The 57671-nt window shown below is 58.3% G+C and carries 51 protein-coding genes (2 of these 51 running past the window's edge); 28 read left to right on the plus strand and 23 right to left on the minus strand.

The genetic code is table 11. The features are described from left to right. Nucleotides 1–1814 carry the 3' portion of an ATP-dependent helicase HrpB gene (gene hrpB / locus DIT72_RS05660; RefSeq protein ID WP_135954191.1) on the plus strand. Its footprint begins 673 nt before the window's first position, so the window shows 1814 of its 2487 coding nt (coding positions 674–2487); the start codon falls outside the window, past its left edge; the stop codon is at nt 1812–1814. On the opposite strand, the gene DIT72_RS05665 is transcribed toward hrpB, so the two are convergent. Both DIT72_RS05665 and DIT72_RS05670 read right to left on the minus strand, forming a co-directional pair. Beyond that, a complete protein-coding gene (locus DIT72_RS05665) occupies nt 1768–2619 on the minus strand; it encodes a translation initiation factor eIF-2B (protein WP_135954192.1) in 852 nt (283 codons plus the stop codon). The two genes, hrpB and DIT72_RS05665, sit on opposite strands and share 47 nt — an antisense overlap. Nucleotides 2620–2683: 64 nt before the next feature. After that, nucleotides 2684–3052 (minus strand): DUF6746 family protein, encoded by a 369-nt coding sequence (locus DIT72_RS05670; RefSeq protein ID WP_135954193.1) that lies wholly within the window; start codon nt 3050–3052, stop codon nt 2684–2686. Nucleotides 3053–3453: 401 nt separating this feature from the next. On the opposite strand from DIT72_RS05670, the gene DIT72_RS05675 reads away from it, so the two are divergent. Then, nucleotides 3454–4629 carry a type III PLP-dependent enzyme gene (locus DIT72_RS05675; protein WP_135954194.1) on the plus strand — a complete coding sequence of 392 codons (1176 nt, stop codon included), beginning with the start codon at nt 3454–3456 and terminating at the stop codon, nt 4627–4629. Nucleotides 4630–4767: 138 nt separating this feature from the next. On the opposite strand, the gene DIT72_RS05680 is transcribed toward DIT72_RS05675, so the two are convergent. The 4 genes from DIT72_RS05680 to DIT72_RS05695 are packed head-to-tail and all read right to left on the minus strand — an operon-like array spanning nt 4768 to nt 9261. After that, nucleotides 4768–5970 (minus strand): MFS transporter, encoded by a 1203-nt coding sequence (locus DIT72_RS05680; protein ID WP_135954195.1) that lies wholly within the window; start codon nt 5968–5970, stop codon nt 4768–4770. Between the two features lie 11 nt (nt 5971–5981). After that, on the minus strand, nt 5982–6377 hold the full coding sequence (locus tag DIT72_RS05685) for an ectoine synthase (RefSeq protein ID WP_135954196.1): 396 nt from the start codon (nt 6375–6377) through the stop codon (nt 5982–5984). Between the two features lie 50 nt (nt 6378–6427). Next, the gene (locus tag DIT72_RS05690) at nt 6428–7855 is read right to left on the minus strand and encodes a GTPase/DUF3482 domain-containing protein (protein ID WP_135954197.1); all 1428 of its coding nucleotides are present in this window, start codon (nt 7853–7855) and stop codon (nt 6428–6430) included. Then, nucleotides 7852–9261, minus strand: a complete 1410-nt coding sequence (locus DIT72_RS05695) for a DUF2868 domain-containing protein (RefSeq protein WP_135954198.1) — start codon at nt 9259–9261, stop codon at nt 7852–7854. The genes DIT72_RS05690 and DIT72_RS05695 overlap by 4 nt, the downstream gene beginning before the upstream one ends. A gap of 83 nt (nt 9262–9344) precedes the next feature. Between DIT72_RS05695 and DIT72_RS05700 the strand changes: the two genes are divergently transcribed. Then, nucleotides 9345–9704: a DUF6164 family protein gene (locus DIT72_RS05700; RefSeq protein ID WP_135954199.1), complete on the plus strand. Its 360-nt coding sequence runs from the start codon at nt 9345–9347 to the stop codon at nt 9702–9704. Here the strand turns inward: DIT72_RS05700 and DIT72_RS05705 are convergent. Next, nucleotides 9701–10606 (minus strand): alpha/beta hydrolase, encoded by a 906-nt coding sequence (locus tag DIT72_RS05705; protein ID WP_135954200.1) that lies wholly within the window; start codon nt 10604–10606, stop codon nt 9701–9703. The genes DIT72_RS05700 and DIT72_RS05705 overlap by 4 nt on opposite strands. A 390-nt stretch (nt 10607–10996) precedes the next feature. Between DIT72_RS05705 and DIT72_RS05710 the strand changes: the two genes are divergently transcribed. The 10 genes from DIT72_RS05710 to DIT72_RS05755 all read left to right on the plus strand — a co-directional run bounded on the left by DIT72_RS05710 (nt 10997) and on the right by DIT72_RS05755 (nt 26652). Further along, nucleotides 10997–13054 (plus strand): 3-hydroxybutyrate oligomer hydrolase family protein, encoded by a 2058-nt coding sequence (locus tag DIT72_RS05710; RefSeq protein ID WP_265937494.1) that lies wholly within the window; start codon nt 10997–10999, stop codon nt 13052–13054. 116 nt (nt 13055–13170) lie between these two features. Then, a complete protein-coding gene (locus tag DIT72_RS05715) occupies nt 13171–14616 on the plus strand; it encodes a sigma-54 interaction domain-containing protein (RefSeq protein WP_323053134.1) in 1446 nt (481 codons plus the stop codon). Between the two features lie 326 nt (nt 14617–14942). Beyond that, a complete protein-coding gene (locus DIT72_RS05720; RefSeq protein ID WP_135954202.1) occupies nt 14943–15995 on the plus strand; it encodes a TRAP transporter substrate-binding protein in 1053 nt (350 codons plus the stop codon). A gap of 117 nt (nt 15996–16112) precedes the next feature. Continuing rightward, nucleotides 16113–16751 carry a TRAP transporter small permease subunit gene (locus tag DIT72_RS05725; protein ID WP_135954203.1) on the plus strand — a complete coding sequence of 213 codons (639 nt, stop codon included), beginning with the start codon at nt 16113–16115 and terminating at the stop codon, nt 16749–16751. Next, complete coding sequence (locus DIT72_RS05730) at nt 16751–18115, plus strand: TRAP transporter large permease (RefSeq protein WP_135954204.1); 1365 nt, start codon at nt 16751–16753, stop codon at nt 18113–18115. Before DIT72_RS05725 ends, DIT72_RS05730 begins: the two co-directional genes overlap by 1 nt. 12 nt (nt 18116–18127) lie before the next feature. Further along, nucleotides 18128–18907 (plus strand): 3-hydroxybutyrate dehydrogenase, encoded by a 780-nt coding sequence (locus tag DIT72_RS05735; RefSeq protein ID WP_135954205.1) that lies wholly within the window; start codon nt 18128–18130, stop codon nt 18905–18907. 16 nt (nt 18908–18923) lie between these two features. Then, entirely contained in the window at nt 18924–20915 is a 1992-nt protein-coding gene (locus tag DIT72_RS05740) for an acetoacetate--CoA ligase (protein ID WP_135954206.1), read from the plus strand. 354 nt (nt 20916–21269) lie between these two features. After that, nucleotides 21270–23513 (plus strand): NADP-dependent isocitrate dehydrogenase, encoded by a 2244-nt coding sequence (locus DIT72_RS05745; RefSeq protein WP_135954207.1) that lies wholly within the window; start codon nt 21270–21272, stop codon nt 23511–23513. Nucleotides 23514–23763: 250 nt separating this feature from the next. Then, nucleotides 23764–25338, plus strand: a complete 1575-nt coding sequence (locus tag DIT72_RS05750; protein WP_135954208.1) for a sensor domain-containing diguanylate cyclase — start codon at nt 23764–23766, stop codon at nt 25336–25338. Between the two features lie 27 nt (nt 25339–25365). Then, the gene (locus DIT72_RS05755) at nt 25366–26652 is read left to right on the plus strand and encodes a serine hydrolase domain-containing protein (RefSeq protein WP_135954209.1); all 1287 of its coding nucleotides are present in this window, start codon (nt 25366–25368) and stop codon (nt 26650–26652) included. Between the two features lie 6 nt (nt 26653–26658). Here DIT72_RS05755 and DIT72_RS05760 read toward each other — a convergent pair whose 3' ends face one another. The 3 genes from DIT72_RS05760 to DIT72_RS05770 all read right to left on the minus strand — a co-directional run bounded on the left by DIT72_RS05760 (nt 26659) and on the right by DIT72_RS05770 (nt 28400). Then, nucleotides 26659–27003, minus strand: coding sequence for a hypothetical protein (locus tag DIT72_RS05760; protein ID WP_135954210.1), 345 nt, complete (start codon nt 27001–27003; stop codon nt 26659–26661). Nucleotides 27004–27122: 119 nt separating this feature from the next. Next, a complete protein-coding gene (locus tag DIT72_RS05765; RefSeq protein ID WP_135954211.1) occupies nt 27123–27392 on the minus strand; it encodes a hypothetical protein in 270 nt (89 codons plus the stop codon). 495 nt (nt 27393–27887) lie between these two features. Next, nucleotides 27888–28400 carry a 3'-5' exonuclease gene (locus DIT72_RS05770; RefSeq protein ID WP_135954212.1) on the minus strand — a complete coding sequence of 171 codons (513 nt, stop codon included), beginning with the start codon at nt 28398–28400 and terminating at the stop codon, nt 27888–27890. 154 nt (nt 28401–28554) lie between these two features. On the opposite strand from DIT72_RS05770, the gene queC reads away from it, so the two are divergent. Both queC and queE read left to right on the plus strand, forming a co-directional pair. Further along, nucleotides 28555–29220 (plus strand): 7-cyano-7-deazaguanine synthase QueC, encoded by a 666-nt coding sequence (queC, locus tag DIT72_RS05775; RefSeq protein ID WP_135954213.1) that lies wholly within the window; start codon nt 28555–28557, stop codon nt 29218–29220. Continuing rightward, nucleotides 29220–29876 (plus strand): 7-carboxy-7-deazaguanine synthase, encoded by a 657-nt coding sequence (gene queE / locus DIT72_RS05780; protein ID WP_135954214.1) that lies wholly within the window; start codon nt 29220–29222, stop codon nt 29874–29876. The genes queC and queE overlap by 1 nt, the downstream gene beginning before the upstream one ends. Before the next feature lie 15 nt (nt 29877–29891). Here queE and DIT72_RS05785 read toward each other — a convergent pair whose 3' ends face one another. Further along, complete coding sequence (locus tag DIT72_RS05785; RefSeq protein WP_228260734.1) at nt 29892–31661, minus strand: ExeM/NucH family extracellular endonuclease; 1770 nt, start codon at nt 31659–31661, stop codon at nt 29892–29894. A gap of 12 nt (nt 31662–31673) precedes the next feature. Beyond that, nucleotides 31674–32576: a helix-turn-helix transcriptional regulator gene (locus DIT72_RS05790; protein ID WP_135954215.1), complete on the minus strand. Its 903-nt coding sequence runs from the start codon at nt 32574–32576 to the stop codon at nt 31674–31676. Nucleotides 32577–32882: 306 nt separating this feature from the next. Between DIT72_RS05790 and DIT72_RS05795 the strand changes: the two genes are divergently transcribed. From DIT72_RS05795 to DIT72_RS05830, 8 genes are all read left to right on the plus strand, one after another. Continuing rightward, a complete protein-coding gene (locus tag DIT72_RS05795; RefSeq protein WP_135954216.1) occupies nt 32883–34169 on the plus strand; it encodes an MFS transporter in 1287 nt (428 codons plus the stop codon). A 163-nt stretch (nt 34170–34332) separates the two neighbouring features. Then, nucleotides 34333–34758 carry a transcriptional regulator SlyA gene (slyA, locus tag DIT72_RS05800; protein ID WP_135954217.1) on the plus strand — a complete coding sequence of 142 codons (426 nt, stop codon included), beginning with the start codon at nt 34333–34335 and terminating at the stop codon, nt 34756–34758. Between the two features lie 30 nt (nt 34759–34788). After that, nucleotides 34789–36180, plus strand: a complete 1392-nt coding sequence (locus DIT72_RS05805; RefSeq protein ID WP_135954218.1) for an MDR family MFS transporter — start codon at nt 34789–34791, stop codon at nt 36178–36180. Nucleotides 36181–36399: 219 nt separating this feature from the next. Beyond that, complete coding sequence (locus DIT72_RS05810) at nt 36400–36969, plus strand: TMEM165/GDT1 family protein (protein WP_135954219.1); 570 nt, start codon at nt 36400–36402, stop codon at nt 36967–36969. A gap of 45 nt (nt 36970–37014) precedes the next feature. Next, a complete protein-coding gene (locus tag DIT72_RS05815; RefSeq protein WP_135954220.1) occupies nt 37015–38091 on the plus strand; it encodes a L,D-transpeptidase family protein in 1077 nt (358 codons plus the stop codon). A gap of 29 nt (nt 38092–38120) precedes the next feature. Further along, nucleotides 38121–38873 carry an SDR family oxidoreductase gene (locus DIT72_RS05820; RefSeq protein ID WP_135954221.1) on the plus strand — a complete coding sequence of 251 codons (753 nt, stop codon included), beginning with the start codon at nt 38121–38123 and terminating at the stop codon, nt 38871–38873. Between the two features lie 27 nt (nt 38874–38900). After that, nucleotides 38901–40376, plus strand: coding sequence for an NfeD family protein (locus DIT72_RS05825; RefSeq protein ID WP_135954222.1), 1476 nt, complete (start codon nt 38901–38903; stop codon nt 40374–40376). 58 nt (nt 40377–40434) lie between these two features. Further along, a complete protein-coding gene (locus tag DIT72_RS05830; RefSeq protein WP_135954223.1) occupies nt 40435–41226 on the plus strand; it encodes a slipin family protein in 792 nt (263 codons plus the stop codon). Between the two features lie 69 nt (nt 41227–41295). Here DIT72_RS05830 and DIT72_RS05835 read toward each other — a convergent pair whose 3' ends face one another. The 5 genes from DIT72_RS05835 to DIT72_RS05855 form a co-directional block, all read right to left on the minus strand. Next, complete coding sequence (locus tag DIT72_RS05835) at nt 41296–41577, minus strand: Lpp/OprI family alanine-zipper lipoprotein (RefSeq protein WP_135954224.1); 282 nt, start codon at nt 41575–41577, stop codon at nt 41296–41298. Between the two features lie 229 nt (nt 41578–41806). Next, nucleotides 41807–42316 carry a L,D-transpeptidase family protein gene (locus tag DIT72_RS05840; RefSeq protein WP_135954225.1) on the minus strand — a complete coding sequence of 170 codons (510 nt, stop codon included), beginning with the start codon at nt 42314–42316 and terminating at the stop codon, nt 41807–41809. A gap of 154 nt (nt 42317–42470) precedes the next feature. Then, nucleotides 42471–44189 carry a potassium/proton antiporter gene (locus DIT72_RS05845; protein ID WP_135954226.1) on the minus strand — a complete coding sequence of 573 codons (1719 nt, stop codon included), beginning with the start codon at nt 44187–44189 and terminating at the stop codon, nt 42471–42473. A 51-nt stretch (nt 44190–44240) separates the two neighbouring features. Continuing rightward, nucleotides 44241–45551 carry an NAD(P)/FAD-dependent oxidoreductase gene (locus DIT72_RS05850; protein ID WP_135954227.1) on the minus strand — a complete coding sequence of 437 codons (1311 nt, stop codon included), beginning with the start codon at nt 45549–45551 and terminating at the stop codon, nt 44241–44243. Between the two features lie 29 nt (nt 45552–45580). Then, nucleotides 45581–46186, minus strand: coding sequence for a TetR/AcrR family transcriptional regulator (locus DIT72_RS05855; protein ID WP_135954228.1), 606 nt, complete (start codon nt 46184–46186; stop codon nt 45581–45583). Nucleotides 46187–46312: 126 nt separating this feature from the next. Here DIT72_RS05855 and DIT72_RS05860 point away from each other — a divergent pair, with 126 nt between their 5' ends. Further along, a complete protein-coding gene (locus tag DIT72_RS05860; RefSeq protein WP_135954229.1) occupies nt 46313–46867 on the plus strand; it encodes a carboxymuconolactone decarboxylase family protein in 555 nt (184 codons plus the stop codon). Between the two features lie 34 nt (nt 46868–46901). Here the strand turns inward: DIT72_RS05860 and DIT72_RS05865 are convergent, their stop codons facing one another. Then, nucleotides 46902–49004, minus strand: coding sequence for a NosR/NirI family protein (locus DIT72_RS05865; protein ID WP_135954230.1), 2103 nt, complete (start codon nt 49002–49004; stop codon nt 46902–46904). A 137-nt stretch (nt 49005–49141) separates the two neighbouring features. Beyond that, the gene (locus DIT72_RS05870) at nt 49142–49879 is read right to left on the minus strand and encodes a spermidine synthase (RefSeq protein ID WP_135954231.1); all 738 of its coding nucleotides are present in this window, start codon (nt 49877–49879) and stop codon (nt 49142–49144) included. 92 nt (nt 49880–49971) lie between these two features. Between DIT72_RS05870 and DIT72_RS05875 the strand changes: the two genes are divergently transcribed. Then, on the plus strand, nt 49972–50820 hold the full coding sequence (locus DIT72_RS05875) for a putative RNA methyltransferase (RefSeq protein WP_135954232.1): 849 nt from the start codon (nt 49972–49974) through the stop codon (nt 50818–50820). On the opposite strand, the gene DIT72_RS05880 is transcribed toward DIT72_RS05875, so the two are convergent. Both DIT72_RS05880 and DIT72_RS05885 read right to left on the minus strand, forming a co-directional pair. Continuing rightward, a complete protein-coding gene (locus tag DIT72_RS05880) occupies nt 50800–52584 on the minus strand; it encodes a sensor domain-containing phosphodiesterase (RefSeq protein ID WP_135954233.1) in 1785 nt (594 codons plus the stop codon). The genes DIT72_RS05875 and DIT72_RS05880 overlap by 21 nt on opposite strands. 136 nt (nt 52585–52720) lie before the next feature. Next, nucleotides 52721–53080: an ankyrin repeat domain-containing protein gene (locus tag DIT72_RS05885; RefSeq protein ID WP_135954234.1), complete on the minus strand. Its 360-nt coding sequence runs from the start codon at nt 53078–53080 to the stop codon at nt 52721–52723. A gap of 163 nt (nt 53081–53243) precedes the next feature. Between DIT72_RS05885 and DIT72_RS05890 the strand changes: the two genes are divergently transcribed. The 3 genes from DIT72_RS05890 (at nt 53244) to DIT72_RS05900 (ending at nt 55820) form a co-directional block, all read left to right on the plus strand. Then, entirely contained in the window at nt 53244–53867 is a 624-nt protein-coding gene (locus DIT72_RS05890; protein WP_135954235.1) for a YbhB/YbcL family Raf kinase inhibitor-like protein, read from the plus strand. 13 nt (nt 53868–53880) lie between these two features. Further along, the gene (locus DIT72_RS05895; RefSeq protein ID WP_135954236.1) at nt 53881–54588 is read left to right on the plus strand and encodes a TVP38/TMEM64 family protein; all 708 of its coding nucleotides are present in this window, start codon (nt 53881–53883) and stop codon (nt 54586–54588) included. Nucleotides 54589–55121: 533 nt separating this feature from the next. Continuing rightward, the gene (locus DIT72_RS05900) at nt 55122–55820 is read left to right on the plus strand and encodes an SDR family NAD(P)-dependent oxidoreductase (RefSeq protein WP_135954237.1); all 699 of its coding nucleotides are present in this window, start codon (nt 55122–55124) and stop codon (nt 55818–55820) included. 10 nt (nt 55821–55830) lie between these two features. Here DIT72_RS05900 and DIT72_RS05905 read toward each other — a convergent pair whose 3' ends face one another. Together DIT72_RS05905 and DIT72_RS05910 are read right to left on the minus strand one after the other, a co-directional pair. Continuing rightward, entirely contained in the window at nt 55831–57054 is a 1224-nt protein-coding gene (locus tag DIT72_RS05905) for an ADP-ribosylglycohydrolase family protein (protein ID WP_135954238.1), read from the minus strand. 51 nt (nt 57055–57105) lie between these two features. Beyond that, nucleotides 57106–57671, minus strand: the 3' end of a protein-coding gene (locus DIT72_RS05910) for an FMN-binding glutamate synthase family protein (RefSeq protein WP_135954239.1). Its footprint extends 1021 nt past the window's final position; 566 of the gene's 1587 nt are visible here — the last part of the coding sequence; the start codon falls outside the window, past its right edge; its stop codon occupies nt 57106–57108.

Raw genomic sequence — 57671 nt, forward strand, 5'->3', positions numbered from 1 at the left:
GGCGCGCCGAGAGGCTGCTTAGACAATCCGGGGACCGGATGGGCAGCCATGTTATTGTGGCGCCGCTTTACGGCAGCCTGAAGAGCGACGAACAGGACCGGGCCATTTCGCCGGCGCCTGAGGGTTATCGCAAAGTGGTTCTGGCAACGGCCATTGCCGAATCCAGCCTCACCATCGAAGGCATACGGGTGGTCATCGACAGTGGCCAGCAGCGCCGGGCAGTGTTCGATGCCAACAGTGGCATGACACGGCTGGCGACCGGCCGGGTATCCAGAGCCTCGGCGGAACAGCGCAAGGGGCGGGCGGGCCGCATTGAGCCCGGTGTCTGTTACCGGCTGTGGAGCGAGGCTGCACAGTTTGGTCTGGCGGATTTTACTCCGCCGGAAATACAGCAGGCCGACCTCGCCCCTCTGGTGCTGGAACTGGCAAAGTGGGGTGCCCGGTCACCCGATCAGCTGGACTGGATCGATCCGCCTCCCGCAGCGCACTGGCAACAGGCGGTGGAGTTGCTGCGATGGCTGGACATGCTCGATTCCGACGGAGCGATCACCGGACACGGCAGCGCCGCCCGTGATATGGGCGTGCACCCACGGCTGGCCCATATGATTCTGCGGGGCCGCGAGATTGGCCATGACTACCTTGCAGCAGAACTTGCGGCTCTGCTGGAAGAGCGGGACCTCGCGGGGCGGTCTGCCGGGGCCGACATGCAGGAGCGGGTGCGGATACTTCGTGGTCAGGGGCCCCGTCATGGTGTTGATGCCGCCCGAGTGCAAGCGATCGGCAAGGCGGTGTCACGGCTGACGGGTAGTCTGCAACGCCCGCGGAATTTACCCACGGATGACGAGGTGGGCCGTTTGCTGGCCCTGGCCTACCCGGACCGGGTGGCCCGCAAGCGCCGCGGGGACGCTCCCCGTTACCAGCTCAGCAACGGGCGCGGTGCGGCCCTCCGGGATGACGACCCGCTGGCCCGGCATCAATGGCTGGCGACGGCCGAGCTGGATGGCGGGGCCAGGGAAGCCACGATCTATCTCGCCGCATCCGTTGATCCAGCGCTACTGGAGCAGGATCTTGCGAGTCATATTGATGAACGGGACGAAGCGCTCTGGGATGACACCCGTGGCACAGTGGTGGCACGCCGTGTAAAAAGACTGGGGCAGCTGGTCCTGGAAGAGACGGCCCTGCCTGCTCCGTCTGCTGAACTGATGCAGCAGGGCCTGTTGGCGGCCGTGCGCAAAAAAGGCCTTAAAAGCCTGCCGTGGACGGCAGCCGCTGAACAGTGGCTTGCCCGGGTTGGTCTGCTTGCTCACTGCTTCCCCGATGACTGGCCGGACATCACTGAGCGCTGGCTGGCAGACAACCTGGAAACCTGGCTCGGCCCTTTCCTGGCAGGGATGAGCCGCTGGCGCGACCTGGAAAAGCTCAACCTGAACCAGGCCCTTGCCAGCCTGCTGGATTACCAGCAACAAAAGACGCTGGACGAGCTGGCGCCGACCCGCCTGACTATCCCTACCGGCCAGACGGTAACGCTGGACTATACGGCGGAAAACGGGCCGGTGCTCGCGGCCAAACTGCAGGCGCTGTTCGGCTGGACACAGACCCCGACTGTGGCGGGCGACCGGGTGCCGGTGGTTATTCACCTGCTCTCGCCGGCACAACGCCCGCTGGCGGTTACGGCAGACCTGGCCAGCTTCTGGCGCAACGCCTACCCGGAAGTGCGCAAGGACATGCGTGGGCGCTACCCCAGACACCCCTGGCCGGAAGACCCGCTCACCGCCCAGGCGAGCCAGGGAACGAAAAAACGCCCTGCTCGCTGATCCCGCCCGTCACCAGGGACTCCGGAACGGTTTCGAAATAGATGTTGCGGGGTGTAATCCAGTCCCCTTCCGGTGCGTGCAATTCGTTCACCGGCATTTCTTCCAGAGTGACGTCGGCGCTGGCCTGATCACTGTGTCTGAAACTGTCTCCAAGCACCCAGAACGGCTTGTGGTGGGCGCGGGCGGCCAGGGCGAGCAGGCGGGTTCCACTTTTATTGATGAAATGACCATCCCCCAGCCAGGTATCGCAACCAGTGATCACCACATCTGCCCGGGTTATAAACAGACCCATCTGGGCATCGGTAATCAGCGTGACCGGCACGCCAAGATCGTTGAGGGCGAGTGCCAGCTGGTGACCTTCCAGGCCCGGACTGCTCTGGGTACAGATGACAGAGAACCGGTGCTGGTTTTGAGCGAGCAGACGAAACAGTCCCAGCACCACCGAGCTGGCGCTGTGAGTCATAATGACGGCATTGGCTGGAACCTGCTGGCGGGCATACGCTGCTATGGCCGCACTGGCGTTTTCCAGCTCATGGGCGATCTGGTCAACCGCAGCCAGTGGCGTGTCCCCATTCTCCAGCAGCGATTGCACCCTGGTCATGGCGTTGCCAATCACAATCATACTGGGGCGGGCTTCGCGGAGTTCGTCGAGCAACGGCGCCAAATCGCTGGCGGCAGGGTCCGTCGCCTTCACATACGCTGCCAGGTCCTTGAGCGTCGTCAGCGCCAGCTCCGTGGCCCCGGACTCGTAATCCTCCCGGAGCCTGTTCAGTAGTGCCTTTGCTCTGTCGTCAAAACGGGTCATTGCAGCCACTCCTTGCCATTCAAAACCCAAGGGTAGCAGCGAGAGCAGCGGCTGTCCGCGAGGCTTATTCAATCACCGTGCGGCTGGTTTCCAGATAGGTTTCGCCGTAGTTGGTAACTCCCTGGATATCGGCGCTTTCCGAGGCCAGGTGGACTTCTTCCAGGGTAACCGCCAGCCCGTTAAACTCCTCGTTGATCACACCGAGAGCATTTTCCAGGGTATAGGTGAGCTGATGAATCTCGTTCATGGCTTCCGGGGTCAGTTCTCCGTCCAGGATCTTCTCCAGCTTTTTGTTGTACTCCGAGAAATTGGCCACGGCCTCTTTCAGGTTTGCAGATTTCCTGCCTTCGAAGTGCTCAACCTCGTCAGCAAACGAGGAGAATGGCAAAGCCAGGGCAGTACAGGTAAACAGCGCCATGATTTGTTTTCTCATAACGTTTTCTCCTTGTCGATATATTGAATGATAATAATTCGCGTTCAAGATTAGGGCAAGTTTGTTTTGGTGGCAATGATTTCTGTCAGTTTTTGGTGTCTGGCTTCTGGGTGTCTGGCTTCCGGTAAGACTGGGGATTTTGGTGGGGATCGGGGTGGTGGGGGTATTTTTCCTTGGGAATGGAACTCGCTTCGCTCAGACACCCATTCCTGGCGGAAAAATACCCCTCCCCCAACTCCAGCAGTCCAACCAAGCCAGCACCATTGCACCTCAAAACACCGTATATATGCGCATATCCGCACCCCGGAAAAAGCCCGATGATCGCGCCAATGACGGGTGCTGCAGCGTTGCTGTGGTGCCCTTTTTTGTGTCTGTTTGTTCCGTGGAGGGAAACGCTGTTCATGACCGAGTCTGCCAATGCTGTGATCGCTGATTACTATGACGCTGAGACCTTTGCCCGTATCAAGGCTTTTGCCGATACAAAGGAAACGCCGTGCGTGGTGATCGACACCGCTACCATCGACCGCCAGTACAATGAACTGGTGGAAGGCTTTCCCTACGCCAACGTCTACTATGCGGTCAAGGCCAACCCGGCCCCGCAGGTTCTGACCATGCTCCGGGACAAGGGGGCCAGCTTCGATATTGCGTCTGTGTATGAACTCGAGAAAGTCATGGCCCTGGGGGTAACCGCTGACCGAATCAGCTACGGCAACACGATCAAGAAATCCAGGGACATCCGTACCTTCTACGAGAAGGGCGTGCGCCTTTACGCTACCGACTCCGAAGCGGACCTGCGCACCATCGCCAAGGCAGCTCCGGGTTCGAAGGTGTATGTGCGCATCCTGACCGAAGGCACCCTGACCGCCGACTGGCCGCTGTCCCGCAAGTTCGGCTGCCAGACGGACATGGCCATGGACCTGCTGATCCTGGCCCGCGATCTGGGACTGGTGCCTTACGGCGTATCCTTCCACGTGGGCTCCCAGCAACGGGAAATCGGCGCGTGGGATGCGGCCCTGGGCAAGGTAAAAGTGATTTTCGAGCGCCTGAAGGAAGAAGATGGCATTGAACTGCAGATGATCAACATGGGCGGCGGCTTCCCGGCCAACTACATCACCCGCACCAATGACCTGAAAACCTACGCTGAGGAAATTTACCGTTTCCTGCGTGAGGATTTCGGCGATACCTTACCTGAAATTATTATCGAACCCGGCCGTTCATTGATCTCCAATGCGGGCATTCTGATCAGTGAAGTGGTGCTGATTTCCCGCAAATCCCGAACGGCTCTGCATCGCTGGGTCTTCACCGATGTCGGTAAATTTGGCGGCCTGATCGAAACCCTGGACGAATCCATCAAATTCCCGATCTGGACAGAGAAATCCGGTGAAGGCGAAGACTGTGTGATTGCCGGTCCCACCTGCGACAGCGCCGACATAATGTATGAGCACCATAAATACCCGCTGCCGCTGAACCTGGCCATTGGCGACAGAATGTACTGGCTGTCCACAGGCGCATACACCACAACCTACAGTGCCATAGAGTTCAACGGGTTCCCCCCGTTAAAGGACTATTACATCTAAGCCAGAGGTAAGGACGTGGGGTGGGGGTAAATTTTCCGCCAGAAATGGGTGTCTGAGCGCAGCGAGTTCCATTTCCAAGGAAAACTTACCCCCACCCCGCGGCCCGGCACAGCGCTGATCAATGGCACCAAAAAAGGGTCAACCTTCAGAGTGGCCCTTTTGCCGTCTCAGGTCCAGAGTAAAGGCCAGTGGAAGCACCAGAACACAATAGGCAACTATGAAACCTACCGCATAGCGGGCGTCATCGCTCCAGTCAGCCAGTAATCCACCGATCATGGGAACCGAAAAAGCCATCGTGTAGCCCACCAGGAAATTACCCGCCGACAGGCGACCGGTTTCATTTGATGCCACCAGCACAGGTGGTAATGCCACCAGTAAGATCAGCAGAATACCGGCCGTAAAGCTCATTAATGTTGCGCTCGCGATGGCCCACCAGCCGGTAAACAACAAGGTGCCGATGGTACCGATAATGCTAAGGGTGGCTGTCACAATGATGGGAAACTTCCGCCCTACCCAGTATCTCGCCATTTTCAGCATCACCAACGATGCAATCACCTGGGCAAAGTTGTACCAGAACAATGCATCCGCCAGCATTTCGAAGTTGCCCTGCTGTTTCAGAAGACTGCCCATGTAGGCGTTGAGACCGAAGAACATGGAACCAGACAGGCCCAGTAAAAGGCCGATTTTCAGGGTGAGAGGGTTTTTCCAGTCGGGCAGCCACGCCGGTTTTTTTACCGGCCGTGTCATTTCTCTCCGCGGCAGGAACAGGGCAGCGGCCACCAGTAAGGCCGGCAGTGACCAGGCCAGCAGGGTGGCCCGCCAGCTGCCGTCCATCAACGGCATCAATACCGGCAGGGTGATACCGGCGCCGATGAATTCGCCCATCAACATGCCGTTCATGTAGATGGCGGAACCAATGGCGAGATGGTGGGGTTCCAGCCACCTGGGCAACAAAGCAGGCAGAGAGGGCTGCATCATGGCAATGCCCAGGCCCATGACTGCGCTGGCCAGCATCAGTGTGATGGTATCCGGCGACAGGCCCCGCCCGGCGGAGCCGATGACCATGATCACCATGGCAAAAGCCAGGGTGTTCCGTGGCCCCAGCCGTGCGATGGCCAGGGAACCAGGCATGGAACCGAGGGCCAACATCAGTATCGGCAGGGTGGTGAGTGCGCCGGTGAGAGCCTGCGACAGGCCCAGTTCGTCGCTGATGAACGGGGCAAGGGGCGGCGCTACCAGTATCGGTATGCGCAGGTAAACACCGGCCAGCCAAAGCAGCACCGCCACCGGGAGCAGCTTTGCTACCGGTGGCGGTGCTGTAATCTGTGAAGCGTCAGCCACGGGGGCCGGGCTTAAATGTCGCTGGTATCCAGAGTATAGGCGCCATCTTCGTCATGGACTTCACGGCCGGTAACCGGCGGGTTGAAGGCGCAGATCAGGCGCATGTCTTCGGTGCCACCGCGGAGTGTATGGGGGTCGTTCTTGTCCAGTGCGTACAGAGTACCGTCAGAAATCTCGTGGGTTTCACCGGTCTTTTTATCGTGGATGGTACCGTTGCCGGCAACGCAGTAGACCGCTTCCAGGTGGTTTTTATACCACAGGTTCAATTCTGCGCCGGCAGGAATAATGGTCTCGTGGAACGAAAAACCCATGCCATCCTTCTTGAGCAGCATGCGGCGGCTGGTCCAGCCCGGCCCGGTTACTTCGCGGTCGGTGCCGATGATGTCCTCAACTCGTACAATCTTCATACATATCCCTCGTTAATTTATGGAGCAGTTTTACAGTATACACATCACGGTCAGCTTCGGTTCAACCGCCAATCGTCGTAGGCGCCCATGGCCTGCTCAATGGCGGCAGCCAGTGCCAGCCGGGCTTTATCATCCAGTGCCCGCTGTTTACGACAGCGTTCAAAGGCGCGATGAATGATCTTGCGGTTAGCCCGGTCCAGATGCTCCAACCAGTGGTTGTTCGCCGGTGCCAGATCAAGCAATTCGCGACCGGCGTGATTCCGGTGGCTGATATACCACCAATGATTTATCGCCCTCCCCAATACAACATAGCCGAACTGGCTGTCCTGTACAGGGCCAAAAGTGGCTGTTCTGAGTCCGTTGGTCAGTACTCCGGTGTTGAGCACCGGCAAAGTCAGGCGGTCACCGTAAAAATAGCTGCCCGCAGCGCCGATCAATCCGCCAACCAGGGCGCCTGCTCCCAATGAATGACCCAGCGCCAGCGCATCGACACTGGCACCACCCATGGCCCCGGCCCCGAACCCGGCTGTTGCCAGGTAACCCCGGTTAACACCCCAGGCCTTGCGGCTGTCCTCGCTGAACAGGTCATGCTCATTGTGCCACTCCAGTTCGGCTTCCTGGCGCTCAACGCGATGATGCTCGTAAAGTTTTTCGATGGCAATTCGCAGATGCTGTTCCCGTTTGCGCTGGTTATGGTACCAGCTGTTTCGCAACTGCCTGGCCAGCTCCTCGTCGGAGATTGCGCTGGCCTGGCGGGCAGTGAGGGTCCGCTTTTCGCGAAACGACATCATCTCTTCCAGGGTGCGGGCAATCATTGCAGCTGCTTCGCTGCGGCGTTGGCGGCGCTGGGCCAGGAGAAAGGCCGTTGCCTGTTCCAGGGGCTGCTCCCAGTCGGGTTCCAGCTGGCCAAACGCCCGCAGCAGGCTGATGTGCTGCTCGAAGGGGGCGCTAACGGCATCGAATTTACGCACAACCTGGAAGAACTGGCCAAGCGCCCTTACCCAGGTGTCGCTGTAATCATCCTCGCCAATGCTGTTGATCAGTGCCAGGCTCGGCCGTCCGGTCCAGCGCAGGATGGTCATTTCAGCCTCGTGCTGCGCGCTGTAGGGCACAGAGCCGTCGACCACGTAAATGATTCCGGCGCCTTCGGTCAGCGGTGTCAGCAACTCGCACTCATCGGTGAATCCGCCATCGTCACGATGCTGGATAACAAAGGCGCGTACGGTTTCTGCCCTGTCAGAAGCCGATACGCTGTGGGCCTGCAGCCACTCCAGCACCCGCCGGGGACGCTGGAAACCCGGGGTGTCCACCAGGGTGTACAGGGTTTTGCCATCCACGGTCAGCGGGTATTCCTGGCGCTGGCGGGTCGTCCCCGGTTCCAGGGCAATGGCGATGGCATCATTCTGGGACAGGGTGGCCACGATGCTGGATTTTCCCTTGTTGGGGTGGCCAACCACAGCGAATACGGGGGCAGTCATTGTCGATACCCGTCCGGCAGTGCCCGGTGTATACGGGGCTGCGGCGAGGCCACGTCCGGAGTGCTGACAACGATCTGGCTGTCTCCACACCTGTCCGCAAACCGCAGCCACTGGCTTAGCTGATGGTCCGGTGTTCGTTGTTCCGGTTGTGTTGCCACGGGCACGAGGGCAACGAGCGTGGCTGACGGCCAGACATTGCGGGCTGCACTCAGAAAGTCGGCCAGTTCACCGGTAGGTGGCTCCCAACTGTGGGTGACTATCACCGCTGCGGGGTTGGTGCTGGCAGCAAGAACCTGTCCGGCCTTGTCGAGGACACGATGGTCATGCTCAAGGGAGACGTTGCCACCTGCTGCAAGAATATCCCGGTAACCGGCTGACAGGGTGTCAGGGAGTTCAGATTCGACAACACCGGCCCAGCGGATAAGAACCTGTGCAGCTGGCAATGGGTGCAGCTGTCCCGGAGTGTTGATATCCGGCTGGTCAGCAGCGTCATTGTGACGGTTGCCGGTATCCAGAGTCGGGGTTTCCATACGGTACTGCAGGGCAATCATGCCGGGATGTCGGGCCAGTTCCCTGCGGGCCCGCAGGCCGGGATGGATGGCTGCCACCGCCAGCAGTACCAGCCGGGGCAGGATGACATAGGTTGTCCACACCATGGCAACAAAGGGCCACCAGCGGCCCCAGAGCGCCGGATCGGCAGCACCATCGCTTTCGCTGCGAAAGAACCGGGTAGCGTCAACCAGTTCCCGGTCGGGAACTGCTGCGGGCCAGAGGTTCTGCCATGGCGTTGCCAGGGTCGCCAGCAGACTGTAGTAGCTGTCGGAGCCCGTATTGAGTGTCGTACTCCAGCCAAAGGCCAGATCCTGTATCACTACAAGCACCAGCAAGGTCAGCAAGCCGGCCACGCCGAACATCAGCCCGCCGGTATGGGCGGCACGGGCCATCAGCATGGGTTGCAGTGGCCGCAGTGCACCGGAGTGGCTCGCCGTTGAAAATTTCCGTAACAGCCAATGCCAGGGTTGCCAGCCGGCAAAGGCCTGTACAGTGGTGATGACGGCCAGTATGCACTGGAGCAGTACGAACGCCAGAATAACCGTGAGGTTGATGCGTTGGCCTCCGTCGTAGAACAGCAGTCCCAGCATCGCCATAACGCCAAATATCAGCCCCGCAAGGGCAAAGCCGGTGGTCAGATGCCGCCATTGTTTGAGAGGGTCTTTGGCGGGCGCTTGCGGGCGCAGGCGGCGGACATGTTCAAGCCACAGATCCGCGCCGGGTGAGACACCCCTGGCACGGCAATCCAGGGCAAAACGGCGGTCCCGCCGGTGTAGGAAAGCCGGGCTCTGGTCGCTGTCTCGCTGAACCTGCCTGTCGAACTCCAGTAATCGTCGAATGGCGCTGTCTGGCATTGATTATCCTGATGATCCGGGCGGTGAGAGCTTCTCCGGAATGCTAGGATAAGGGTATCTCATAATCCGGTGCCAGACATACCATGACCAACCATCTCATGAACCTGCGTCACGTTCCCGATGACGAGGCCGACGAAATCCGGGAGCTGTTTGAAGCGCACGATGTGCGCTACTACGAAACCCCGCCCAGCCGCTGGGGCATCAGCATGGGTGGTTTCTGGGTCCACGATGACGATGAGGCCCGACGCGCCAGGGCGCTGCTGGAGAACTACCAGCGTGAACGACTGCAGCGACAGCGCGAGATTTACCAGCAGGACCTGGCTGAAGGACGGACAGGCGGAGTCTGGTATCGTTTGCGGCAGAAACCGGTCAGGACCATTGCGGCCTGCCTCGCGATTCTGGTTATTCTGGCACTGACGGTGGCGCCTTTCGTCACCCTCTAATTCCCGGCCTGGCTGCTCTCGGGGGTGGTCCGGTTGTGCCGGATCAGAAAGTCTGTGGCCTTTTCAACGGCATTGCCGGCCGTTAGAAAGCTGGTGATATGACCTCGCAGATGCATCAGGTACAGCTCGCTCTCGACACCATGATCCGTCAGCCGGTTCCGGAACTCCTTTGCCTGGCTGGCAGGGACCAGCATATCCTGAGCACCATGGAACAGGAAAAATGGTGGAGCGCCGGCAGTGACGTGGGTAATGGGGGAGGCGGCCCGGTAGATGCCGGGAATGTCTTCCTGTTCGCCATCAAGGAACTGGCGGATCAGTTTTCCCGAGCCAAAGGCACGGAGATCGCTGGGTAGCCCGCCGGCAACAACGGCCACCGGTCTGGCGTGTTCGCCTCCGTAGGGCTGGTTTAACGGATGCCGGGATTCGGCGACCAGCGCCATCAGGCTGACCAGGTGGGCGCCGGAGGAAAATCCGAACGCGCTGATGGCATCCCGGTCCAGATCGTAGCTCTCGGCGTGATGGTGAAGCCAGTTCATGGCCACCTGCAGATCGTACAGCTGGGCCGGGAAGGTGTGCTCCGGTGCAAACCGGTAGTCGATGTTCATGACCGCAAAACCGCGACTGGCCAGATGCTCCGCAATCCACGTCATATCTCGCCGTGAGCGACGTTCCCAGCCACCACCATGCACCAGCAGCACGGTTGACACCGGTTGGCTGCTCTCGGGCAGGTAGAGATCTGCCTGCAGGGCCTGGGGCCATCCGTCGGGCGAGAAAGTGAGGTCCGTCCGGGTGCTGAATCCGGTTTCCGGTAACGGCACTGGCTGTTCCGGTGCGTTCTGGTGAGAAGCACAGGCGGTCAGCAGGATACCGGCGATTATGGTCAGCAAACAAGAGGGATTCATCGGCTCTCCGTCAGATCGTCAGGCTGCAGTATTTCTTACGGGGAGCGCGCGCCGGCAGATGGGTGGCGAGATGAGTGTCGTCCGGAAAGCCGGACGGTGTCCGGATACTGCTACAGTTGGCCCAAACCATGCGCTGCATTAACTCATAGTCACCCTCCGGGTGTCCTGCAGGGCCGCAGTTGTCCGGATATCCGGAAATCTTTCCCCCCGATTTCCGAAACATCTTGAAAATTAAATTTGTTATCAATGGTTTGCCATGTTGGCACAGGATACGCATTGGCCAGATGTGGTGCCGGGCGTTTATCTTGTGCGCCGGGTTCCCGTGTCTAACAAAAACAACAGGGAATAATCATGAAAAAACTACTTCAATGCACCTTGATCGGAGCGGTGATGATATCAGGTACCGCGTGCAAGACGCCCTTCAACCAACTCCCGGATTTCGTCCAGGGAGATGTCGTGTCGAACCGATATGACGGTATCACCAACGACCTTCTGACTGGTGGTCTCGGTGCCAGTGGCCTTGCCAGCACGACGGCTCCGGTGTTTGACGATGCCCTCAACCCGACGCCGCAGGAACTACGGACTCTGGCAATTTACAATAACTATCGCGCACTTGTGGATACAGTGCCAGGCGGCGGCTACGGTGATTTCTTTGGCCCCCAGGTTGATAGTGGGGGGGAGGGGCTGATACCTGGCGAGGAGTATCTGGCCTATATGACCGTCGAGGGGAGCGACGTTCCGGTTACAGTTATGGTCCAGGTGCCCGACAGCTTTGATCCCAGGCAGGCCTGCATGATTACAGCGCCCTCATCAGGGTCACGGGGTATCTACGGCGCCATTGGCACTGCCGGTGAATGGGGACTGAAAAAAGGTTGCGCGGTAGTCTATACCGACAAGGGCACCGGCACTGGCTCCCATAACCTGGCCACCAACGCCGCGCAGCGTATCGACGGAACCCTGAGCCGGGCCGATGAACCGGTGCAGTTCCGCGCTGATCTGGACGACGAGGCGCGGGGTGATTTCGATGCTGCCTGGCCCGACCGTTTTGCCTACAAACATGCCCATTCCCGGGTCAACCCCGAGGCAGACTGGGGCCGGCATGTACTCCAGTCGATCGAGTTCGGTTATTACATACTGAACGAGAAGTTCGGGCAGGAAACCGGCAACAGTCGCAAGGTCATGAAACTGAAGCCGAACAATACCCTGGTGATCGCTTCCAGCGTTTCCAATGGTGGCGGCGCCTCTGTTCGTGCCGCGGAACTGGATGAATCCGGCCTGATTGACGGTGTGGCAGTATCGGAGCCCAACGTTAATCCCCAGGTAGATACCAGCTTTACTATCCGCCAGGGTGACGGCGAACCGCTCGCCGGGCACAGTCGCAGCCTGCTGGATTACACCACGGCGCTGGCGGTCTACCAGGGGTGTGCGAACATCGCGCCGGAAATTCGTGATGAGGCCCCCCTCAACGTTCTCAATGATCCCAGCATTGCGGAAAATATCTGTAACTCACTGGCAAACAAGGGTTTGGTGACGGGTGCCACTACGGATGAGCGCGCGACCGAGGCCCTGCGTATACTGAACACGGAACTTGGTATCCAACCCGAGCAGAACCTGTTGGCTCCCGTCCATTTCGCGCTTTCGGTGGCCCAGGGTATTTCCGCAACCTATGCCAATGCCTATGGCAAAGCCGGGGTGGAAGACCGAGTGTGCGAGATCAGCTTCGCCGCCACCGGGGAGGGGGGAGCAGTTACGCAGCTCAGCGACGCGCGGGAGGCAGCGTTGTTCTCGGAAAGCAATGGCATTCCACCCAGCGCCGGGGTGAACCTGGTTTATGACGCGGCCGAAGGCCAGCCCACAAATCTTGCCGTCAGTGCCTCGCCCAGTTCCAGCCAGCAGGATTACGGTCTGGACGCACTGCTTTGTCTGAGGGGCCTTGCGGTCGGAGCTGATGTTGTCACCGGTGCGCCGCTCACTGGTCTCGCTGCTGACATGGCAGACCGGATTGCCGGTGGTATTGAGGAGGTCCGTGCGTCAGGAAATCTGCAAGGCAAACCAACGGTTTTCGTGACCGGTCGTGCCGATGCCATCCTGCCGATCAACCACACATCCCGGCCTTATTTCGGCCTGAATCAGCGGGTCGAGGGTAGTGCCAGTAATTTGCGGTACTATGAGATCCTCAATGCCCACCATCTGGATGTCCTGAACGGATTCCCCGGGCTGCCGGAGCGCTATGTGCCCCTGCATCATTATTACTTCCAGGCGCTCGACCTGGTGTGGGCGAACCTTGCTGACAAGCAGGCACTGCCGCCCAGCCAGGTGGTCAGAACCGTGCCGCGAGGTGACGGTGCGCCCCCCCTGTCCGAGGCAAACCTGACTCCGATTTCTCCGGATCCCGAGGCCGGCGATCGCATCGTGTTCAGCGATGATCAGGTGCAGATCCCCGACTGAAGCACCGACCAGCCGGCCCGCCAGGGTTCCGGGCCGGCGCATTATTTGCCCCGGTTCCGGGGGAACCATATACTTCCGTCACCGCACCCGGTTCGCCGGGTGCCATGGATATTGCCATGTTTAACATCCAACCCGGTGGTACAGGGTACATGACCGAGCTGTTTAGCGAGAATAACAAAAGCGGCCTGACCAGGGACCTGATCGAAGCGCTGTTTCCCATGTTCGAAGAGGCCAGCGCCGGTGCGATTGCCGTTGATCATGAAAGCCGTATTACCTGGATCAACAGCAGCTACTCCCACCTGCTGGGGCTGGGAGACCCCGAGGCCGTTATCGGCAAGCCGGTCCGCCAGCTGATTCCACATACCCGCATGCCGGAAGTGGTGGAAACCGGCAAGCCCCTTTTGCTCGACATCATGGAACACAATAACCAGCAACTGGTGGTGACCCGGTTGCCCTTCTACGACGACGACGGTCGTATTATGGGCGCTGTGGCGTTTGTCCTCTATGACGATCTGCAGCCACTGACGCCACTGGTAGCCAAGTATCGGCGCCTGCATCAGGATCTGGCGGCAGCACGTAAGGCACTCGCCAAAAAGACCCGTGGAACCCGTTATAGCCTTGCTGATTTTGTCGGTGCCAGCCCTGCGGCTCTGGAGGTAAAACGCCGGGCCCGGCTTGCGGCTGGCCGGGACATGCCGGTGTTGTTGCTGGGCGAGACCGGCACAGGCAAAGAAGTTCTGGCCCAGGCGATTCATGCTGTCTCCACCCGTGCGGAAAAGCCATTCGTGGGTGTGAATGTTGCCGCCATTCCGGACAACCTGCTGGAGGCCGAGTTTTTCGGCGTTGCGCCAGGAGCATACACCGGCGCCGATCGCCGTACACGGGAAGGCAAATTCCAGCTGGCGAACGGCGGTACCCTGTTCCTTGATGAAGTCGGAGATATGCCGCTGCCACTCCAGGCAAAGCTTCTGCGAGCCCTGCAGGAAGGTGAAATCGAACCCCTGGGCTCAAACAAGATAGCGACGGTGGATGTGAGAGTCGTTGCCGCCACCAGCCGAAACCTGGAGACGATGATTGCCGAAGGTGAATTCCGCTCCGACCTGTATTACCGGCTGAACGTGCTGGAAATCCCGATTCCCCCGCTTCGGGACAGGCTGGCAGATCTGGGCGTGCTGTGCGAGGCCTTGCTGGGTGAAATTTGTGACGGCCTCGAGATGAGGGGAGAAATAACCGATGCCGGTGTTTCTGCTCTGGGGAGCTATGACTGGCCGGGCAATATCCGTGAACTGCGCAATGTTCTGGAGCGGGCCCTTACCATGGGCGAGGATGGCGGATTGCTGGACGCCGACGCCATTTTCAAGGTTTTGCCCCGTAGCGGTAAGCGGGCGGCTTCCTCGCTGATTCCGCAGCCGGTGCGCCCCCTTGCCAAGACCCTGGCTGATGCGGAGTCGCAGGCCATTGAGGAAGCCCTGGTCGCAAGTCGCGGCAATCGAACTCGCGCAGCCAAGCTTCTTGGCATCTCACGATCAGTGCTCTATGAAAAACTGGCCAGGATGTCCTGAATTCCGGGCAGGTGTCCAGATATCTGTACAAACCACTACGACCGACGTCTAAAACCGTCCGGACATCCGGACATTGATCGGTGCCACGCGATTTCTGAATAGTCTATCTTATTGATAAAAAACATAAAAAAATGATTGGCATAGTGCCTGCAGCATCCCGGTCTCAGGACGTCAGAAAATCGCAGATAACAAGCTGGCGCTTTCGTTGGACCCAAAAAATGTTTTTGTCCGCTTCGTTTCCTGCGATGTCTGACTACACTTGGATCAGGTCTGTCAGAAATATTCCTGTCTGGCCGAATACAACAACAATGCTAGGAGAATTGCCAATGAAACTCTTCAAGGCCCTTACCGGCATCGCCGGTGCGATCGCCCTGACTTCGGGATCGGCGTTTGCTGATGACCTGCGCTGGAAAATGCCGGTTGCCTTCGCCACCAACCTGCCCGGCCTGGGCTCACCTGCTGCCTGGGTTGCCGAAAACCTCACTACCGCTTCTGGTGGCAGCATCCAGGTTCGCGTCTTCGAGCCCGGCAAGCTGGTACCGCCGTTCGATATTCTGCAGGCCGTTTCCGACGGCAAGGTATCCGCCGGTTATACCTGGATTGGTTATGACCAGGGCAAGGTGCCTGCCATTCCCCTGTTTGCGGCCGTGCCCTTTGGCATGAAACCCTGGGCCTACACTGCCTGGTATTATTACGGTGGCGGTCATGAAATGCTGCAGGAAGTCTATGCTAACAAGGGCTTTGACGTGCATGCCCAGCTGTGCGGCATTATCGGTCCTGAAACAGCGGGCTGGTATACGGACCCAATTGAAACACTGGATGACTATGATGGCCTGAAGATTCGCTTCGCGGGACTGGGTGGCAAGGTTCTGGAAAAACTGGGAGCCTCGGTCACCATGATGCCCGGTGGTGAGATCTACCAGGCGCTGGAGAAAGGCACTATCGATGCGACCGAATTCTCCATGCCCGCCATCGACCAGATCCTCGGCTTCAATCAGGTAGTTAAATACAACCTGTTCCCGGGCTGGCATCAGCAATTCACCGCCCAGTACATGCTGATCAACCAGGGTGAGTGGGACAAGACCACTGAAGCGCAGAAAGCGCTGGTTGAAGCCTCCTGTACTGCCGCAACAACGCTGGGCCTGGCCGAGGGTGAATACAAGAACGGTAAGGTTCTGGCTGAATTCCAGGACAAGGGCGTCAATGCTGATCAGATCCCCCGTGAGGTTCTCGAAGAGCTGAAAGCGGTGACTGACGAAGTGCTGGAAGAAGAAGCCTCCAAGGATGCTGACTTCAAGCGCGCCTATGAAAGCCAGAAGGAGTTCATGGAAACCTATAAGATTTGGGACGAGCGCGCCTACGTTCCGTCCGATCTCTAAGGTCCAGGGCTGCCTTCGAGACACCGGTTTGAGGACCGGTGTTTTCTGATCAAGTCTGGATGGCCCTTCGGGGCCATCCTTGTTTTATAATCGGCATTCTGAGCGAGGAACTGCTGTATGACGGTGTCAGATAAAGACTTGCCGCAGAGTGAGCGGGCATTGGTTTCCGACGCCCAGCAATTGCTTCATCATCACACGGAGTTGCCTACCACCCGGATCAGCCAGGTTGTAGACCGTGTGATTTCCGGGATTGGCAAGGGTGCGTCCTGGCTCTGGGTCGTGATAACTGGAGTGATCATTTATGCAGTGGTTGGCCGCTATGCCTTTGACGCTGGATCGGTGACGCTGGAAGAAGTTCAGTGGCACCTGGCTGGGGCAGGCTGGTTGTTGGGGTTGTCCTACACGCTGGTGGTTGATGGTCACGTGAGAGTGGATGTGATCCATGAACGCCTTTCCCTGAGAGGTCAGGCCTGGGTTGAACTGTTTGGCCTGGTATTCCTGTTATTTCCGTTTCTCGGGCTGGCAGTCTGGGAAATGGCCCCCTACGCCTACAGCTCCTGGCAGCAGGGAGAAACCAGTCAGGCACCTGCCGGGCTTCCATACCGCTGGATTCTCAAGGGCATTGTGGCCTTGTCGTTCGTTCTTCTGTTGGTGGCTGCGCTATCCCGCCTGCTGAAAGTAACTGCCCTGCTTTTTGGTTTTCCGAGGCCCATCCGGATCGAGTCCGGGAGTAACAAGAAAGAGGATGCGTCCTGATGGAGCTTGAAACACTTTTTGTAATCGGCATGTTCCTGACCTTCATGGCGTTGCTGATGACCGGCTATCCTGTCGCCTGGGTGCTGGGTGGTACTGCCGTAATCTGGACCCTGATCGGCGTCGTTGCCGTTGATAACTTCGGCGCTAACCTCTGGTTCGACTATCAGTCTTCAATGGGACTTGTGCCGGAGCGGGTATGGAGTGTCGTAAACAGCGAAACCCTTGTCGCACTACCGATGTTCATATTCATGGGCATCATGCTTGATCAGTCCGGCGTGGCCGAGCGACTGATGAACAGCATGGTAAAACTCTTTGGCGCGGTCCGCGGCGGATATGCGGTAACGGTGGTTGTCATTGGCGTATTGCTGGCCGCCACCACCGGTATCATCGGGGCGTCGGTGGTGTTGCTGGGCATGCTTTCCCTGCCGGTGATGATGGAGAACAAGTACGACAAGGGTTTTGCCGTGGGCACCGCCTGCGCCACCGGTACTCTGGGAATTCTTATTCCGCCGTCCATCATGCTGGTGCTGATGGCAGACCGGCTGGCAGTTCCAGAGGCATCTGTGGGTGATCTGTTCATGGGTGCGTTCTTTCCCGGCTTGCTTCTGGGCGCAATGTATGTCGCCTATGTGATGATCCGCCCCCTGATGCAGCCGCACATTGCGCCGGTGCCACCGGGCACCGAGAAAGTCTCCTGGAGCATTGTCTGGGAAGTCGCCAAGGCGGTGGTGCCCACAGCTGCGCTGATTCTCGGTGTGCTGGGCTCTATCTTTGCCGGTATAGCCACGCCCACGGAGGCATCCGGCGTGGGTGCCCTGGGGGCTCTGTTGCTGGCCCTGATGGCAAGACGCCTGAATTTTCAGGTGCTCAACGCCTCGGTGCAACAGACCACCCGCACGGCTGCCTTCATTTTTGCGATTTTCCTGGGTGCTACGGCGTTCTCTGTCGTATTGCGGGGACTCGGTGGCGACCGGGTGATCGAAGATGCGTTACTGGGGCTGCCATTCGGGCCCTACGGCGTGGTATTGACCATTCTGTTCGCGGTGTTCCTGCTTGGCTTCTTCCTGGACTGGGTCGAGATTACCCTCATCATCCTGCCGCTGGTGGCACCGGTGGTTCAAACGCTGGGTTTTGATCTGGTGTGGTTCACCATCCTCTTTGCCATGTGCTTACAGACGTCGTTCCTGACACCGCCGGTGGGCTTCGCATTGTTTTACATCAAGGGCGTGGCACCGCCTGAAATCGACGTGATGGACATCTACAAAGGTGTTATACCCTTCATCATAATTCAGCTGGTTGGACTGTCGATTGTATTCCTGGTGCCTGAATTTGCAACCTGGCTGCCCGACGTGGCTTTCGACTAAGGAGATAATGAAATGCGCCTAGAAAACCGAGTAGCCCTGATCACCGGGGCGGGTCGTGGCATCGGCCGGGCCATTGCCGAACAGTATGGCCGGGAGGGCGCGCGGGTTGCCGTGGCTGACCTTACCCTCGAGAGTGCCCGGGAAGTCGTTGATGCCATTGAACAGGCCGGCGGCACCGCCATGGCCCTGGCCATGGATGTTACTGACGAGAACGCGGTTGACCGGGGGGTTGCCGCCATTGTGGAGAAATGGGGGAGGCTTGATATTGCTCTCGCCAATGCCGGTATCCAGCATATCGACCCGTTGCACAAACTGGCCTTTGCCGACTGGAGCAAGGTGATGAGGGTACACCTGGACGGTGCTTTCCTGGTTACCCGCGCAGCTCTCAACCAGATGTACGCCGGTGGCGGCGGCACCATACTGTATATGGGGTCCGTGCATTCGCTGGAAGCCTCCCCCCTGAAGGCGCCCTATGTAGCTGCCAAACATGGCATGCTGGGTCTGTGCAGAGCAGTGGCGAAGGAAGGGGCCGAGCATGGTGTTCGCAGTAACATTATCTGCCCCGGATTTGTCCGGACGCCACTGGTGGACAAGCAGATTCCCGAACAGGCGAAGGAGCTGGGTATTTCCGAGGAGGAGGTGATCAGCAAGGTGATGCTTAAAAACACCGTCGACGGCAAGTTCACCACCCTGGAAGACGTCGCGGAACTGGCTGTTCATCTGGCAGCTTTCCCCTCGGCGGCCCTGACCGGCCAATCCATTGTAGTCAGCCACGGCTGGCATATGCAGTAAGCAACAGGAGAGACGGATGAGCAATACAGAACAGTCACCGGTGGTCTGGTCTCCCTCGGAAGATACACTGAAGAATTGCCAGATGGGGCGTTTCCAGGGCTGGCTGGAGCAACAGGGCTTCGGCCCTTTTGCCGATTACCACGCCCTGCACCAGTGGTCGATTGATGATCTGGAGACATTCTGGCAAAAGGTCTGGGACTACTGCGGCCTGGTTTGCGACACCCCGGCCGACAGCGTGCTCGGCAAGCGTGAGATGCCGGGTGCGGAATGGTTTCCGGGCATGAAACTCAACTTTGCCGCCAACCTGCTGCGGTTGGCGGATGGCGAGCATGCCGACCACGAAGCTGTCGTGGCCTATTGCGAAACCCGCCCGGTTCTGCGTCGCACCTACGCCCAACTGAAAGCCGATACCGGGGCGCTGGAAGCCTTCCTGCGCAAAAAAGGTATCAAGCAGGGTGACCGGGTCGCCGGCGTGGTTACCAACGGTTATGAAGCCCTGACCAGTATGCTGGCTGCCACCAGCCTCGGCGCGATCTGGAGTTCCGCCTCTCCGGACTTTGGCGTAGGCGCGATTCTCGACCGCTTCGGCCAGATCGAGCCGGCGGCGCTGATTGTGGTCAATGGTTATGGATACGGCGGCAAGGTCTTCAACCGCCAGGACGACTTTGCCGGTCTGATTGACGGCCTGCCAACCCTGCGTTGTGTGATCAGCATTGAACAGCTGCCGGGAAAGCCCGCCATAGCTGGTGAAAAGGTCACCCACTGGGACGATGCCCTGGCTGATGGGCACGGCCAGGCGCCCTCGTTTACTCCCCTGCCGCCGGACCATCCGGTCTATATCCTCTACTCCTCCGGCACCACCGGCAAGCCCAAGTGCATCGTCCACGGCAATGCCGGGCTGCTGGTCAACCACGCCAAGGAACTGATGCTCCACGGCGACGTGGGTCCGGATGACCGCTTCCTCTACTTCACCACCTGCGGCTGGATGATGTGGAACTGGCAGGCCTCTGCACTGCTCACCGGCGCTGCCGTCATCACAGTCGACGGCTCCCCCGGTTACCCCGACCTGAGCTATCTGTGGCAGGTCGTCGCCGACGAGAAAGTGACCCACTATGGTACCAGCGCCCGCTTCATTGCCGGCTGCCGCAAGGCCGAACTGACGCCGGCAAGAAACCTGGACCTGAGCGCCCTTCGCGTCGTTTTCTCTACCGGCTCTCCACTGTTGCCGGAAGATTACGACTGGGTCTACAGCGATGGCGCCCCCGATGCCCTGCTCGGCTCAATCGCCGGCGGCACCGACATCTGCGGCTGCTTTGTGGGCTCCACGCCCCTGCTGCCAGTACGCCGCGGTGAAATCCAGTGCCGCTTCCTGGGGGTTGACGCCGTAGCCTACGGCGACGACGGCAAACCCGTCAGTTCCGGCCGTGGCGAACTGGTGTGCCGCCAGCCCTTACCCTCCATGCCGGTGTGCTTCTGGGATGATCCTGGCGACGAACGCTACAAGGACGCCTACTTCAGCACCTTCCCCGGTGTCTGGGCCCACGGTGACTTCATCGAATTCACCGAACACGGCGGCGCCATCATCTACGGCCGCTCCGATGCCACCCTGAACCCCGGCGGCGTGAGAATCGGCACTGCTGAAATCTACCGGCAGGTTGAAACCGTTGCGGAAATAAAAGATAGCCTGGTCGTCGGCCGCCAGACAGACGGCGATGTGGAAGTGGTCCTGCTGGTAGTGCCGGCCGAAGGTGAAGCCCTGACCGGGGACCTTGAGAAAAACCTCAAGACCCGCATCCGCCAGGGCGCCAGTCCCCGCCACGTGCCCAGGCATATCATCGAGGTGCCGGACATTCCCTACACCCGCAGCGGAAAGAAGGTCGAGCTGGCGGTGGCACGGCTGATCAATGGCTCATCCAGAGCCGATAACCGGGATGCACTGGCGAACCCGGAGGCGCTGGACCGGATTCGTGATTGCCTCGAAGAAGCGCAATTGTTGCCGAAGGGGTGAGTCTGGCGTGGGCTGGTTTGTCGGATTACGCCTGCGGCTAATCCGACCTACGTTAATTCGGGCTGTAGCCGTAGGTCGTATAGAGTGGAGAGTCAGCCTCTCCACCACGACTAACTCCACAGCCAAAATGTCCGAAAGTTTCGTAAATTCCTGTCTTTTCATCGTCCTGTAACGGGTTTTAGCGCATTTTTACTCGGTTCTAATACTAAGATCGTAACCAGAATTCGTAAAAAAATGCTATCTTAGTAGCCCTATCAAAAGTTCCCGAATCAGTCATTGCTCAGGTCGGGCGTTCACAAGACACCTGACCCCGCCATGACCGTCCTGAACTCACCCATTAGCCTGAGGACGAAAATGACATCATCCAAAGCAAAGATCATCTACACCCTGACCGACGAGGCCCCGGCCCTGGCTACCCGGTCACTGCTACCTGTTCTCGAAACCTACGCCAAGCCGGCGGGCATCGAATTTGAGACCAGCGATATTTCCCTCGCGGCGCGTATTCTGGCGTTGTTTCCCGATTACCTGGAGGAAGACCAGCGGGTCCCCGACGACCTCAAAGAACTGGGCGATTACACCAAGGACCCGGAAGCCAACATCATCAAGCTTCCCAATATCAGCGCCTCCATTCCGCAGTTGAGGGCTGCCATCGAGGAGCTTAAAGAGCAGGGTTACAACCTTCCCGAGTACAAAGAGAACCCGGAGACCGACGAAGAAAAGGACATTCACGAGCGTTACTCGAAGGTACTGGGCAGTGCCGTCAACCCGGTTCTGCGGGAAGGCAACTCCGACCGTCGCGCTCCGACCGCTGTAAAAGCCTTTGCCCGCAAGCATCCCCACACCATGGGCGAATGGAGCCCGGCGTCACGCACCCACGTGGCCCACATGCGCGGCGGCGATTTCTATTCCAACGAGCAGTCACTGACTCTGGACAAGGCCACCAACGCCCGCATCGTTTTCGAGAATGCCAGGGGTGAGCAGACCGTATTGAAGAGTGAGTTGCCTCTGCAGGAAGGTGAAGTGCTGGACGGCATGTTCATGAGCTGCAAGGCCCTGCGCAAGTTCTTCGAAGACTGCATCGAAGACTGTGAAAAAACCGGCGTGATGTTCTCTCTGCACGTCAAGGCTACCATGATGAAAATCTCCCACCCGATCGTGTTTGGTCACGCGGTGACGATTTACTTCAAGGAGCTGTTCGACAAGTACGGCGAGCTGTTCGACGAACTGGGCGTGAACCCTAACAACGGTCTGTCCAGCGTTACCGAGAAGATCAAGCAGCTGCCGGAATCCAAGCAGGAACAGATCCTGGAAGACCTGCATGCCTGCTACGAGCACCGCCCGGAAATTGCCATGGTGGACTCGGTCAAGGGTATCACCAACCTGCACGTGCCCAGTGACGTGATCGTGGACGCTTCCATGCCAGCGATGATCCGTAACTCCGGCAAGATGTGGGCACGGGACAACAAGCTCAAGGACACCAAGGCGGTGATGCCGGAGAGCACTTACGCCACCATTTACCAGGAAGTAATCAACTTCTGTAAGACCCATGGTGCTTTTGATCCTACCACCATGGGCACGGTGCCGAACGTTGGCCTGATGGCCCAGAAGGCCGAGGAATACGGTTCCCACGACAAAACTTTTGAAATCAAGGAAGACGGTATTGTCCGTGTGATTGCCGAGGACGGCGCCGTGCTGACCGAGCACAAGGTCGAGAAGGGCGACATCTGGCGCGCCTGCCAGACCAAGGATCTGCCGATCCGCGACTGGGTCAAGCTGGCGGTGAACCGCGCCCGTGCCACCGGCATGCCGGCCCTGTTCTGGCTGGACGATGAACGTCCTCATGATGCCGAGCTGATCAAGAAAGTGGAAATGTACCTGAAGGAGCACGACACCGAAGGGCTGGATATCCTCATCAAGTCACCGGTACGCGCCATTCGCTGGACCATGGAGCGGCTGATTCGCGGCCTCGACACCATCTCCGTCACCGGCAACGTACTGCGGGACTATCTCACTGACCTGTTCCCGATCCTGGAACTGGGCACCAGTGCCAAGATGCTCTCCATTGTGCCACTGCTGAATGGCGGTGGTCTTTACGAAACCGGTGCCGGCGGTTCAGCACCGAAGCACGTCCAGCAGCTGCTGCAGGAGAATCACCTGCGCTGGGATTCACTGGGTGAATTCCTGGCAACCGCAGTTTCCCTGGAAGAGCTGGGCGAAAAGCAGAGCAACGAGCGTGCCCGCCTGCTTGGCCTGACCCTGGACAAGGCCACCGAGCGCCTGCTGGAGAACAACCAGTCACCGTCGCGTAACACCGGCGAGCTGGACAACCGCGGCAGCCATTTCCATCTGGCCCGCTACTGGGCGGAAGAACTGGCAAGCCAGGACGACGACAAGGAGCTGAAGGCCTTCTTCGGGAAGCTGTCAAAGCAACTTGAAGATAACAAGGACCAGATCCTGGAAGAAATGAGCGTGATCCAGGGTCATCCGGTCGACATCGGTGGTTACTATCATCCGCCTGCGGAGAAAGTCTGCAAGATCATGCAGCCGAGCGAGACCTTCAACAGGATACTGGCGGACGCCCGGGCGTCGGTGAAGTGATCCAGAGCCAGGCAGGCCGGGGGTTCAACCCGGTTGTCTGAACAAAAACCGGACAGTTCGCAAGAGCTCTCCGGTTTTTCTATATCCGGGGTGGGCGCCGGGCAGAACCTGTTGCCTGAGTGTAATCAATTGCAACAAACTCTCGACGTGCCGGCTCAAAGTGACTAACTTCGGGTCATATCGTAAGCTTTTTCCTGTTCCCTGGGGCGAGCCATCAGGGTTATAGCAGGAACCCGGGGATATGGTTTGGATGGACAGACTTGAAGGACGTCATACGCCACTGCGACGTTCGCTGTTGGTTGTCGGTGTTTATCTGCTGGCGGGATGGTTATGGATTGCGTTTTCGGATTATCTCGCGGCGCAGTGGTTTCCCGATCCTGACGCGCTGAGCCGTGTCCAGACCTACAAGGGTATACTGTTCGTTGTGGTGACGGCGCTGGTTCTGTTTCTGGTGCTGATGCGGCAATTGAGCAGGGACCGGATCATGTTGTCACTGCATCACCACCAGCGTGAGGAAATACGCCAGCTCAACCAGCTCCGCGAAAGTCTGATTGAGCGGGCCAATGTCTGGATCAATGTACTCGATCCAGAGGGGCGGATTGTGCTCTGGAATAAGGCCGCAGAGGAGATCAGCGGCTACCGGCGTGAAGAGGTCCTGGACTCTGACCAGATCTGGCAGTGGCTTTACCCCGATGCCGATGAGCGGGAAAGACACCGTGCCCGGGCCGAGGAAATACTCCCGGATGAGGGCGAACTCATCGGTTATGAGACCTGTATTACTACCCGCGATGGGCGCGAAAGACGGATATCCTGGAATGCCCGGGGCCTCAGGGATGAAGGTGGTGAAATAGTCGGCACAATCGCGATCGGCCAGGACATCACGGATCTCCGCGAGGCGGAAATCACCATTCGTCAGCGTGAACGCCAACTGTCGACGCTTATGGATAATCTGCCCGGCATGGCATACCGTTGCCGCTACGATGAGCACTGGACCATGCTGTTTGTGTCAAGCGGATGCCGCGAGCTGACCGGGTACCAGTCCGAGGAACTGGTGAACAACAATCGGGTCAGTTATGCCGGACTGATCGCCGATAACAGTAACGAAGATGTCCTGCGGGCTGTTGAGTCAGCCATTGGAAACGCCGAGCCTTTCTCCATTGAGTACCCCATTGTGCGCAAGGATGGCCGGCATATATGGGTCTGGGAGCGGGGCGTAGCGGTTGGCAGCAACGATGACCTGGTGCTTGAAGGCATTATCCTCGACATCTCTGATCGCAAGGCGCTCGAGGAAGAGTTGTCGGAGTTGGCCACGCGGGATTCGCTGACGGGCCTGTTTAACCGCCGTGAAATGACGCGGTTGCTGGATGAGGAAATTGCCCGGGCCAAACGCTATGGCCGTGCCTTGGCGCTGTTGTGGATCGACTTTGATCATTTCAAGGCTATTAACGATGATTGCGGCCATGCTGCCGGGGATTCTGTGCTGAAGGCTACCAGCGCGCTGTTGGCGGACAACGTTCGCAGTGTGGATGTGATTGGCCGTTTTGGAGGCGAGGAATTTGTTATTCTGCTGCCGGAAATGGACCGGTTCGAGGCAAGTGAAACCGCCGAGCGCCTTCGCGCCCTGATCAGTGACACGCCGCAACCACTGGGGGACGGCAGAACGGTGCCACTGACCATCAGTATCGGTGTGTCGGTGTTCCCGGATAATGGAACCGATTCCCGCGACCTTTGCGCCGCGGCCGACAGCGCGATGTATCAGGCCAAATCAAGCGGCCGCAACCGGGTGGTCCTGGCGCCTCCGGCTCAGGAAGCCCATAATCCGTAGATAACGATCATAATCAGAGGTTAAGCGATGAACCGACTTGCCCGCCGTGCCCTTCATACCTGCGCCGTCCCCAGGGATCTGGCCACCGTTACCTGCCGTGATACGGACGGTGAACGGCCGGAGCGGGCGGGTGTGAGCCCGGAGGTGGTCGAGGACATCTGGCATAGCGTGGAGAGGCTTTACCGCACCGGAGTGCATCCCGGGCTGCAGTTGTCAGTCAGGCATCGGGGCGAGCAGATTCTGCATCGCGCCATTGGCCATGCCACGGGTAACGGCCCCGGCGACGGACCCGGCTCGATAAAAGTGCCCATGACCACGGATACCCCCGTCTGCTACTTTTCCGCCTCCAAGGCGGTGACGGCGCTGCTGATGCATATGCTGGCAGAGCAGGGACTGGTCAACCTGATGGACCCGGTGTCCTATTACTGCCCGGAGTTCGCCGGTGGCGGCAAACGCACCATTACGGTTCACCAGATTCTTTCCCACCGTGGCGGAATTCCCGCCATTCCCCGGGAGACGCCTATCGACGTACTCTGGGACAAGGACGAAATATGGCGATTACTGTGCGAAGCCAGACCGGTGGGGGTCGATGGCGCCAAGGTAGCCTACCATGCCATCACCGGTGGTTTCGTGCTGCAGCGGGTGCTGGAAAAAGTCACGGGCAACACCATTGAAGCCTTTATCGACCGTTATCTTCGTCAACCCATGGGCATGCGCTGGTTTACCTATGGCATAGCCCCGGAACATGTCACCGAGCTGGCCAGTAACTATGCTACCGGGCCAACGCCGCGCTTTCCGGTGTCGTGGGTGGTTAATCGTGCCCTGGGTGGCGATATCCGCACTGTCGAGCGGGTGGTGAACGATCCGCGCTTCCAGGAAGCGGTGATTCCGGCCGGTAACCTCTGCGGAACAGCCGAAGAGATGGGCCGGTTTTTCCAGATGATGCTCAACGGGGGGATCTGGAACGGCAGGCGGATTTGCAGCGAAATGACTGTCAGGCGGTGCATTCAGCAGTTCGGTTCATTACAGATTGATCGCACCATGATGATTCCCATGCGTTTCAGCGCCGGCATGATGCTTGGCGGGAATCCCATCGGATTATGGGGCCAGAGCAGTCGCTATGCCTTTGGCCATGTGGGACTGATCAACAAGTTGTGCTGGGCGGATGCCGCCCGGGATATTTCCGTGAGCCTGCTCAACACCGGCATACCGATTGTTGGCCACCACATTCCCGCTCTTGCGCGCTTCATCTACACGGTATGCGATCGCTTCCCGCTGATTCCCGAAGGCCAGAGGCCGCTGGTGGCGGCCTGACCCGGCTCACATCGTGGCCAGTTGCGCCTCAAGGATACCCAGCACTGATGACAGAATGTCCCGGAAGTCTGTCAGTGTCTGGGTTCGCTGAATCACATCTTCGCGGTTTTCATCCAGACGCTCCAGCTTGGGCACTACCCGCCGTATACCTTCGGTGATTACTTCGTAAGGGTAGTGGTGATCCATGATACTGAGCTTGTTCATCTCCGCCACTTCCTGATTGAAGATACTGATAATGTCGTACAGCATGTCCTTGTGATGAACGGAGCTGGCCTCCCAGTAGGCGTCATCAAGCAGTTCCAGCAGAGAAAGATATTCCCGTAGGGTGTCGGCAACGGACGTCTGGCTCATACTAATATTCCTGTTCCCTGAATGGCTATAGGCACTGCATGGAACTATAGCAGGGGTTTTTGTGCCTGCTCCCACATCTGCCGGACGATCAGCACAAAACGGGCGTCTGGAACTGCCCGTTACGCGACCTGTCGCGCAATCCAGGAATTATAGCGGTTGGCAAGCGCTCTTACGTACCTGGCTTCGGCATCGCTCATGTCGCCCACCACACCTTTGAAGATCCAGCCGCGTTCGTACAACCCCAGTACGCGTTGTTCGTCGTCCAGATTGACCCGCTGGTTCAGCTTCTTGCAGATTGCATCCAGTAGCGGCAGCTTTTCGGGGCGCTTGATGGGACCCGTGCGGCTGCTTGCCGGCTGGTTTGCGGCTCTTGTCGGATGTCTTTTCATGATCTTCTCCTTGTCGTTTTGCGGCTGCAAAAACAAAACCCCGGCGCCTGGGGCAACCGGGGTTTTGCGGAGAAACTCGCCCGGTCGCTGCAATGGCTCCCGGGGCTGGACCGAAAGCCGTCAGATAGTTTTCACCATGATGTATGTGCACATCCCGTTACTACGGCGTGCGATGGATTCAATCACTGGATATTCCTGACTGTTCGACATATCTTCTGGCTCTTTGCCGGTGCGACCCACCGGACACTTATGCTTCAATATTGATACCAGTGTATCGCTTGCCCAAGGCTTTGCAAGGGGCAAAATGCTTCGGCAAACCCCTACAGACGCGGCAGGAGAAACTGCCCATAATTCGCTCTGTCACGTGTTTTACGTTGTGCAATCCTCGGGAACCCACCTTTTATCTGTGGTGTACCGAATGGATCTCTCCTTTATACGCAGTCCAATGGGCTGCGTTTTTTTATACTGTCGAAAAAAAGGATTCCGGACGCTCTTTTAAAGCACTGAACCTGGAGTGAGTACCTGAATTTTCTCCCAGGTTTTGTGAAGAATCAGGGCGTCATTGGCAGCCCGGTGGACAGGCAGTCCCAAGCGGTTGATAACCTGCTGGCGTGAGGACGTCCATAGCCTCACCTGATTGATATCGAGCAGCAGACAAATGGATTCAAGCTGAAACTCCGGCCGGACGTTGGCTGCGCGGAACAGGCGATGTAGCCAGAAGCTGTCGAAAGTCCACGCGTCACAGAATACCGGCCCGCGAAGCAGGCGGTTAAGGCTGGCGGCCACCTCGGCGACCGGCACGCCTTCCCGCTCCAGGGTCTGTCGGGTGATACCATGAATTTTTTCCGCACTCTCCGACCAGTCCTGCCACAGTACGTGCGGCTGAATGAGCCAGCTGTGCAGGGCGCCGTCAGGTAAGCAGATACCGACCTCAATGGGGTAACTTGCGATCAGGTCAAGACTGGAGGCCTCGAAGTCGATAAACGCTGGGCTGGGTTCGGTTATCATTCCGTCATATTTTTGTTGGTGAGCCGTGTCGTGAGTTTAACCGCCCACTCCCGCGGACGCGAACCCATGATTGCATTCCACTGTTACAATATGTCCACTCACGTTAAAAACCCTGAAGCCGATCTGGCCTCAGGAACAGGACCGGAATTCCCTGATGACCGATACCGTTGTTGTGATTTACTCCGGGGGCATGGACTCGTTCACCCTGCTCCACCTTGCCCGCGCCCGCGGATTTCAGGTGCACGCCCTGTCGTTTGACTATGGCCAGCGCCATGTCCGTGAACTGGAATGTGCTCGGCGGGTGTGCACCGAACTGGGAGTTCCCCATAAGGTGATCGATATCCGCGCCCTCGGCGAGGTTATGGCCGGATCAGCGTTAACCGGCAATATGGCTGTGCCCGAGGGCCACTACGAAGAAGAAAGCATGAAGGCCACCGTTGTGCCCAATCGCAACATGATCCTGTTGTCACTGGCTACCGGCTATGCAGTGACGGCCGGAGCCGTGTCGGTCTGGTATGGCGCCCATGGCGGAGACCACGCGATTTACCCTGACTGCCGACCCGGGTTCGTAGAAAAGATGGACGCTGTTTGCAGGGTCGCCAACTATCAGCCGGTCGGTATCGAAGCGCCGTTCATGGGCTCCGACAAGGGCGCCATCCTGGCCCAGGGTATGAAGATGGGACTTGACTACAGCAAGACGTGGACCTGTTATAACGGACGCGAAAAGGCCTGTGGCCGCTGCGGCTCCTGTGTGGAGCGCCTGGAAGCATTTGCCAAAAACGGCTTGTCAGACCCACTACCGTACGAGGTGGCGCGCTGATGTATCGGGTGAAAGAAGCCTTTTACACGCTGCAGGGAGAAGGCGCACAGGCGGGAAGGGCAGCGGTGTTCTGCCGCTTCAGCAAGTGTAATCTCTGGACCGGGCGGGAAAAGGACCGCGCCAGTGCGGTGTGCAATTTCTGCGATACGGATTTTGTTGGAACCGACGGACAGAACGGTGGCCGCTTCGAGACCGCTGAAGCCCTGGCTGCACACATTCGTAATCTGTGGCCGGACGCCCCGGGACAGCCCTATGTGGTCTGTACCGGGGGCGAGCCTTTGCTGCAACTTGACGAAAAACTGATTGAATCCTTTCATCAGGCTGGTTTTGAAGTGGGTGTGGAAACCAACGGCACGCTACCTGCGCCGGCCGGCATCGACTGGCTTTGTGTCAGCCCCAAGGCGGATGCCCCGGTAGTGCTGCGCCAGTGCGATGAGCTGAAACTGGTCTATCCCCAGCCGCTGGCAATGCCCGAACGTTTTACCGGCATTCAGGCCAGCCACTATTTCCTGTCGCCGATGGCTTCACCAACGCTTCCGGACGGCGAGTCGGACACTGTCAAGCAGAGCAATACCCGCAAGGCAACCGACTATTGCCTGGCGCATCCCCGGTGGCGGCTGACCCTGCAGATGCACAAGATTATCGGTATCGACTGACCGCCAGGGAGCAAGTTACAGGGAGAAGTCGGTAATGACCGGGTCGTGGTCTGAAGAGCGCCAGGGCTGATCATCCGCGAGCGGAATCGGGCCCTGGTAACCCAGCGCCCGGGGCTCGTCGGCGTTGATCGGCCAGACGGTGGCACCGACGACGCGGCCGGCCAGTCCTTCCGAGACCAGGCTGTAATCGAGGGTGCCGCTTCGACCCCGGTAGCGATAGCTGGTTTGTTTGCAGGCGGTTTCGCTGCAATCATGGAACTGCCGGACGGCATTGCTATATCCAGCCTCGGCCATCAACTGCAGGGGTAATTCCCGCGCATAGCTGTTCAGATCGCCGGTGACCAGAGTGCCCGCCAGATTCCCGGGTTGCGGCAGTGCATCAAGCCAATGCAGGATGGCCCGGGTGGCCTGTGCACGTGCGTGGCTGTAGCAGCCCTGGCCATCGTTCTGGTCGCGGTCAGGGCCTTTGGCGCCGCGACAGGCTTTGGATTTCAGGTGCGGTACGACAATTCGGAGGGCACGCTCACTGCCTGCGGGCCGGAACATCTGAACAACCGGGGGCCTGCCCCGCTGGCTGAAAGGCCCTGAGGTCAGCCGGCTGGCCCTGCCCTGAGTCGTAACCCGGTCACTGCGGTACAGCAGGTCGCTTCGAATGGCGTCGTTGCCGGTCTGGTTGCCGTCCTGTACGTAACGCCAGTGCTCCCCCAGGGCATTGGTCAGATCTGCTATCGCGCTGTTGCGGCCATAGCCATCGTTTTCCACTTCTGTGACCGCGATGATGTCAGGATCCGGTGCTCTCAGTGCGGTTGCCAGCCTGGCCAGCTGCTGCTGGAACTGCTTGCCGGATTTTGCTCCGCGTGGCGTGGGGAAACCGCCGCCACGGCCATCGCCATTAAAAAGGTTGCCCAGGTTCAGGGTAACTACCCGCAGGGTTGAAGACTCTGCCCGTTGCGGTGGATCCGGCCGGGGATTTGCTGCCCCGAATACCGGCGGAGACAGGGGCTGCACCCGCCAGGCGTCGAACCGGAAGTCCAGCACTCCCGAAAGCTGGCTTACACGATCACCCGTTCGAACGGTATCGTCGCCGGAGAGTTCTCCTGTGGGCCAGGGCACTGGCCGGGGGCCCCGCACCCCTTTGCCGTCATCAAGTAGCAGCCGGTTTTGCTGTTGGGACTGGAAAAGCGCCTGGGCAGAGGGCCCGGGTTCCATGTATTCGGTAGGAATCGTCTGGTCACCGGCAGCGAGTGTCAGTTCGCCGTAGCGCGCGAGATTATAGTGGTCAATCACCGTCAGGTTACCCGCTATGGCGACCAGCATGTTTTCCAGATGTTCGGGCCGCTGGTTTTCTGGCCAGGGCAGCGTCAGGGGGATGGGCGCTGGCAAGCGTCCGGTGCCGCACACTGCGAGAGTGCTGATATCAGTGAGTTCCGTCAGGCCGTGAAACTCTTTCACCCGGCCCGACACACGCACACGATCTCCGGGCTGACCCGCAGAGCGGTTGGTGTAGACAAAGAGGGCCTCGGAAGTTTCCGGGTTATCGTCGGTTTCGCGATCAGGCTGCTGCAGGTAAAAGCCATGGAATCCACCCTCGTGGCGGACATCCATGGTGATCACTCCTTCCACGGTGACGGCCTGGCCGGCAAGGGGAGAACGGTCGCCCTCGCCCTGGATCCTGGCAATGGCCATAGCGGAAGCGCCGCAATCCTCCGCTGAGGCAATAACGGGCAGCCACAGCAGCAGGGCAGAAGCAAGGAGTGTTTGAGTGGAAGCGCGGAGTCTGGTCACCCGCGCAGTCTATCAGAGCCCGGCGACTGCTTTAATAGCCCGTTCGCGGGCAGACTCGGCAATGCCAAGCTGTTCCTCGTTGGCCAGCTCCAGTTGTTGCACCATCGGATCGGGATGCCGGCTGTCGGCTCCGAGCCCAAGGCCCGACAGCACATAAGGCGCCAGGGCTGCGCGGGTGAGCAACTCCAGACGGTTGTCTCTCATGTCGTAGTCGGCAGCAATGATTTCCTGCTGGACGGTGTTCAAGCGGCTGTCCGGCACCATAATCAGCGAAACCTGACGGTTCCAGTCATCATCGTGCTGGCTGGTGTGGCGGCTGCGCTGGCGGATGGTTTCGGGCTTGCCACGGAAGCGGCTGAGGGCAAAATCACGGAACTCGCGGTTGGAGTCGCACCAGGCGCGCAGATGCCAGTTCTGGCCAACGCAGACCAGAGTATGGGGCTCCAGTGTACGCTGTGAAACGCCGGCCGGGCTGAGAGAGGCGTATTCAGCCTTCATTACCCTGCCATGGCGGGTGGCGGTTACCGCTGCCCGCATTACTTCCGGTCTGACAAGGCGTTGCGGGCCGCGCACGATGGTGCTGTCCGGCAGGCTGATGTCCAGCGATTCAAAAGTGTCACTGAGGCTGGTCTGTCGCGCCAGCAGATCCTGGTATTCACTGGCATGACCGGTGGTGACTGCGGGGCTGAAGTCTGGCGAAGGTACGTAACCTTTGAGGTGGCGATCGTAAACCAGATTATCCGGCGCCAGCTCTCGCAGGTAAGTATTTATATCCTTGGAAGCCTGCTGACGCCCTATGCCAAAACTGTGGCAGATGTGATTGGTGGTGAGCCGTCCTTCCCACAGGGCAATGATTTCAATCAGCCGGTAGCGAAGCAACAGATCCCACCGAATGGGCCAGTCCGTTTTTTTCATAACCAGGCTCTCATGGTTGGCGTGTATTGCATGAGTTAAGAGACTCGTGGGTTAAAATGGACGCTAATGATAACTATCTCATGTTAACCTCTTGTGTCCTCTGCGTGTGTTACGTCACCTTAATGTGAAACAATGTTAAATCCGGTAATGGCGGGGCTACAAGCGGTTTCACGATTTCGGCAAATGCGTAGTGGCGCCTTTGTCGATGCCCTGATCTAATTCTTTTCCGGCAATGTTCCGGCGTTGCTGCTATTTTTTCATCACATCCCAGCATCAACCGATTTCCAATACGCCGGAGCCCCTCTGATGACCCGCATGGTCACGTCATTGTCAGCCCTCATTCTCAGTATAGTCCTGCTGGTCAGTGGCAATGCTTTTCTGATGACTCTTCTGGGCATCCGTCTGAGCATTGAGGCGGTATCCCCGGACATCATCGGCTGGATCCTGGTGTGTTATTCCATTGGTTTTGTGCTGGGCACTCTGTATGTGCACCATATCATCGGCCGTGTCGGGCATATTCGGGCGTTTGCGGTGTTTGCTGCCATGGCGGCGGTGTGCGCGCTGCTGTATCCCATGGCGGTGTCGGAACTGTTCTGGGCGCTGCTGCGTGCGCTTTCCGGTTTCAGTGTCGCCGGGGTTCTGGTGGTCATTGAAAGCTGGTTCAGCAGCCGCGCCACCAATGCCAACCGTGGCGCGCTGTTCGCCATCTATCAGATTGTCTTCTATCTGTCTGCCGCCGGTGGCCAGCTGTTGATCAATGTCGGCCAGCCTGCCTCGTTTATTCCGTTCTCACTGGCGGCTGTGCTGCTGACGCTGGCGCTGGTGCCCTTGTCCCTGACGCGAATGGATGCGCCGGTGATTGAGCAGCATCATCGCCTGTCATTTTTCACCCTCGCCAGAGAGTCGTTTACCGGGGTGTCCGGGGCGCTTATCTGCGGTGTGATGATCGGTTCCTTTTATGCGCTGGGTCCGGTTTATGCCACCCTGGTTGGCCTGGAGGTAAGCCGGGTGTCCACCTTCATGGCAAGTGCCATCGTTGCCGCCATGATTCTGGCATGGCCCCTGGGGCTGGTGTGCGATCGCTTTGATCGCCGCCGGGTGATGTTCTGGGTTGCCGTGATGGCGGGCCTGTCAGCGGTAACCGTTGGTGTCTTTGGTGCCGAGCGGATGTGGCTGTTGACCCTGATGGTCGGACTGTTCACCGGCCTGTCTGCCACGCTTTACCCGATTGCAGTGGCTATCACCAATGACAGAATGGAAAGCAACCGTATTGTCTCTGCCAGTGCCACACTGCTGCTGAGCTACGGCGTGGGCAGTGTTCTCGGGCCTGTTGTAATGGCGCAGTTGGTGAATGTGCTGGGCCCCCAGGGGCTGTTTTACGGTAATGCCGGGTTCCTGGCGGTGTTGGCGGTGATTACCAGTTATCGCATTACCCATACCGATGATGTGCCGGTGGCCGAGCAGGAGCACTTTATCCCTGCCATGCCGGAGTCCTCTGTCGTACTGTCAGAAATGGATCCACGAAACGAGGAGTTCCAGGAATCGCCGGAAGTGGTGGAGATGCAGGAACAAGACCTTCGCCAGACGGGCTGATCAGTGCGACCTTTCGGTTTTCCCCGATTCTGTTTGCCTTACACATCTGTTTTTATCTCAATGGTTAGCTTACTATTGTTACCGTTATTCATCACTGCGTTGCTCGGCAGTGGTATCCGTTACAACGGTAAGCCGTCGATATCCTTTACTGGAGTTACAGACCATGAGAGATCAGTTTCCCTTTGCCGTAGCCAGGGTAACCCGGCGCTGGCGCAAGTTACTGGATGAGCGCCTGAAGGATCTGGGTGTGACCCAGGCTCGCTGGACCACCATGGTCTATCTGCAAAAAGGTGGCGAAGGTTTGACTCAGCGGGAACTCGCCCGCCTGATGGCAATTGAAAATCCCACTCTGGTGCGGTTGCTGGACAGCCTGGAGCAGCAGGGCCTGATCGAGCGTCGCCCCTGCCCCAAAGATCGTCGTGCCCGCCGCCTCCACCTGACACCGGACGGCACTGAATTCATGAATGTGCTGACAGAGCGCGCCGCCAAGCTGCGAGAGGAAATGCTGGAAGGCATTAGCGACGAGGAAATCGACATCGCTGTGAAGGTCTTCCACAAGATCATGGAGAACGCCGAACGTCAGAAATAACCGCGTTCGGCCGGTTGGAGGGTTATTGGTCTGAGTGATAACACAGTTGAGGGGCTGAAAGCGCGATACGGTGAACGCTGGCGTTGGCTGGCGTTGGCGACAGTGGTGCTGGGTACCATGGCCACAGTACTCAGCGCCACTGTTGTAAACGTTGCCCTCCACGACATCATGCTGGAATTCGGTATCCGCCAGGGCCAGGTCCACTGGCTGGCCACCGGTTTCATCGCCGCGATGACCACTACCATGCTGGCGTCCTCGTGGCTGCTGGACCATTTTGGTGTGCGTAAGACCCTGGCGACGGCCATGTTTCTGTTCACGCTGATCTCCCTGCTCGGGGGGGTTGCCGCTACACCGGAACAGCTGATTGCAGCGCGCGTCGGACAGGGGGCCATGGCGGGACTGATGCAGCCCATGGGCATGTATCTTGTATTCCGGATCTTTCCCCGCAACCGGCGTGGCCAGGCCATGGGCATTTACGGCATGGGTGTGATTCTGGCGCCTGCCCTGGGGCCGGTACTGGGTGGCTTCCTGGTTGACGAGCTGAGTTGGCGTTACGTGATGTTCGCACCGGTACCAGTAACCCTGATCGGTGTACTGATGGCGTGGCGCTTCCTGCCCCTGCCGGTCTCCCGCCCGGCACCTTACCGCTTTGACCTGTCCGGACTGATACTCCTCGGTGCCACTATCGGATTGTCCCTCGATACGCTCAACCGCCTGCAACAGCTCTCTGGCCAGCAAGGACGAATAGTGGCTGAAGGCATGCTGGCGCTCTTGCTGCTGTTCCTGTTTGTGGTGCGGGAGCGCAAAGCCCGGCATCCATTGGTCAATATTGGCCTGTTGCAGAACCCGAGCTTTGTTTATGCCAACCTGGGCGCCATGGCACTGGGGCTTGCGCTGTTCGGCTCCACCTACCTTGTGCCACTGTTCGTTCAGACTTCCCTCGGCTTTTCAGCAACCGAGGCAGGGCTGCTCATGTTGCCTGCGGGCATTGTCCTGGGCATGACTTTCCCCCTGGCCGGCCGGCTGGCGGACCGTTTGAGTGCCCGTAAACTGGTTGTTTTCGGAATTATCCTGTTCGCCACCTCGGCAGTACTGTTTGCACTGTCTGATCTGGAACTGGCCTTTGGCTGGCTGGCCCTGTGGACAGTGCTGGGGCGCATCGGTATCGGTTTCATGCTGCCGGCACTGTCCACCGGTGCGCTGAACCCACTGGCCCCGGAACAGCTGGGTGCCGGTTCCAGTACCATCAACTTTACCCGCCAGCTTGGCGGTGCCTTCGGGGTGAACATCGTGGCACTGACCATCGAGTTTGGCGATCACAGTGACGGTGTTCCCACTATCGACGCTTTTCATTCAGCCTGGTGGTTGGTGGCGGCTTTCGTGGCGGTGGCAGCGATTCCGGTCTGGAGAATGCGGGTATAGTTGTTATTCCGGCTGCGATTGATTAATATTCTGGCTCTCTTCAGGGGAGTAGCCTCCGCGTCATGGCGCGGATGGTAGTCAACATACTTGGAGCTCAATCTCCATGGCTATCATGTTTCACCCGGGCAGTGGTGGAACTGGCAAGACCTGAGGCAGTTTCACCTCCATGGGGCGGAAGGTGGGCTGTCTCATGTCTGGATGTCCGCCCCGGAGCTTTTCATGGACGCGTTTTTCGCCTCAACGGTTGCGGTCGCCATTGCTGAAATTGGTGACAAGACCCAACTGCTCTCCCTTTTTCTTGTTGCCCGCTACGCCAGCCGCCTGCCGATCATCCTGGGCATCTTCGTTGCCACCATACTGAATCATGCTCTGTCGGCCCTGTTGGGTGCCTGGATAGCGGAGTGGATACCGGAAGCATGGTTGCCCTGGATTCTGGCGCTCAGCTTTGTGGCCATTGCGTTGTGGTTGCTGATTCCCGACAGGGATGACAGTGGCGATTCCGCTTTTCTCGGTATGGGGGCGTTCATGGCGACAACCACCATGTTCTTCCTGGCGGAAATCGGGGACAAAACCCAGATAGCGACGGTGGTGCTGGCGGCCCGGTATACCGAGACCTTCTGGGTGATCATGGGAACTACCGTCGGTATGCTTTTGGCCAATATACCGGTTATCATGGCTGGTAAATGGATTATGGACCGGCTGCCACTGGCAACGGCCCGAATCGGGGCAAGTGTTCTGTTCGTGATTCTGGCGCTCGTTACCCTGTGGAACGCCCTGATCTCAGCCTGAAGCGGCTCCAGCAAATTGATGTGCCGGCTACCGGATTTGAAACTTATGCATCGTAAACAGCTCACTGGTTTCCTTGTCTCCTGGCTGGCGCTAGTGCTGGCTCCCCCTCTGCAGGCAGAATCCGAGCGGCAGGCCACCGGTGCCGAACTCAGTGCCGAGCAGTCGGAAAATGAGTCTGGCGACAAGCCCCGTGTTCCCAGATTTGCCATCGAAGGCGACCTGGCCGGGGAACTGTCAGTCATTACGACTCGCTACGAGGACACGTTCGCGGCAATTGGTAATCGCGACAGCCTTGGCTATCTGGAACTGGTGAAAGCCAATCCGGGGGTAGATCCATGGCTGCCGGGTGAAGGAACCCGTATCACCGTGCCCCGTCATTACGTGCTGCCCGACGTGAAGCGTGAAGGCATTGTTATCAACCTGGCTGAGTACCGGCTGTATTATTTCACGGAGGGCAGCGTGCAGGTGTACCCGGTGGGTGTCGGCACAGAAGACAATCCCTCGCCACTGACGGACGCAGAAGTAACCATGCCGCTGGAGTCCCCGGCCTGGTATCCGCCCGCGAGCATTCGTGCCGAATACGAGGCAGACGGAGACTATCTTCCGCGGATGATTCCGCCGGGCCCGGATAACCCCCTCGGAAGCCATGCCCTGATGTTGAGCGAAAAAGGTTATCTGATTCACGGCACTAACAAGCAGTTTGGTGTCGGCATGCAGGTCAGTCATGGCTGCTTCCGGATGTATAACGAGGACATTTCCCGGTTCGTTTATGAAGTTGGCAAGGGCACGCCGGTGCGGGTGATCAGGGAGCCGGTGAAGATCGGCCTGAAAGGTAATGAGGTGTGGATGGAAGTACACCGTCCACATGAGGAATACAGCGAGCAGGACCGTGAAAAACTGTGGCGCGAAGTTTCAGGGGCTGTCGAAGAACTCCGCAGCAAGATGCCTGCCGTGGAAGTTCAGCGTATGGCCATTGAACTGGCCGTTGACCAGGCTGACGGACTTCCGCGGATGATTGGCGAGCGTGTCAACCGGGTTGCCAACGAGACCATTGAACCTCTGCAGAACACCCCTGATGGCACTGATGGTAAAGACGGCAGGGAACAACGTCTCTGGTTCTGAACCTGAACTGCTGTCGACAAGGAGAACCAATGACCCGCACCATACTGATTACCGGCGGCAGTTCCGGCCTTGGCGAAGGCATGGCCCGGGAGTTTGCTGCCCGGGGCAACAACCTGGCGCTGTGTGCCCGCCGTACCGGGAGGTTGGAAGAATTGCGGGATGAATTGCTGCAGAAGTACCCGGGCCTGGCCGTCAGTGTCCGGGCACTGGATGTGAATGATCATGATCAGGTGTTCGAGGTGTTCCGCGAATTTGCGGCAGAATTCGGTTCCCTGGACCGCATCATCGTCAACGCGGGTATCGGCAAAGGGCAACCTCTCGGCACCGGCAACTTCATTGCCAATAAACAGACCGCCGAAACCAATTTCGTTGCGGCCCTGGCGCAGATGGAAGCGGCCATGGAAATTTTCCGTGAGCAGAACCGGGGACACCTTGTGGCCGTATCTTCTGTATCAGCGATACGGGGCATGCCTAAAAACATTACCACCTACGGCGCTACCAAGGCCGGGTTGGCCTCATTGGCGGAAGGGCTGAGGGTGGAGCTGGCCAGGGCGCGCTCGCCGATACGTGTGTCCACCCTTTATCCCGGGTATATTCGCACCCAGATAAATGAGAAAGTTAAGAACGCACCATTTATTGTGGATGCAGCTACCGGCTGCAAGGCAATGGTCAAAGCCATTGAATCCGGAAAAGCGGAATGCTTTGTGCCTTCATGGCCCTGGCGACCGATCGGCTTTCTGATGAGGAGGTTGCCGGTTTCGGCTTTGGCCCGTCTGTTCTGATCCGGTAAACGGGTTCGGGGAGGAGAGATGAACGCGAATCGAGCCACCAGATCAATGCTTTCCTGGCGCCTGAAGTGGTGGCTGGCGGTCTTCTTTCTGGGTCTGGCTCTGGCTCTTGGCTCGCTGACCCACACTGTCCTTGCACAACAGGAAGACGATACTCCTACCGGCCTTGTGCTCACCGTCGAAGGCGCCATAGGCCCCGCCACCATGGATTATGTGGTGCGGGGCATTGCTCGTGCAGAAACCGAGGGCGCTGACCTGCTGATTATCCAGATGGACACGCCGGGTGGCCTGATGAATTCCATGCGCGGCATCATCAAGGAAATCCTCTCCTCCCGGGTGCCTGTTGTCACCTGGGTGTCACCTGCCGGAGCCCGTGCGGCCAGTGCAGGAACGTACATACTGTATGGCAGCCACGTGGCGGCCATGGCGCCAGCTACCCATCTGGGCTCTGCCACGCCCGTGCAGATGGGCGGATTACCGGGCTCCGAAGAACCGGACCAGACAACAGACGATGATTCCGGTACCGATGCGGGCAGCAGCGAAGGTGAGGAGGTCGACGGAGACACCGGCAACGACAGTGCGAAGCCCGAAAAGCGTCGTGGTGGATCGGCCATGGAGCGCAAGGTTCTCGAGGACGCGGTCAGCTACATTCGCGGGCTGGCGGAACGTCACGGACGCAACGCAGACTGGGCGGAAGAGGCGGTAAGGGAAGCGGTCAATCTGGGGGCCAGGGAAGCCCTGGAAAAGAATGTGGTGGACGTCCTTGCCGATAATATGACCAGTCTGCTGGAGCAGCTGGACGGTCACACCGTGAAGATGGCAGACGGTGAAAGGACCCTGGCTACCGCCAATCTGGAACTGATACGGGCCGACCCGGATTGGCGCACCCGCCTGCTCTCGGTGATCACCGATCCCAATGTGGCCTATTTCCTGATGATTATCGGGTTCTACGGCATCATCTTTGAGCTGTCCAATCCCGGCGCTGTTTTTCCGGGTGTGATCGGCGCCATCTGTCTTGTTCTCGCGTTGTTTGCTTTCCAGGTGTTGTCTGTCAATTACGCTGGTCTGGCGCTGATCCTGTTGGGACTGGCCTTTATTGTGGGTGAAGCTTTCATGCCCAGCTTCGGCATATTGGGGGTGGGGGGTATTGTTGCCTTCGTGACCGGTTCGATCATTCTGATGGATGGCAGTCACCGGGATGTTTCCCTGCCCACCGTCGGGGGCACCGCACTGGTCGTCGCCGGGTTCATGCTCTGGACTGTCATTCGCTTCATTGGCTTGCGCCGCAAACATCCGGTCAGTGGCAGCGAGCAGATAGTTCATGAACGGGTCACGGCACTGGACGAATTTCAGCAAAGTGACGGGCATTACAGGGGCCACGTCCGCATGAACGGTGAGCGCTGGAATGCCCTGAGCCAGGCGCCCGTCAAAGCAGGAGAAAGATTGCGCGTAACAGCCATTGAGGGCTTGACGGTTTACGTGGAAGCAGAGTCGTGAACCCCATTTTGATGAGCAATCGCAGGTTCCAGGCAATTGAACCGACCAAGGAGGCGTTATGAATATCACCGATCTCGTTCCCTATATTGCACCCCTCGTGGTGTTGCTGCTGATTCTCGGATCAGCGATCAAGATTTTGCCGGAATACCAGCGTGGCGTGGTGTTCTTCCTGGGCCGTTTCCAGGGCGTAAAAGGGCCGGGCCTGATCATCGTCATTCCCGGTATCCAGCAGATTGTGAGGGTCGACCTGCGTGTTATTACCCTGGATGTTCCCAGCCAGGATGTGATCTCCAAGGACAACGTCACGGTGCGGGTGAATGCTGTACTGTATTTCCGGGTGGTTGATCCCGAGCGGGCTATTATTCGGGTAGAGGATTTTGGCTCGGCGACCAGCCAGCTGGCACAGACCACACTGCGTTCAGTGCTGGGTAAACACGATCTGGATGAGATGCTATCGGAGCGCGACAAGCTTAATTCCGACATTCAGGAGATCATTGATGCCCAGACTGAAGAATGGGGTATCAAGGTTGCCAATGTTGAGATCAAGCATGTTGATCTGAATGAGTCCATGATTCGGGCTATCGCACGACAGGCTGAAGCGGAACGTGAGCGGCGCGCCAAGGTTATTCATGCCGAGGGTGAATTGCAGGCATCGAAAAAACTGGTTGAGGCAGCAGAGGTGATGTCGGTTGATTCCGGGGCCATGCAGTTACGCTACATGCAGACCCTGGCGGATATGAGCACCAACAACAGCTCCACAATCGTGTTTCCGCTGCCGATGGAAATGATGTCGACCTTTATGAGCAAGCATTCTCCCAAGGCCCCAAAGGACGATAACGAGGACTCCTGACAGTTGGGGGTTTCAGGCATAAAAAAGGCCGGGATTTCCCGGCCTTTTTTATGATGCTATGCGGCAGCCTTACTTCTGGCTGGCACGCTCGAGCATGCGCTTGGCGCGCTCGTTTGCTTCGTCAGCAGATTTCTGGGCAGCTTTGGCGGCAGCCAGTGCTTCATCAGCTGTGCTCTGTGCAGAACGTGCTGTGCTGGAAGCGCTGTTCGCGGTTTCCAGTGCATTTTCAGCAGTTTGTTCCGCGGAAGAAGCGGTTGCATTCGCTTCATCCATAGCGCCCTGGTCTGAAGTCGCACAACCTGCGGTCAGTGCTACGGCAGCTGCAAGCCCTGCGATCGTAAGTTTACGCATTGTAAATCCCCTTATTGGTCGTTTTATTTCCTGCGTTCCAGAAGTCGTTGGAGCAGACATTCTGTCAAATCGGGGCCGATAGCATTAACTGCTAACGGCGTCGTTAAACAGTGTAAAACACTATAGCCAGAAATGTTAACCAAGGATACGTAAAAGTTCCCATGTCATGACAACAACTTAATTTTTTGCCAGCAAACTACGGCGACTGAAAGCCGCTGGATCAAAGGTGTCAGGGGACGATCCTGATGGGCGTTCCATCCGCAACCAGCTGCCAGATTTCGTCCATTTCTTCATTACTCACGGCGATGCAGCCATCCGTCCAGTCCAGCCCCAGGAAGGCAAATGCCAGGTCACCAGCATCATTGGGCAGGCCATGGATCATGATGCTGCCTCCGGGGTCCAGCCCCCAGGATGACGCCAGTTCGCGATCCTGTTTATTTGGATAGGATATGTGGATGGACTTGTAGAAGTCGCTGTCAGGATTGCGCCAGTCCAGCACGTATTCGCCCTCCGGCGTGCGTTTATCGCCCTCATAGAGCTTGTGGCCGGAAGGGTTGTCACCAAGCCCGATGCGATAACTGCGAACCACCTGTTCCCCTGACAGGAGGTAGAGCCGGCGTTCCTGCTTGCGAACCAGTACCTCACTGACTTCCGGTGCTTCGGCCATTGCGCCCATCGGAAGCTCTGACGCCGTCACCGGCTTGCTGGCAATGGTGAGCATGCAGACCAGGGCCGTCATGCAGATGGCTCTCAGGCCTTTGAATCCCTTGGCAGGGGTTAACAATAAAGTCGTCAAGGACATGGTTGAATCAATCATTACTATTTGTACACTTTATAGCACAGGAAGTTTATTAATCGAACCAGCGTTTCGACGTGATTTTGTAAAAAGGTGTTCATTGGCTGTCCATCTTCAGACCGACCTTGGTCACCCTGTCGGCCTCGGTGGCCCTGGCCACCAGCGTGACTGGCCCTAATTTTACCTTGTCGCCGACTACCGGATGCCCTTTGGTGCGACGGGCGAAGCACTCGGCAAGAGACAGCTCCGGGGGCAACTCGTCAAACTCAATGCCGTAAACCTGTTCCACATCACCCAGCAGGGCATCACCATTAAGCACGAAATCACCAAAGAATGCCCGCTCTGCGAGGTAGCGCGGAGCGTGTCGAGCGCTGAGGGCCTTGCTCAGCTCCGGTAATGCGGCTGGCGTGGCAAACATGGCCAGCACGTCACCAGCGGAAACCTCCATATCCGGACTGGGCTGGAGGCAAACACGTTGGCGGAAAACCCCGGCAATCGCGGTGTTGTCCGGAAGGCGTAGCTGGCCCAGCGGCTTGGGCGTTTCCCAGACGTCACCCTTCAGCGGGAAAAGCATCAACTCGTGGTCGCCGGCGGCTGCAATGTCCAGTGGCAGCCGTCGATACGGTCCTTCCCCTGCGGGAACCTCCAGCCGCAGTTTTCTTGCCAGGGGCGCCATTGTAGTGCCCTGAACCAACAGCGATACCAGGACGATGAAAAAGGCCACGTGAAAAATAAGCTGGGCCTGAGGAATGTCAGCGATGATCGGAAACAGGGCCAGCACAATCGGCACCGCCCCTCTCAAGCCTACCCAGCTGATAAAACCCAGCTCCCGCCGATTAAAACCGAAAGGCCAGAGTGTCGCCATGACCATAACTGGCCGGATCACGAAAATCAGCGCAAACGCGAGAATCAGGGCGCCGCCGGCCAATGGTAAAAGGTCAGATGGCGTTACCAGCAAACCGAGCATCAGAAACAGGCACAGCTGTGCGAGCCAGGCCAGGCCATCATGAACCTGCAGTATCATCGGCATCATGCGTACGGGCCGGTTGCCGATGACTACCCCGGTCAGGTAGATCGCCAGGAAGCCACTGCCACCGAGGGCATTGGTGCCTGAAAACACCATGATGCCGGCTGCCACCACCAGTAAAGGGTAAAGTGACGGCGTAAGCCTGATGCGGTTGGCCATTTCCACCACGATGAAGCCACCGGCCACGCCCATGGCACCGCCAATACCGAACTGTTTCACCAGCATTATCAGTGCCGCCATCCAGCCTTCGGAGGCACCACCGGCTTCGATCATGGTAACCAGCATCAGGGTAAGGAAAATCGCCATCGGGTCGTTGCTGCCCGATTCTATTTCCAGGGTAGCGCTGACCCGTTCATTCAGGTGAAGGCCACGCCCCTGCAGCAGTGAGAAAACGGCTGCCGCGTCTGTGGAGGAGATGATGGCACCAATCAATAGTGCGGTGAGCCAGTGCAGATCAAACACCCACCAGGCGACCAGTCCTGCACCGCCAGCGGTCAGGAACACGCCCAGGCTGGCGAGCATCAGGGCCGGGCGCAGCCCGACGCGGAAGGTCTCGGCCCGGGTACGCATGCCGCCATCAAGCAGAATCACGCCAAGGGCGAGGTTGGCTATCAGGAACGCCAGTTCGAAGTCTTCAAACAGCAGGCCGCCCGGGCCGTCCTCCCCCATCATCATGCCGACCACGAGAAAAATCAGCAGCACCGGCATGCCCAGTCTGCTGGACAGCGGGCTGAGCATGATACTGATAACCAGCATCAGTGCGCCGATCAGGGTGAGAATCGGATCCATTCATGCTCCGGTTCAGGAATAGACTTTGATAATAACAGCCTGAGAGCCGTGTCAGTGCAGTTTCAGGCGCGGATGCATGGCTCGGGTAATCCGGTCCATCAGCCAGATAATGCTGGTACGCAGGAAACCGTGCAATGCCAGCTGGTGCATTCGGTACAGGGAAAGATAGAACAGTCTCGCCACCTTGCCTTCGATATACATGTTGCGACCGGAAAGGTTGCCCATCAGGTTACCGACGGTGGTGTAGCGGCTGAAGTTGATCAGCGAGCCATGGTCATTGTAGACGAAAGGCACGGCCTTCTCGCCCTGCAGGCGGTTGCGCAGGGTTTTGAACAACACAGCGGCCTGCTGGTGAGCTGCCTGTGCGCGCGGCGGTACCGGGCGATCTGAATCCGGCTGGGGACATTCCGCACAGTCACCGAAAGCAAAAATATCCGCATCGGTGGTGGATTCGAGGGTTTGTCTGACCTTTAGCTGATTGCTGCGATTGGTTTCAAGCCCCTCCAGCTCGGCCAGGAACGCCGGGGCCTTGATGCCTGCCGCCCATATGGTCATCTCGGAGGGCAGCTCCGTACCGTCCTTCATCACCAGGGTGCCATCGCGGACCTCGCTGACTGGCTGGCCAGTCATCACCCTGACGTTCTGGTGTTCCAGTTCACGGGTTGCCGCAGCTGAAAGCCGGGCCGGTAGCGCTGGCAGAATTCGCTCTGCTGCCTCAATAACCGTGATTGAGATATCCTCCGGCCGCAGGTGGTTCATGCCGTAAACCGGCAATTCCCGGGAAGCCAGGCGCAGCTCGGCAGCCAGCTCCACACCGGTAGCGCCGGCACCGATGATAGCGATGGGCAACTCATGGCCATTGCCGGAGTGGGCCTCATGATTCTTGCGCAAAAAGGCGTTGAGCATCAGGTTGTGAAAGCGTCTTGCCTGGTTCAGGCTGTCCAGAAACAGGCAATTATCCTGGGCTCCGGGCGTTCCGAAATCGTTGGCGGTACTTCCGACAGCGATCACCAGGGTGTCGTAGTCAATATGGCGCTCCGGAACTACTTCCTTTCCTTCGTTGTCGTGAAAGGGCGCAATCACCACTTCCTTTGACTGGCGATCAAGCCCGCTCATCCGGCCCAACTGGAACTCGTAGTGATGCTTACGGGCATGGGCCCGATAGTTGATTTCATTGGCGTTGGCATCCAGGGAGCCGGAAGCCACCTCATGAAGTAACGGCTTCCAGACATGGGTCAGGCCGGCATCCACCAGGGTAATACGGGCTTTGCGTTTTTTTCCCAGTTTGTTGCCAAGGCGGGTGACCAGCTCAAGACCACCGGCGCCGCCGCCAACGACAACGATGTGATGCAGGTTTTCCATAACAGGCAGTTCCTGAAAGGCGGTCGGCTTCAGTGGCGGACCCGATACTGATCCAGAATGCTCGCCATGTCTTCGGCGAGGTCGGTAACCTGTTCCGGCTCGATGTCTCTTTGTGCGAACGACCGCAGGCCGATAAGCTGGGCCTGAAGCAACCTTGCCAGTCGTGCACAATCAGTGCCGGCAACCAGTTCGCCCCGCGTTTTTGCCTGCTCCAGGAGCTCCCTGAGGGACTGTTCTATCGCGTGCAGGATTGTATTGGCCTGATCCGCCACCACCGTATTGGTATAGCTTGCTTCCAGCAGTGTTTTCACGATCATGCAGGCTCGCGACGGGGTCTCCGTGCCCGGCCTGGACTGGCGGGCGGTGCGGCGAAGATACTCCTGCAGTCCGTCCAGTATTGACTCATAGCCGGCAAGATGCTCCCGAAGTTCAGCTCCACCCCTTTCTGCGTAGGCGGCGAGGGCCTCCCTGAACAGGCCGTCTTTGCTGCCGAAGGTGGCGTAGATGCTTCCCGGGCGCATATCCAGCGCCAGCTCTATCTGCTTCATGGAGGCACCTGCGTAGCCCTTTTCCCAAAACAGGTTCATCGCTTTTTCAAGGGCGATCTGTCGATCATAGCGAGCGTTTCTGGCCATTGATAGCTACCCACTCCCGGTGGTTGAAATATTCCCGATTATAACTTGAATGGACACTCAAAAACAGGTACCGTTGGGCTGTAATTGAGCATTCACTCAAAAAAGCATTTCTAAAAGGAGAACGCTATGTCAGATTTCCCGCTTCACAATGTGGAATCCGCACCGGAAAAATCCAGGCCGCTTCTGGAAAAGTCCCAGAAGGGATTTGGCATGATTCCGGGCCTGCACGCTGTTATGGCGGAAGCGCCGGGCGTTCTTGAAGCCTATCAGACTCTCCACCAGCTTGTGCTCGACAGCAGTTTCGACAACGACGAGAAAACGGTGGTCTGGCAGACCATCAACGTCGAAAATGCCTGTCACTACTGTGTGCCCGCGCACACCGGTATCGCCAAGATGATGGAAGTATCAGACGACATCATTAACGCCTTGCGGGATGAAACACCGCTGCCCGGCGACAAGCTGGAAACATTGCGAACCTTCACGCTCGCGGTAATGAAGAAGAAGGGCAACGTCAGCAAGGAAGACCTTGATGCCTTCTACGAAGCCGGCTACAAGCACCGGCAGGTTCTTGAAGTCATCCTGGTACTGTCCCAGAAAACCATGAGCAACTACATCAACCATATCGCGGAAACGCCGGTTGATGAGCCATTCAGGAAGTTCGAATGGAAAAAGAACAAGTAACGGGACTGTATTGCCCCGGCGCCACGGTTGCGGCTCAGCCCACATCCGTGGCCAGGATATTGGCCTGCCGCTGACGTTTCTTCTGTAACACCTTATCCACGCACTGCTCTTCATCTTTCAGAATCACCACACACTCAAGACACTGAATACACTCGTTGTAGTCAATGCGCCCGTCCTTGTGGATGGCGTTGATGCCACAACTGTTCCTGCAGTGCTGGCAAGGTTTTCCGCAAAGCTCCACCCGGTCCAGCCAGCTGAACAGACGCAACTTGCCCAGAACCGCCAGTCCAGCCCCCAGCGGGCACAGGTAGCGGCAGTAGAACTTGTGAATGAACATACCGATTACCAGCAGGCCAACGGCATAGACCACGAAGGGCCAGGAACGCACGAAGAAAAGTGTGATGCTGGTTTTGAACGGCTCCACCTCCACCAGCTTTTCCGCCAGCTCCAGTGAGTAGAAGGCCGTGCCCACCAGCACCAGTAGAATGGGATACTTCAGCAGAATCAGCCGGCGATGCCACTTCTCCGGTACTTTGACCTGCCGGAATTTCAGCTTTTCTCCCAGCCAGGCAGCCATTTCCTGCAGCGCACCAAAGGGGCACAGCCAGCCGCAGAACAAACCCCTGCCCCATATGAACAGAGTGATGAAGGTATAGGTCCACAGAATGAACAGTACCGGGTCCATCAGGAATACGTTCAGGGAGAAACCATCCCAGATCGATAGCAACAGCGTATAGATATTCACCACTGAAAGCTGACCCTGGGCATAAAAGCCGATAAAGAACAGGGTGAAAAACAGGAAGCCCCAACGGAAACGGTGCACCAGTTTGGGGTGCCGGCTCAGGGTGCGCTGGCGGGCAAAAAAGACCGTCAGAACAGTCAGGCTGATGACCAGTATGGAAATCGTCAGCCAGCGTTCTTTCCAGAGCCCCACCCACACCGGTTGGCGAGTGTCTTCCTGGCGCGGGGCAACCTCCACGGTTTCAAAAAGCTCTTCGGAAAAGACCACTGGAATATCAAGTGTGGTGCTGTCAGAAACCAGATGGTTTTTGCGCAGTGTCACGCTCATTTTCAGCGTGGCCTCCGCGCCCGGGTTGAACCCGGCATTGCCACCAACCCGGAACAGGGTTGACCGCTCCATGTCCGGCATACTGTCGCTGCGGAGGCGGAGATTCTCGTTGAACACATTGATATCCCGAATCTCGACCGCCAGATTGTTCTGTTGCAGGCCGAGCCGGTCTGGAGAGCTGCCGGGCGTGAAATCCTCGGACAGGTGAGGATAAAGTCCCCGGGACATGACCGCCATTATCTGGGCATCCGCGCCGATACGTTCTTTGAGCTGCGAAAAGCCTTCATCTCCCAGCAGGTTACGGCCGACCATGGGGGCGTTGATGTAACCGAAGAAGAGTTCCGTGAACGGCTCGTCAGGCTCCGGCTGCGGCATTTCAGGATAGTCGGAAAGGCGGAATCCGGTTTTTTGCTCGAAATCCCCGGGGCTGAGACGAAAATGGCCGATGTACCCGCGGTCAATCAGCTCCGACCAGGAAAGTGGTTCGTAAAAATCCGGTTTCGCCCGGGTGGGTGCCTCCTGGGAAAATCCCTCCAGTTTTTCCCGCGCCACTTTCAGGGCCGATGACAGAATCGTGTCGTTGATGATGAGTACCGAAACCGTGGCTTTGCTCACACCATCAAACTGAACCACATTGTTGTCCGAATCCTTGCCGGAACGGTTACCGGACGTGCTGACGATGATCTGTTCTGTCAGCGAACGGTCCTCATACTGGCTGATGAACTCTGCCAGGGGTTCTTCCCCCAGCCCATGGAGGAACACGGGTTCATGATGGTTGAGGATGCGAACACCGGTAAAGCGTCCGCGTGTATCCAGGCCAATCAGCATACTGATGGGCTTGCCGGCAAATCCCTGGAGCCGGCTCAGATCGATGGACTCGTAGGCGTAACCCAGCAGTTCCTGAAGCTGATACACCGGATAGACCGGGTAATCCGGCAACTTGTCGCGGATTTCCGTGGCCTTGGGGAACAGTTCCTGGATCATCGCGCGCTTTTCCTCGTCCAGCGCACCGTGGGCCGCCGGAAAAAAGCAGACAATGACCAACAGCAGCAACAGCCGCCCGGGCATGGCATCTCTCCAGAGTCTTCTTGTTGTTGGTTCTGCCAATGCTAGAGGTTTATCCGTGCCGCACAATGCTACCTGCGGGCCGGGGGCGTGCTACTTTGTGAGGAGAGATGAAAGCGGATATCGATGCCAGTGGATGCTCAGGTAAGGCGTATCACCCGTGCCATCAGCCGGCGCCAGTCGATCGGCAGATTCTTTTCCAGCGCCACCAGTGCCGGGTCTCTGGCATGCAGTGCCTCAAAGGGGCCCTTGCTGGCAAAAATCACCGTGTTGTCGGTTTTGCTCTTGAACAGCAGCAGTGCCGCAAACTCTCCCCGTAGCTGGCGGAAGAACGGCCCGTCGAGATCGGGCGGGCGGTGATAGTTGATGGAAAGCCAGCCGCTGTCGCTGAGTGCCCGGCTGCATTGTCTGATAAACTCCCGCTGGGCCTGGGCCGGGCTCATGCGGTCGGAGCTGTACATGTCGGCCAGAATCAGGTCGGTGCCGCTGTCCGGCGCTTTGCTCAGGGCATCCCGGGCATCCCCGATAGTGACGGTGAAATTGGCCGGATGCGGCAGGCTGAAGTATTCACGGGCCACTTGCAGCACGCTGGAGCGAAGCTCTACGGCATGAACCTGGCAGTCAGGCAGCAGATGCAGCAGCGCACCGGCCATTACCCCGCCACCGAGCCCCAGAACGGTTACGTGTGAAGGCCGTGAAAAGGCAACCGGTAACAGCATGGCACGGCTGTATTCATGGACGGGAAGATAAGGCCTGCGGCGGTCAATCTTGCTCTGTTCAAACACCGAATCAAAGGTCATTACCCGATGTTTGCGATAGTCGATTACCAGAATGCCACCGAGTGTGTCCCTGGTGTAATGGATAATCTCGCCCTTCACGGTGGCTTTCCTCGTCTGGTCACTGCGCCGCTATTCTGGGCATTTACCCGCCGGTTCTCAAGCGCGATGCAATTACCGGAGTTACCCCTGCAATGATTATCGATGCCTTCAATGCCCTTGCCTGCCCGATGGACGGGCAGGCTCTGGCCGATTCCGGAAGCTGCTGGCAATGCCCCGCCGGCCACAGCTTCGACATGGCCCGCCAGGGTTATCTGCACCTGCTGCCGGTGCAGAAAAAACGTTCTCTGGACCCCGGCGACAGCAGGGAAATGGTCGCCGCCCGCCGGCGTTTCCTGAATGCCGGTTACTACCGGCCGGTTGCGGAGGCGGTAAATGCTGCTGCGCTGCCGTGTACAACCGGAAAAGCCGCTCCACTGGCCTGCCTGGATGCGGGCTGCGGCGAAGGATATTACCTCAGGGAACTGGCACAGGGAAACACGGACATTCGTCTTTCGCTGGTGGGGCTGGACATCTCCAAATGGGCGGCTCTGGCAGCTGCAAAACAGGACAAACGCCCGCGCTGGGTGGTTGGCAGCAACGCCAATATCCCGGTATTAGCGGGCACCCTGGACCGGGTACTCTGTCTGTTTGGATTTCCGGTCTATGCCGAATTTGCCCGGGTATTGAAATCCGGTGGAATCCTGATCCGGGCAGACGCCGGCCCCAATCACCTGCGGGAACTGCGGGAGATTATCTACCCGGCATTGAAGCCCGAAAAACCGCCAGCGTCAGGAGCTCCGGACGGTTTCTCCATAGTCGGTACGGAGACTGTCTGCTACCAATTGACCCTGGAAACCCCTGAGGTAATCGCTGACCTGCTGGCGATGACGCCGCACCTGTATCGGGCTTCCCCAGAAGGAAGGGAAAGGGCGTCGCAGTTGCATAAGTTAACCGTAACGGTGGAGGTCAACCTGATGCGCCTACAACGACTGGCGCGATGACGGCCTGGCAGTTACGGTGTTGATCGGCGCCATGAACCAGCGGGTGAATTCTGTGCTGGTGAATGGCCTGGCAATCAGATAACCCTGGATTTCGTCGCACCCCAGGGAGTGCAGTACCTGTTTTGCTTCCTCGGTCTCCACGCCCTCCGCAACGACGCTGTAGCCAAGCTCATGGGCCATGGCGATCATGGCGCTGACCAGGGTCTGGCTGCGCTGATGCTGGTTGAGGCCAGTGATGAACGAACGGTCAATCTTCACAACATGGGCCGGGATCGTCTGCAGGTAGGCAAGGCTGCTGTAGCCGGTTCCGAAATCATCTATCGCAATTTTCACCCCCCGCGCCATGAGCTCCTCAAGCTGTCGCCTTGCTGCCTGACCGTTACTGATGAGACCGCTCTCGGTCAACTCCAGTTCCACGGCCCGCAGTGGAAGCCCCTCGCTGCCCAGGTATCCCAGCAAGCGCTCCGTGAAGTCTCCTTCTTCCAGATTGGCGGCGGCTATATTGAGCGACACTCGCAATTGCAGCCCCTGGTGGTACCAGGCCGCAGCCTGCCGAATGGCATTGCGCATGACCCAATCGGTCAGGTCACGGGCCATGGTGGTGTTTTCCACCAGCGGAATGAATTCTGCCGGCGACACGTTGCCCACTGTCGGATGCTGCCACCGGATCAGTGCTTCGGCACTGACGCAGCGGCCGGAGGTCATGTCTACCCGTGGTTGGTATGCCAGGTGCAACTGGTCCTCGGATTGTAGTGCCTCCTGAAAATCCGAAATCAGACTGAATCTGCGTTGATACCGATTGTCGGAGCTTCTGGAATAGAAGCCGGCGCCTGTTTCATTGTCCCGGGCGTCACGGCAGGCAGTGTGAGCGAGTCGCAACACGGCGTCTGGCTGGGTACGGCCAAGCTGGACCGGTGCCACGCCAACTACTGGCCGTAACATGAAGGGCGCACTTCCGTTAACAGTGACCTCAAGCAGGGACTTTCGCAGGTTCACGGCGCGCACCAGTATGTCAGCCCTGTCACCGGTTTCGAGATGCGCAAACTGGCAAGGTCCGACGTGATAAATTTTCGCCTGTTCTCCCAGCGCTTTGCGGATCCGGCGGGCTGCGGTCTGTGACAGTGCATCCAGGTAAGCGGGGCCCATTACCCGTTGGAGTGCATTAATCTGTTCAAGGTCGACCAGTTCGGTGCCAAGGACATAGCGCTGACTATCAGGGAGGTCCCGTGCCAGGTCATTCAGATCTTCAACAAAGCTCAGATAATTGGGCAGTCCGGTTGACGGCTCGACGCGCCCAACCGCGTGTTGGAGATCGACCTGTGCCATCACCATGGCAGCCAGATCCTTCAGAATACCCCTTTCCTGATCAGTGACCTGGCGAGGCTCGGTGCCAAGAACGCACATGGCGCCAAGAGTATGGCCATCATGGGTGACCAGCGGTGCACCGGCATAGAAGCGGATACCCGACTCAGCCAGATGGCTATCATGGTAGTGCGATGCAAGCAGGTCGTTTATCACCAGAACGGAACTGTTATCCGCCACATCTCCACAGCAGGCCTTGAACCGGGGGATTTCCCGGTGATCTACGCCAACTCTGGACTTGAACCACTGGCGATCCCGGTCGGTCAGAGATACCGCAGCAATGGGCAGGTCGAACAGCAGGCTTGCCAATCGGGTAATTCGATCAAAGCTCTCGCTGGGGGGAGTGTCCAGCAGATTCAGCTGTCTCAGTACCGAGAGACGAGCTTCTTCACTATTACTCATATATCTTTACACGACAGTACAGCTGGCGGAGTGCCTGCTGAATTGCGCAAATAATGAAGGAAAGCCGCGAAAGGTATAATTGAATATTTCCGGGTCTATAATAGAAAATAATTATTAAACCGGCAGCCAGTTAACACTATCCGGGACGCCCGGCACTGGCGCCATATTCCAGTAGCAGATTCACGATCTCCTTGTGGCCTCGGGAGTCCGCGCACATCAGCGGCGTTTGCAGCTGACTATTGCGCAGGTCGGGGTTTGCGCCTTTTTCCAGCAGCATGCGGGCAGTGTCGGGGTGGCCGTGGCTGCAGGCCAGCATCAGCAGGCTGTCACCGGTGTTGGTGCGGATGTCCACGGGTACGCCAGCATCGAGCATAATGTTAAGAGGGCCAGTGCCGCCGTTTCGGGCCAGCTCGAAAAGCCCCTCCCCAAAGGCGATGGCATCTTCATCCTGCTGATTTTCGGGGTTGCGGGGTGCGGCTGATTTGTCGTCGTTCATGGGATTCCTCTGGTTTTTCGTGAAGCGGAGCAAACGGTATCATGCCTGTAACCGTGTACGAATCCGGACTGGGCCGAGCATGGTTCTGGACAGACCCACGATACCACTGTTACAAACATGGTATCAGGCGAGGCAAATCACCAAAGATACAGGAGACAGGACTGTGAAAATCAAGGTTCAAGGTATTGAAGAAGGGAAGCCGGTGCCGGAGAAGTTTGCATTCGGCGTCTACAGTGAGCAGGACCACATGAGTTTCGGTCCCAATCGCAACCCGGAAGTGATCTGGGAGGACGCCCCCGAGGGCACCAGGAGCTTTGTGGTAATGATGTTTGATCCTGACGTGCCCAGCGTTGCGGATGACGCCAATCAGGAAGGCAAGACGGTGTCGAAGGATATTCCGCGGGTGGATTTCTTCCACTGGCTGCTGGTGGATATTCCGGCTTCCGTTTCACGTATTCCCGAAGGCGAGGACAGCGACGGCGTGATTCCAAAGGGCAAGGAACCCGGCCCTGGCCCAATAGGACGTCGCGGTGTCAACAATTTCACCCAGTTCCTGGCCGACAATCCGGACATGGCCGGCACCTACAGTGGTTACGACGGCCCCTGCCCACCTTGGAACGATGAGATCATTCATCATTACCACTTCGAAGTGCATGCACTGGATGTGGAAAGCCTGGGCCTGGAAGGCGAGTTTGACGGTGCCGTCGTGCGTGAGGCCATGGCGGGCCATGTACTGGCCAGTGCGCGAGTAACCGGTACCTATACCCTGAATCCCGACTTGCGTTGATGCTGGAAACCCAATGAGGGTGCCCTCCAGCTGGCCATTCAGGCTGGGCATTTCAGCGGCTGTTGTTTTGCTGATGCTGGTTCTGTGGCTGGTGCTGAGGCAGATGGGAATGCCTGCAAGCCTGTCGCCGGATGCCCTCTCGGCCTGGCTGAACGGCCAGGGTGTCTGGGGGCCGGTGTTTCTGTTTCTGATGATGGTGCTGGCAGTGGTGGTGGGGCCGATACCAACCCTGCCGGTCAGCGCTGCCGCTGGCCTTGCCTTTGGCGTGTTCACCGGCACCTTGCTGGCCGCGGCTGGCGCATTGACCGGTGCCATGATCGCATTTTCTGTCGCCCGTATACTGGGCCGGGAAGCTCTCAGGGAAAGGCTGTCGGCTAATCCGGTCTTTGCTTCCGACGGTTCCCAGCGTCTTTTGTTCTGGATGGTTTTCCTGACCCGCCTGATTCCATTGTTTTCTTTCGCGCTGATCAGCTACGCCGCCGGGGTGACGGCTATCCATGGTTGGCGGTTTGCTGTGGCTTCGCTGTTGGGGATGCTTCCCATGACCTTTGTGTTCGCCGGCCTTGGCACGACGTTTGAGCTGAACCCGGTTGTAACGGTGATGGCTGCCGTCGTCATTCTGTTCGTGATGACGATGCTGCCCTGGTATCTCAGCCGCAGGCCGGGCTCCAGGCTGGCACGCTGGTTGCGCCTGGACCTGAAACGCTGGAGGAATCCGTAAAGGTGGGTGGATCCCTCCATGGCGGATCATTCCGCAGAGACTTTGGCAACCGCAACCTCCTCTACAGTTTTGTCCGGGTAGCTGCGTGCCTCATTTACCCGGTCAGCCTGGCCATTCATGGCCAGTGCGGCAGTGGCTGAGAACGAAAGTGCGATAGCGCCGAGAATCAGTGTCAGTTTTTTTCATGATTTGTTACCTCGTTTTCTATGGGGAGATGCGGCGCTTTCCAGTGACCGGTCAGGCCGCGCTTACGGGATATAGACAACCGACAAGCCCTTTTCGTTACATGTTGTCAATGAGCCGGGGGAAACCCGGGCCGGGGTTGCCGGCAACGGGCTCACCCTGTCCATCGGTGGCGCACCCTGAAGCATTACCTTTGCGTTCAACTCAGGCCAGGGTAACGTGGAGACAGCGTTGAGCCAACGCGATGAAACGGCCTGTGCGCCCTGCGGGGCGCCGTGTCCGTCAACACGGGAATGACCAGTTTCTGATACTGACAAACGAGCCGGTGCAGCCGGCAGGAGAGACAGCAGATGAACAAGGTATGCGTAGTGATGGGTGTGGGTCCGGGCAATGGCGAGGCCTATGTGCGGCGTTTCAGCGACGAAGGCTTTCAGGTGGCGATGCTGGCCCGCAGCGAAGACTATCTGAAGCAGCTGGAGCAATCGGTCACCGGTGCCCATGCTTTTACCTGTGACATGATGGAACCGGAGCAGATCACCGCGGTGCTGGCCGCCATCGAGAGCGAGCTCGGACCGGTTTCGGTGATGATGTATAACGCCGGTGGCGGTGTGTTCAAGAACGTGGAAGAGGCCAGCCTGGAAGAGTTCGAAGCCAACTGGCGTCTCAATGTTCGAGGTCTTGTGGCGGCCACCAAGGCTGTATTACCGCAGCTGCGTCAGCATGATACCGCCAGTATTATAATTACCAGTGCGTCGGCGGCGACCCGGGGCCGTGCCAACACCGCGCCCTTTGCCTCTGCCAAGGCGGCCCAGCGTAGCCTGGCCCAGTCACTGGCTCGCCAACTGGGACCGGAGAAGATCCATGTGGCGAATGTCGTGATTGATGGCGTGGTCGACCTGCCCCGGACTCGCGAGTGGCTGGCGGACAAGCCGGATGACTTTTTTGTGCAACCGGCGGCGGTGGCAGATGCGGTCTGGAATCTGAGCCAGCAGGACCCGTCTGCCTGGACCTTCGAGCTGGATATCCGCCCGTTCGGGGAAAACTGGTAAAAGGCAATTCTTACTGCACCGGACAGCCTTTTGGTTCGTTCTCCTGCTCCGTGGGTGCCCAAGTACCATTTACCAGTGACTCAATATCTGCAAACAGAGTATCGGCGTCCGTCACACGTGCCAACCAGCTCAGAGGGATGCCGCGCTCACCGCCGACGCCATGGAGCGCGGCCATGGCAGGACCGATAATCCAGGCGCGTCCACAGGAATCGCCCCCGCACTGGATATTGGCCCGGACAGCGTCGGTATAGCTGTCGGCGTGGCTGAGGATATGAAAGATCACCGGCATGGCCTCATGCAGATAGCAGGTGCGGCCAAAGGTGTCGCCGGCGCCTGCAGCATCCAGAAGGGAGCCGGACCGGGCTTTGTTGAGGTTTTCCGGGTCCGGAGCTTCCGGGGTAGCAGCATCCAGTGCTGCTGATAAGGGTTCACCCCTGAACAGCTGGTCCAGAAGTCGCGCTGCGCACCTCGCCCAGGCTACGGCTTCGTCATTATGATTGGTGACCCGGACAGCGGTTTCGGTGACTTCCATCAGTTTGTCGCTGCCACAATAGCAGGCCACCAGTGGCGGCAATTTGGAAACTGCCGGCAGTTGCATGTCATCGGCGCCACTTTCCGGCAGCAGTTGCCGGTCTATGGTTTCAGCAAGATAAACCCCTGCTTCCTGAACCTCCGTTTCAGGGTAGGTAGCGTTGATGGCCCGACGAACCGGTGCTGCCAGTTGCTCGCCACTCAGGCGCCGGGTGTAGGGCAAAACCTTCTGCACCAGTATCCGTTTCTGTTTTTCCGTCAGTTCGGTAGTGGTGGTCGATTGCGCGTGTTCAATGGCTTTCTGTTCGATGGTGTTCAGGTTGTCCAGAGTCACCCGGGTAGGGTTGTCGATATAACCACGCCAGTGGCCACCGGGCCCGAAGAACGCCCGAAAGCGCCGCTGGTAATCGCGGATGTCCAGTTTGCCCTCACTGGCCAGAAGACTGTCGGTCAGTACCCCCGTGGCGGCGCCGTAGTGGCTGATATCTCCGGACTGTTTGCCGCCGTGGGCAAAGTAACCGACTCCGCCTTTGAAATAGTCGGACTTCGGTGGCAGGAATTCCGGCGACTGCCCGCCCACCTCATGGATACGCTGGCTGTCGTAAAGCCAGTGCAAGCCCAGGCTGGCCGCATCCGCAACCCAGCCACCGGCGAGGGCGGCGATTATTACAGGCTTTCTGTTATTGGACACGTTGCTGGTCATTGGAAAACCTCTTTGGTCATGGTCAGTATTCGGAATCGGCAAAGCGTATGCCTAACGCCAACTGTACCCAGTTGCCTGACGCCAGTCACCGGCCCAGTCATCCGGGGCGCAGTCCGTATGTAACAGACACCCGCTTTCAATATGTGGATAAAGCTGAGCATAGTTCATAATGCTGCCCTGATTGACCCGACGGTTGATATCCGCGGCGTCCAGTTCCCCGAGCCGGTCCTTGCCCAGGATACTGAGCAGTTCCGCCAGGGTTTCCATGGAGGAATGGTGGTAGTTGGCAACCCGCATGCCCTTGTCAGTGACGTCGAGCTGTTTATAACGGGCGGGGTTCTGGGTAGTGATGCCGGTGGGGCATTTATCGGTATTGCAGCTGCGGGACTGGATGCAGCCCAGTGCCAGCATCATGCCGCGGGCTGAATTCACGGTGTCGGCCCCCAGCACCATCATCCGCAGCATGTGAAACGCAGAGAAGGCCTTGCCGGAAGCAATAATTCTGATCCTGTCGCGAACACCGATACCCCGCAGGGCATTGTGCACAAAATTCAGGCCGTCCCGCAGTGGCATGCCCACCGAGTTGGTCAGTTCCACCGGTGCCGCTCCGGTACCCC

This window comes from Marinobacter orientalis (assembly GCF_004792665.1).
In the GTDB taxonomy this organism is placed as follows: Bacteria; Pseudomonadota; Gammaproteobacteria; order Pseudomonadales; family Oleiphilaceae; genus Marinobacter; species Marinobacter orientalis.

Bases quoted from the DNA above. Each gene is read 5' to 3' on its own strand.
- DIT72_RS05665 (WP_135954192.1), bottom strand. From the start codon at position 2,619: ATGACCCGTTTTGACGACAGAGCAAAGGCACTACTGAACAGGCTCCGG.
- DIT72_RS05670 (WP_135954193.1), bottom strand. From the start codon at position 3,052: ATGAGAAAACAAATCATGGCGCTGTTTACCTGTACTGCCCTGGCTTTG.
- DIT72_RS05675 (WP_135954194.1), top strand. From the start codon at position 3,454: ATGACCGAGTCTGCCAATGCTGTGATCGCTGATTACTATGACGCTGAG.
- DIT72_RS05685 (WP_135954196.1), bottom strand. From the start codon at position 6,377: ATGAAGATTGTACGAGTTGAGGACATCATCGGCACCGACCGCGAAGTA.
- DIT72_RS05690 (WP_135954197.1), bottom strand. From the start codon at position 7,855: ATGACTGCCCCCGTATTCGCTGTGGTTGGCCACCCCAACAAGGGAAAA.
- DIT72_RS05695 (WP_135954198.1), bottom strand. From the start codon at position 9,261: ATGCCAGACAGCGCCATTCGACGATTACTGGAGTTCGACAGGCAGGTT.
- DIT72_RS05700 (WP_135954199.1), top strand. From the start codon at position 9,345: ATGACCAACCATCTCATGAACCTGCGTCACGTTCCCGATGACGAGGCC.
- DIT72_RS05705 (WP_135954200.1), bottom strand. From the start codon at position 10,606: ATGAATCCCTCTTGTTTGCTGACCATAATCGCCGGTATCCTGCTGACC.
- DIT72_RS05710 (WP_265937494.1), top strand. From the start codon at position 10,997: ATGATATCAGGTACCGCGTGCAAGACGCCCTTCAACCAACTCCCGGAT.
- DIT72_RS05715 (WP_323053134.1), top strand. From the start codon at position 13,171: ATGTTTAACATCCAACCCGGTGGTACAGGGTACATGACCGAGCTGTTT.
- DIT72_RS05720 (WP_135954202.1), top strand. From the start codon at position 14,943: ATGAAACTCTTCAAGGCCCTTACCGGCATCGCCGGTGCGATCGCCCTG.
- DIT72_RS05725 (WP_135954203.1), top strand. From the start codon at position 16,113: ATGACGGTGTCAGATAAAGACTTGCCGCAGAGTGAGCGGGCATTGGTT.
- DIT72_RS05730 (WP_135954204.1), top strand. From the start codon at position 16,751: ATGGAGCTTGAAACACTTTTTGTAATCGGCATGTTCCTGACCTTCATG.
- DIT72_RS05735 (WP_135954205.1), top strand. From the start codon at position 18,128: ATGCGCCTAGAAAACCGAGTAGCCCTGATCACCGGGGCGGGTCGTGGC.
- DIT72_RS05740 (WP_135954206.1), top strand. From the start codon at position 18,924: ATGAGCAATACAGAACAGTCACCGGTGGTCTGGTCTCCCTCGGAAGAT.
- DIT72_RS05745 (WP_135954207.1), top strand. From the start codon at position 21,270: ATGACATCATCCAAAGCAAAGATCATCTACACCCTGACCGACGAGGCC.
- DIT72_RS05750 (WP_135954208.1), top strand. From the start codon at position 23,764: ATGGACAGACTTGAAGGACGTCATACGCCACTGCGACGTTCGCTGTTG.
- DIT72_RS05755 (WP_135954209.1), top strand. From the start codon at position 25,366: ATGAACCGACTTGCCCGCCGTGCCCTTCATACCTGCGCCGTCCCCAGG.
- DIT72_RS05760 (WP_135954210.1), bottom strand. From the start codon at position 27,003: ATGAGCCAGACGTCCGTTGCCGACACCCTACGGGAATATCTTTCTCTG.
- DIT72_RS05765 (WP_135954211.1), bottom strand. From the start codon at position 27,392: ATGAAAAGACATCCGACAAGAGCCGCAAACCAGCCGGCAAGCAGCCGC.
- DIT72_RS05770 (WP_135954212.1), bottom strand. From the start codon at position 28,400: ATGATAACCGAACCCAGCCCAGCGTTTATCGACTTCGAGGCCTCCAGT.
- queC (WP_135954213.1), top strand. From the start codon at position 28,555: ATGACCGATACCGTTGTTGTGATTTACTCCGGGGGCATGGACTCGTTC.
- queE (WP_135954214.1), top strand. From the start codon at position 29,220: ATGTATCGGGTGAAAGAAGCCTTTTACACGCTGCAGGGAGAAGGCGCA.
- DIT72_RS05790 (WP_135954215.1), bottom strand. From the start codon at position 32,576: ATGAAAAAAACGGACTGGCCCATTCGGTGGGATCTGTTGCTTCGCTAC.
- DIT72_RS05795 (WP_135954216.1), top strand. From the start codon at position 32,883: ATGACCCGCATGGTCACGTCATTGTCAGCCCTCATTCTCAGTATAGTC.
- slyA (WP_135954217.1), top strand. From the start codon at position 34,333: ATGAGAGATCAGTTTCCCTTTGCCGTAGCCAGGGTAACCCGGCGCTGG.
- DIT72_RS05810 (WP_135954219.1), top strand. From the start codon at position 36,400: ATGGACGCGTTTTTCGCCTCAACGGTTGCGGTCGCCATTGCTGAAATT.
- DIT72_RS05815 (WP_135954220.1), top strand. From the start codon at position 37,015: ATGCATCGTAAACAGCTCACTGGTTTCCTTGTCTCCTGGCTGGCGCTA.
- DIT72_RS05820 (WP_135954221.1), top strand. From the start codon at position 38,121: ATGACCCGCACCATACTGATTACCGGCGGCAGTTCCGGCCTTGGCGAA.
- DIT72_RS05825 (WP_135954222.1), top strand. From the start codon at position 38,901: ATGAACGCGAATCGAGCCACCAGATCAATGCTTTCCTGGCGCCTGAAG.
- DIT72_RS05830 (WP_135954223.1), top strand. From the start codon at position 40,435: ATGAATATCACCGATCTCGTTCCCTATATTGCACCCCTCGTGGTGTTG.
- DIT72_RS05835 (WP_135954224.1), bottom strand. From the start codon at position 41,577: ATGCGTAAACTTACGATCGCAGGGCTTGCAGCTGCCGTAGCACTGACC.
- DIT72_RS05840 (WP_135954225.1), bottom strand. From the start codon at position 42,316: ATGACGGCCCTGGTCTGCATGCTCACCATTGCCAGCAAGCCGGTGACG.
- DIT72_RS05845 (WP_135954226.1), bottom strand. From the start codon at position 44,189: ATGGATCCGATTCTCACCCTGATCGGCGCACTGATGCTGGTTATCAGT.
- DIT72_RS05850 (WP_135954227.1), bottom strand. From the start codon at position 45,551: ATGGAAAACCTGCATCACATCGTTGTCGTTGGCGGCGGCGCCGGTGGT.
- DIT72_RS05855 (WP_135954228.1), bottom strand. From the start codon at position 46,186: ATGGCCAGAAACGCTCGCTATGATCGACAGATCGCCCTTGAAAAAGCG.
- DIT72_RS05860 (WP_135954229.1), top strand. From the start codon at position 46,313: ATGTCAGATTTCCCGCTTCACAATGTGGAATCCGCACCGGAAAAATCC.
- DIT72_RS05865 (WP_135954230.1), bottom strand. From the start codon at position 49,004: ATGCCCGGGCGGCTGTTGCTGCTGTTGGTCATTGTCTGCTTTTTTCCG.
- DIT72_RS05875 (WP_135954232.1), top strand. From the start codon at position 49,972: ATGATTATCGATGCCTTCAATGCCCTTGCCTGCCCGATGGACGGGCAG.
- DIT72_RS05880 (WP_135954233.1), bottom strand. From the start codon at position 52,584: ATGAGTAATAGTGAAGAAGCTCGTCTCTCGGTACTGAGACAGCTGAAT.
- DIT72_RS05885 (WP_135954234.1), bottom strand. From the start codon at position 53,080: ATGAACGACGACAAATCAGCCGCACCCCGCAACCCCGAAAATCAGCAG.
- DIT72_RS05895 (WP_135954236.1), top strand. From the start codon at position 53,881: ATGAGGGTGCCCTCCAGCTGGCCATTCAGGCTGGGCATTTCAGCGGCT.
- DIT72_RS05900 (WP_135954237.1), top strand. From the start codon at position 55,122: ATGAACAAGGTATGCGTAGTGATGGGTGTGGGTCCGGGCAATGGCGAG.
- DIT72_RS05905 (WP_135954238.1), bottom strand. From the start codon at position 57,054: ATGACCAGCAACGTGTCCAATAACAGAAAGCCTGTAATAATCGCCGCC.